This is a genomic window from Burkholderia sp. Bp8991 (assembly GCF_003853795.1).
In the GTDB taxonomy this organism is placed as follows: domain Bacteria; phylum Pseudomonadota; class Gammaproteobacteria; order Burkholderiales; family Burkholderiaceae; genus Burkholderia.
The window spans coordinates 1-57671 of the sequence record NZ_QTQJ01000013.1 but is presented as its reverse complement, the minus strand read 5'-3'; the positions used below and the strand labels follow the sequence as shown (position 1 = coordinate 57671).

Here is a 57671-nt window from a genome sequence, read left to right as displayed (position 1 = left end):
AGTCGAACGATGGCCGCCACAAGCCCGGCTTTCCCTCGGCCCGTCAGGCCGGCTGCGCGTGCGCGACGTCGAGCGCGCGCTGCACGCCCGGGTCGGCCAGCACGTCGTCGAGCGTCTTGCGCACGCGTTCGAACATCAGGTCGAACTCGCCCGCGGTGAAGCTCAGCGCCGGCGCGAAACCGAGCACGCCGTCGCCGAACGCGCGAAACACCACGCCGTTCGCGTACGCGGCCGCCGCGATCTTGTCCGGCACGTTCAGCGCCGGGTCGAAGCGCGTCTTGTGCGCCTTGTCGGCTACCAGCTCGAGCGCGCCGAGCAGGCCGGCCGAACGCGCGTCGCCGACGAGCGGATGCGCGCGCAGCGCATCGAGCCCCGCCGCGAAGCGCGGCGCCAGCGCCTGGCCGTTCGCGAGCAGCCCGCCTTCGTGATAGAGCTTCAGCACCTCGAGGCCGATCGCCGCGCTGACCGGATGCGCGGAATACGTATGCCCGTGACCGACCGCGGCCGACTCCGCGCGGCTGCCCGCGATGCCTTCGTAGATTTCGTCGGACATCAGCACCGCGCCCATCGGCGCGTAGCCGGCGGTCAGGCCCTTCGCGACGGTCATCAGGTCCGGGTCGACCTGTTCGGTCTCGCACGCGAACAGCGGCCCCGTGCGGCCGAAGCCGGTGATCACCTCGTCGGCGACGAACAGGATGCCGAGGCGCCGGCACGCGTCGCGCATCGCCTTCAGCCAGCCGGCCGGCGGCACGATCACGCCGCCGGAACCCTGCACCGGTTCGCAGAAGAACGCGGCGACGTTGTCCGCGCCGAGTTCGGCGACTTTCGCTTCCAGCGCGGCGACCGACGCGGCGATCAGCGCCTGCGGATCGTCGCCGAGCGGATGGCGGTACGGGTAGGGCGACGGGATGTGGTGCTGGTCCGCGCGCGGCAGGTCGAAATGACGGTGGAACGCCGGCAGCGCGGTCAGGCCGGCGCCGATCGACGACGAGCCGTGATAGCCGCGTTCGAGCGCGATCATGTGCTTTTTCGACGGGCGGCCGGTCGCGTTGAAATAGTGCGTGATGAAGCGCACCGCGGAGTCGACCGCGTCCGAGCCGCCGAGCGTGAAGTACACGCGGTTCAGCGAAGGCGGCGCGAGCGCGGCGAGCCGCTCGGCAAGCTCGATCGCCGGTTGCGAGCCGAAATGGAAATAGCCGGTCGCGTAGGGCAGCTTCGCCATCTGGTCGGCGGCGGCCTTCACGATGCTGTCGCGGCCGTAGCCGACGTTCACGCACCACAGGCCCGAGAACGCATCGAGCAGCGTATGGCCGTCGGCGTCGCGCAGGAACACGCCGCTCGCGGAGTCGAGCACGGTGACGCCGCGCGCCTCGTGCACGCGGTAGTTGACGACGGGGTGGATCAGGTGTTGACGATCGGCTTCGATCAGCGCGGCTTGGTTCATGGCGGGGAGGGACTCTCGTCGGGTGTCAGCGTGAGTTCATGCTACCGGGCGAGAAATCCGCACGTGTCTTCAATTTGCGCCCTGAAACGTATGAAAACGGTGTTTGCACGGGACGCTTCGGCATTTTCTGCTGCGCGCCCCGCCGGGCCGGGCGCGCGCGTCAGTAGCCGCGCGCGCGATCGACGACGCCGATCATCGGCTGGCCCGCGCGGTGGCGCGCGAGGTTCGCGAGCACGGCGTCGACCGCGGTATCGGGCCGCGTCGCGCTCGCGATGTGCGGCGTGATCCGGATACGCGCGTGGGTCCAGAACGGGTGACCGGCCGGCAACGGCTCGGGGTTCGTCACGTCGAGGATCGCGCTGTCGAGCCGGCCGCTCGCGAGCGCCGCGAGCAACGCGGCCTCGTCGAGCTGCGGGCCGCGCCCGACCTGCACGAGCGACGCGCCGGCCGGCAGCGCGTCGAACACGCGCGCGCCGAGCAGCCCGCGCGTGCCGTCGGTGAGCGGGAGCAGGCAGATCAGGATGTCGGTGCGGGCGAGGAACGCGTCGAGTGCCGCGTCCCCCGCGTAGCAGTCGATGCCGTCGAGCGTGCGCGGCGTGCGGCTCCAGCCGGCGCACGGGAAGCCGAAGCGCCGCAGCGTGTCGAGCACGGCCTGGCCGAGCGTGCCGAGCCCGAGCACGCCGACGCGCCGCGACGCGGCCGCGCGCACCGGCCGCTCGCGCCACACCTGCGCGCGCTGCTGCGTCGCGTAGTCGAACAGGTCGCGGTGGATCGTCAGCACCGCCTGCGTTACGTACTCGACCATCCCTTCGACGATGCCCGGCTCGATCATCCGCACGACCGGGATGTGCGCGGGCACGCGCGACAGGTCGAACTGGTCGATGCCGGCGCCGACGGAGAACACGACTTCGAGATTCGGCAGCAGCGCGGCCGGATCGTCGGGCGGCTGCCAGGCGGCGAGATAGCGGACGGTTTCAGGGTCGCCGAGGTCCGGCCAGATCCGGAACGGGAGGTCGGGCGCCTGTTGCGCGAAGCGCTGCGCCCATTGCGCGCCGCGCACCGGGTCGGCCTTGTAGAGAAAGCTCATCGCGCGTGCCGCTCAGCCGAGCGCCTGGTTCACGATCGCGAACGTGCGCAGCGCCGGGTCCCGCGCGGGCGCCGCGCCGCGCGCCATCGCGACGACCGTGTCGACGCGCGGCAGCCCGAGCCCCTGCAGCCAGTCCGACAGCCCGCTGTCGCCCGGCACGTCGAGCCGCACGAACATCCCTTCGTGCAGCGCGAGCCAGTGGCTGATCAGCGCCTGCGCGCGCAGCGCGTCGGGCGCGACCACCGGGCCGATCACATGGCCGCGGCCGAAGCGGCGGAACAGCGCGAAGCCGAGCAGTTCGCCGTCGCGATCGAGCGCGATCCCGTTCGCGACGCCGAGCAGCGCATCGATCACCGCGTCGCGCGGATAACCTGCCGCGCGCGAGGCGAGCGCCGCGAGGCGCGGGCCGTCGTTGGTGCCGAGCGGGCGCAGGCGCTCGCCCGGCGGCAGCGAGATCAGCGGCGGCTGGAACGCGGCACCCTGGTGCTGGTCGATCGTGCCGATCGCCTCGAAGCCGAATTTCACGTAGAGCGGTTCGCCGGACGGCGTCGCATGCAGGAAGATCGTGCGTGCGCCGAGGCTGTCGACGACGCGCGTGAGCAGTTCTCGGCCGATGCCGCGGCTCTGGCGCTCGGGCGACACGATCACCATGCCGAGCGATGCGTGCGCGTCGCCGAAGCGCCAGCCGAGCGCGGTGCCGACGATGCCGCCTTCGTCTTCGGCGACGAAGCCGTGGCCGAGCTGGAGCGCGAAGCGCCAGTCGTCGAGACGGTGCGGCCACTTGACCGCTTCCGACAGACGATGCGCGGCGGGCAGGTCGGTGTCGGTGAACGGACGATAGATGAGCGTGCTGGAAGGGTTGAGATCGGACACGCCGGACTCCGGATGGGTAGGAATGACATATCGACTCTGCCAGCGACACCGCGGCGCGGATAGGACGATTCGCCTGTTTTCCGGCGACGGCGGGCGGCCGGGCGAGATCGACGCAAACCGGCGCGATCGGCGCGCGCGAACGCGCGCTTCATGCCGGCGCGGCACGCCAATCCGACAGCTTCTGCTGTGGGAATGACACTACGATGGAACTGCAGCGGCGCCGCCCGGGCGAGCCGCGCCGCGGTTGGCGCGCCGCGGTTGCGCGAAGCCTGCCGGGCGGCCCGCGGCGCCGCGCGCGGCCGTGCCGCAGATCGTGCTGCCCGCGGCCTGCAACACGCGGCGAATCTGCGTTTCGACCGGCGTCGAACGATGCGCGACGGATTTTTTGCCCTGATTCAATTGCGTTGAACCCAGCCCGTCCCCGGCCCTGCCGGGGTTTCATACCGACAGGACCTCACCATGATCCAATTTGAACCGAAGTTCATCACGTTCGACTGCTACGGCACGCTGACCCGCTTCCAGATGGCGGACCTGGCGCGCGAGATCTACGCGGACCGGCTGTCGCCGGTCGCGATGGAGGATTTCGTGCGCGCGTTCGCCGCCTATCGGCTCGACGAGGTGCTCGGGGCGTGGAAGCCGTACCGCGACGTCGTCGTCAACGCGATCCGGCGCACCTGCGCGCGCATCGGCACGCCGTTCGACGAAGCCGAGGCCGAGCGCTTCTATCATGCGGTGCCGACGTGGGGCCCGCATCCGGACGTGCCGGCCGGCCTGTCGCGGCTCGCGCAGAAGTACAAGCTCGTGATCCTGTCGAACGCCATGGACGAGCAGATCATGAGCAACGTCGACAAGCTCGGCGCGCCGTTCCATGCGGTGTTCACCGCGCAGCAGGCGCAGTCGTACAAGCCGCGCATGCAGGGCTTCGAATACATGTTCGGCAAGCTCGGCTGCAAGCCCGAGGACGTGCTGCACGTGTCGTCGAGCCTGCGCTACGACCTGATGACGGCCGAGGATCTCGGCATCAAGCACAAGGCGTTCGTCAATCGCGGGCACGAGCCGGGCACGCCGTTCTACAACTATTACGAGGTGTCGGACATCGGTCACCTCGCGACGCAACTCGGGCTGTAAGCGCCGCCGCGCCGGCGGGCGGCTGCGCGCCCTGTGCGCGTGGCCGTGCCGGCAGGCCTGTCAGGACCGGCCAAGAGGGGCGCGACGGCCTTGCCGCTTCACGCGTGCGCTCACCGCACGAACCGAGGGTAATTACCGATACGGCGCCATTCAAGGCGGGGCCGTCCGAGCCGATATATGTACCGAACGGTTAATATCGCGAGGCCCCCCGCATGAAGTTGTCCACGAAACTGCTGATGCTCGTCGTCGCGGCGCTGCTCGGCGTTGCATTGCTCGCCGCGATGTCGCTGCACACGCTGCGCGACGCGCTGATCGACAGCCGGCGTGACGAGATCGTCATCCTGCTGACCAAAGCCGAGCATCTGGTCGACTCGTATCGCGCGATGCAGGCGAGCGGAACGCTCACCCGGGAGCAGGCCCAGCAGCAGGCCAAGGCCGCGTTGTCCGCGCTCAATGCGAATTCGAAGAGCTACTACTGGGTGACGACGTCCGACGGCGTCAACCTCGTGCATCCGAACGCGAAGTTCATCGGCACCCGCGCGAAGGGCAACCGCACGACCAGCGGCCTGACCGACAGCGAGGCGTACCGCGCCGGAATGGCCCAGGCGCATTTCGCGCTCGTCGACGTGCTGATCAAGCGCAGCCCGGACGCGGACGTGGAGCCGAAACTGCAGGGCGTGGTCGCCGTTCCGGACTGGGACTGGTGGATCGGCACCGGATTCTTCTACGACGACATCAACGCGGCGTTTGCGCGGCTCGCGCAGGTGCTCGGCGCCATCACGCTCGTCATCGCCGCGGCGCTCGCGGCGATCGCGTGGGGGGTGTTGCGCAGCGTCCGGCGGACGCTGGGCGGCGAGCCCGCGCAGGCGGCCGGGATCGCGGCCCGCATCGCCGCCGGCGAACTGGACGTGCAGTTCGATACGGCGCACGCCGCGCCGGGCAGCCTGCTCGTCGCGCTCGGCGACATGAAGGCGCGACTCACCGAAACCATCGCCGACATCCAGACCACGACCCGCTCGATCGCCGTCGGCACCGGCGAGATCGCGCAAGGCAACCTGGACCTGTCCCAGCGCACGGAGGAACAGGCCGCGTCGCTGCAGCAAACGGCCGCCAGCATGGAACAGATCACGTCGACGGTCAAACAGAATGCCGACAATGCACGTCAGGCGAATGCGCTCGTGACCCACGCGAAGGAGGCGACCGAACTCGGCGGCGCCGCCGTGCGGGAAGTCGTCGAAACGATGCGGCAGATTTCGGACGGATCGGTGCGGATCGCCGACATTACCGTCGTGATCGAGAGCATCGCGTTCCAGACCAACATTCTCGCGCTCAATGCCGCGGTCGAAGCCGCGCGGGCCGGCGAGGAAGGGCGCGGGTTCGCGGTCGTGGCCGCGGAGGTCCGCTCGCTCGCGCAACGCAGCGCGGCGGCCGCGAAAGACATCAAGGGATTGATCGAGGCGTCGGTCGAGCGGGTCGGCAGCGGCAGCCGGCTCGTCGAGACGGCCGGCGCGCGCATGACGGAGATCGTCCGGTCGATCGACCGGGTCGCCGACATCATGGGCGAGATTACCGCGGCATCCGCCGAGCAAAGTACCGGCATCGAACAGATCGGCCTGGCGGTCGCGCAGATGGACGAAGTGACCCAGCAGAATGCCGCGCTGGTGGAGCAGGCCGCCGCGGCCGCGTCCTCGCTGGATGAACAGGCGGCACGGTTGAGGGCCGCCGTGTCGGTGTTCAGGCTGACGGCTTGATTGCTCGACTGTCTGACTCTGACTGCGTGACTGCGTGACTGCGTGACTGCGTGACTGCGTGACTGCGTGACTGCCCGACTGCCTGATTGCTCGACGTCTGACCGCCTGACCGCCTGACCGCCCGACAGCTGACCGCTGACCGCCGCGTGCGCACCCGCCCGCAACGCCATCACCTCGTTTTCCTGACGCCACGCCGGCAAGTGTTCGGCGTGGTGCTCACCAACCTGCCGGCGCCGACCGCGTCGCAGCGGGGAGTCGCGGCTTGACGGCCCGTCACGGGTTCGCGCCCGGCGTCGGATCATCCGGCCGCATCCCTGTTGTCCGCCCGTCGTCCGGCAAAGCCGCTTCGACGTCGCGGCAATCTCCTGACCTTTCATGCGCCAGGCGTCCTCGCGGCCGGCGCCCGCCGTCCGATGCGCGCGCGACGTTCCGGTCGTACCGGGCGCCGCGGGCCGCGAGCGCGCATTCCACACAAACATGCGGTTTGCGAGTGTCGAACGCGTTTCGGATGCCGCGCGGCCAATTTTGTCGGCGCAATCTGCCGCGCGTATCACTTTACGATTTCCTTCGTCGCGCACGTATCGCGCAGTGGTCGCGACGCGGCATCGAGCGCATGGCGGTACGCGTGGTCACGCAGCAAATCATGCTGCGCGGGCGGTCCAAAACGGTCGAATCGTATCGTGCAGCCGCCCCGAATCGCGATAACCCGCATTTTGGCGATGCTTAAATGAACTCAATGCGCACGACGTCGCGCCCGCGACCAGCACACGGGCACGACGGAATTCTCGAACCACGCTGGACCCCAGGACCCACTTTCCACAGTCAGGAGCAGTTCGGATGAGCGACGATATCGACAACGGCAGCAAGGGCGGCTTCACGCGCCGCGACATGATGCGGGTCATGGCGGCGAGCGGCATGATGGCCGCCGGCGCCGGCGGGCTGCTGATGCAACCCGGGACGGCGTTTGCGGCACCCGCGCCCAAGCGCGGCGGCAAGATTCGGGTTGCGAACGAATCGGGCTCGACGGCCGATACGCTCGACCCGGCCAAGGGCTCGACGGGCGCCGACTACATTCGTTTCTTCATGTTCTACAGCGGCCTCACGCAGCTCGATGCGAGCCTGACGCCGCAGATGAATCTCGCCCAGTCGTTGCAGACGACCGACGCGAAGACGTGGATCATCAAGCTGCGCAAGGGCGTCACGTTCCACGACGGGAAACCGGTCACGCCGGCCGACGTGGTGTACTCGCTGATGCGCCACAAGAACGCGGCCACCGCGTCGAAGGTCAAGCCGCTCGCCGATCAGTTCGCCGACGCGAAGGCGAGCGGCCCGGACGAGGTCACGCTCGTGCTCGCGAGCGCGAATGCCGATCTGCCGGTGATCCTCGCGACGCCGCAACTCGTGATCGTCAAGGACGGCACGACCGATTTCAGCACCGGCATCGGTTGCGGCCCGTACAAGCTGAAGTCGTTCAAGCCGGGCGTGTCGACCGTCGGCGTGCGCAACGACAGCTACTTCAAGCCGGGGATGCCGTACCTCGACGAGATCGAGCTGATCGGCATCAGCGACAGCGCCGCGCGCCTGAACGCGCTGCTGTCGGGCGACGTGCACCTGATCAACGCGATCGATCCGCGCTCGACGCAGCGGGTCGCGTCGACGCCGGGCTATGCGCTGCAGGAAACCAAGTCGGGGCTCTATACCGACCTGATCATGCGCAGCGACAACCCGATCGTCGCGAACCCCGATTTCGTCGAAGGGATGAAGTACCTGTTCAATCGCGAGCAGATCCGCTCGGCGGTGTTCCGCGGCTACGCGGTGATCGGCAACGACCAGCCGATCCCGCCGGGGCATCGCTACTTCAACGCGTCGCTGCCGCAGCGGCCGTACGATCCGGACAAGGCGAAGTTCCTGTTCCAGAAGGCGGGCGCGCTGGGCGCCGCGCTGCCGCCGATCTATGCGACCTCCGACGCGAACGGGTCGATCGAGATGGCCGTGCTGCTGCAGCAGGCCGGCCAGAAGATCGGGCTGAACCTGCAGGTGAACCGCGTGTCGGCGGACGGCTACTGGTCGAATCACTGGATGAAGCATCCGCTCGGCTTCGGCAACATCAACCCGCGTTCGAGCGCCGACGTGCTGTTCACGCAGTTCTTCAAGTCGGACGCGCCGTGGAACGAGTCGGGCTGGAAGAACCCGAAGTTCGACCAGCTGCTGCTCGCCGCGCGCTCGGAAACCGACGACGCGAAGCGCAAGCAGATGTACGGCGACATGCAGGTGCTCGTCGCGCAGCAGTGCAGGGTCGGCATCCCGGCCTTCATCAGCTTCCTCGACGGCTACGACAAGCGGATCGCGGGCCTCGGCTCGATCCCGACCGGCGGGATGATGGGCTTCATGTTCGCCGAGCACGTGTGGTGGAACGCCTGACGCCTGCGCGTGCCGCCGCCGTGCGGCCGGTGCGGATTGCCGCGCCGGCCGCACGCGGCCTCTACGGGAGTGAAGTTTCATGAATCGAATCCTGCTTGGACTGATCGGCCGGCGCATCGCGGTCACCGCGCTGACGCTGCTGATCGTGTCCGCGATCATCTTCACGATCACGAACCTGCTGCCGGGCGATGCCGCGCAGGCCGCGCTCGGCCAGTCGGCGACGCCCGAGACGGTCGCCGCGCTGCGCCAGCAGTTCGGCCTCGACATGCCGGCCCACGTGCGCTACCTGAACTGGCTCACCGGGCTGCTGCACGGCGATTTCGGCCGTTCGCTGTCCGGCGACATGCCGGTGTCGGCGATGATCGGCGGGCGCCTGCCGAAGTCGCTCGCGCTCGCGGCGATCACGACCGCGGTGTCGGTGCCGATCGCGCTGCTGCTCGGCATCCTCGCCGCGGTCAAGCGCGAGTCGGTGGTCGACCGCGTGATCAGCCTCGGCACGCTCGCGCTCGTCGCGACGCCGGAGTTCCTGATCGCGACGGTCGCCGTGCTCGTGCTCGCCGTGAAGCTGCACTGGCTGTCCGCGCTGTCGTACAGCGGCCCGATCGAGAGCCTGCACGATTTCCTGCGCGCGTACGCGATGCCGGTGCTGACGCTGTGCGCGGTCGTGATCGCGCAGATGGCGCGGATGACGCGCGCCGCGGTGATCGAGCAGTTGAGCGCGTCGTATGTCGAGATGGCCGTGCTCAAGGGCGCGAGCCCCGCGCGCGTCGTGCTGCGCCATGCGCTGCCGAACGCGATCGGGCCGATCGCCAATGCGATCGCGCTGAGCCTGTCGTACCTGCTCGGCGGCGTGATCGTCGTCGAGACGATCTTCAACTATCCGGGCCTCGCGAGCCTGATGGTCGATGCGGTCGGCAATCGCGATTTCCCGCTGGTCCAGGCCTGCACGCTGATCTTCTGCGTCGCCTACCTGACGCTCGTGCTGTTCGCCGACCTCTGCTCGATCGTGTCGAACCCGAGATTGCGGACCTGAGCGTCCCGCCCACCTTCCGAGATGCCGACCATGCACCCGACCGAACCCGTTCATCGCAGCACCGCGCTGCCGCCGTCAGGCGAACCGCGCTCGCCGTCGGGAAGCGCGACGCCGCCCGCCGCGCCGTCCCCCGACCAGCCGCGCAAGCGCCGCGCCGCGCGCATCAGACTGACGACCGGCGGCCGCATCGGCCTGTCGATGGTCGGCCTGATGCTGTTCATCGCGGTGTTCGCGCCGCTGCTCGCGCCGCACGACGTCGGCGCGATCGTCACGCCGGACGTGTTCGCGCCGTTCAGCGCGAAGCTGCCGTTCGGCGCCGACTTCCTCGGCCGCGACATGCTGAGCCGGATCCTGTACGGCACGCGGCTGACCGTGCTGCTCGCGCTCGCGGCCGTGCTGCTCGCCGCGCTGACCGGCACGACGCTCGGGCTGCTCGCGACCGTGTCGGGCCGCGCGGTCGACGAGACGATGAGCCGGCTGCTCGATGCGCTCACGTCGATTCCGTCGAAGATGTTCGCGCTGATGTTCGTCGCGGCCTTCGGCTCGTCGCTGCCGCTGCTGGTCCTGACCGCCGCGGTCAGCTACATGCCGGGCTCGTACCGGATCGCACGCGCGCTGGCGGTCAACATCAGCACGCTCGAATTCGTGCAGGTGGCGCGGGCGCGCGGCGAGAGCGCGCTGTACATCGCGTGCGTCGAGATGCTGCCGAACATGATCCATCCGATGCTCGCCGATACCGGGCTGCGCTTCACGTTCGTCGTGCTGCTGCTGAGCGGCCTGAGCTTTCTCGGGCTCGGCGTGCAGCCGCCGTACGCGGACCTCGGCTCGCTCGTGCGCGAGAACATCGCGAGCCTCGGCGACGGCTCGGCCGTCGCGATCATGCCTGCGGTCGCGATCGCGATCCTGACGGTGGGCGTCAACCTGTTGATCGACGGCCTGCCGCATCGCGGCCGCCGCAAGGGCGCGGCCGCGGCCGCGGGAGAACACTGATGCGAGATGAATCGACTCCGCTCGTCGAGGTGCGCGGGCTGCGCGTGGTCGGCGGCCGGCCGGGCGGCGAGGAAACGACGATCGTCCACGGCGTCGACTTCGAGATCGGGCGCGGCGAGGTGCTCGCGCTGATCGGCGAATCGGGCTCCGGCAAGACGACGATCGCGCTGTCGCTGATGGGCCATGCGCGCACCGGCTGCCGGATCGCCGGCGGCTCGGTGAAGATCGGCGGCACGGACGTCTGCACGCTGTCCGCGCAAGGCCTGACCGCGCTGCGCGGTCGGAAGGTCGCGTACATCGCACAGAGCGCGGCCGCCGCGTTCAATCCGTCGCGCACGATTCTCGACCAGGTGATCGAGAGCGCGCTGATCCACAAGACGATGACGAAGCGCGACGCGCAGGCGAAGGCGGTCGAGCTGTTCCGCGCGCTCGCGCTGCCGGAGCCCGAGACGATCGGCAAGCGTTATCCGCACCAGGTGTCGGGCGGCCAGTTGCAGCGGCTGATGGCCGCGATGGCGCTGATCACCGATCCGGAGCTCGTGATCCTCGACGAGCCGACCACCGCGCTCGACGTGACCACGCAGATCGACGTGCTGCAGGCGTTCAAGAGCGTGATCCGGCGCTGCGGGATGAGCGCGGTGTACGTATCGCACGATCTGGCGGTGGTCGCGCAGATGGCCGACCGGATCGTCGTGCTGAGCGACGGCGTGATCCGCGAGGCGGGCGCGACCGAGCAGATCCTGCATGCGCCGGTGCACCCGTACACGCAGAGCCTGATCGCGGCCGTCACGCCGAACGATGCGCAACGCGACGAGAAACCGGCGCCGGCCGAACCGGCGCCGCTGCTCGACGTGCGCGGTGCGGTCGCCGGTTACGGCGGCCGGACGGCAAAGGGCTGGCCCGCGAAGCTGATCCTGCACGAAGTCGACCTGCGCATCGGGCGCGGGCAGACGGTCGGCGTGATCGGCGAATCGGGCTCGGGCAAGACGACGCTCGCCAAGGTGATCGCGGGCCTGGTCCCGGCGGCGGCCGGGAAGATTCTGCTCGACGGCGAGCCGCTCGCGCTCGATATCGCCAAGCGCACGAAGGAGCAGCACCGCCGCGTGCAGATCGTGTTCCAGAACGCCGATACCGCGCTCAACCCGGTGCATACCGTCGAGCGCACGCTCGCGCGGCCGCTCGCGTTTTACCACGGGATCAAGGGCGCGCGTGCGCGGCAGCGCGTCGCCGAGCTGCTCGAACTCGTGCGGCTGCCGCCCGCGGTGGCCTCGCGGCGTACCGGCGAGCTGTCCGGCGGGCAGAAGCAGCGCGTGAACCTCGCGCGCGCGCTCGCGGCCGAGCCCGACCTGATCCTGTGCGACGAAGTCACGTCGGCACTCGATACGGTCGTCGGTGCCGCGATCATGGATCTGCTGCGCGACCTGCAGGCGAAGCTCGGCGTGTCGTACGTGTTCATCACGCACGACATCGCGAAGGTGCGCGCGATCAGCGACGACATCGTCGTGCTGTACGCGGGCCGCCGTGTCGAAACCGGTAGCCGCGACGCGCTGTGCGCGCCGCCTTATCACCCGTATTCGCATCTGCTGGTGTCGTCCGCGCCGGAGCTGCGCGCGGGCTGGCTCGACGATGCGGCCGAGCGTTGCCACCGGCCGCTGGTGCCGATCGGCGAACGCGAGAACGAGGCCGAGCTGTGTCCGTTCCTGTCGCGCTGCGCGATGCGCGTGGACGGCGTCTGCAACCGGACGGCACCGGCGCTGCGCACGCTCGGCAACGGCGCGCAGGTGCTGTGCCATCGCAGCGAGGAAGACCTCGCGCGCTTCCAGGCGGAACCGGCGCCGGAGGGTGCCGCGCCCGAGCAGCCGGTGCAGCTGTAGCGCGCGACACGCCGGAAGTTCGCCGCGCACGACGTGGCAAGTGAAGCGGCGAACGGCGCACCGCATAGTCTGCTGCGGCGGTCGCGCAAAACGGCGCTTTGTGCGCGTGCCGCGCGCGAATACGCGGCAACTGCGGTTTTTGATGGTGATTAAATGATTTCCCATGAACGGCCGCCGATCGTCGTCGCCGACATGCTCGAGAAGAATCCGATGAAATTCGAATCGTACTGGCTGGATACCCGCCCCGCGTTTCGCGCCGGCTGCGAAGGGCCCGTCGAAGGGCGGGCCGACGTGGTCGTGATCGGCGGCGGCTTCACCGGCCTGTCGGCGGCGCTGGCGCTCGCGCAGCGCAGCGTATCGGTGGTCGTGCTCGAAGCCGCGCAGGTCGCGGGCGAAGCGTCCGGCCGCAACGGCGGCCAGTGCAACACGGGCGTCGCGCAGGATTACGCGTCGCTGGCCGCGCGCATCGGCGCGGAGCCGGCGAAGCAGTTCTATCGCGCGTACGAAAGCGCGGTGAAGAGCGTCGAGACGATCGTCGTCGAGCACGCGATCGACTGCGATTTCCGGCGGGCGGGCAAGCTGAAGCTCGCCGCGAAGCCGCAGCATTTCGCGGGGCTCGAAAAGACCTTCGACGCGTTGCGCCGCGATGTCGATCCGGACATCGAACTGATCGAGCCGGCGCGGATTCGCGACGAAGTCGCTTCCGACGGTTTCTACGGCGGACTCCTGCAGCGCAACGGCGCGCAGATGCACATGGGCAAGTTCGGCGTCGGGCTTGCGCAGGCAGCCGTGCGCGCCGGCGCACGCGTGTACGAGCATGCGGCCGTCACGCAGCTCGAGCGGCTCGACGGCGAGCGCCACGCGATCACCTGCACGCGCGGCAGGATCGTCGCCGATCGCGTGCTGGTCGCGACCGGCGCATCGCAGCACGGCCCGTTCGGCTGGTTCCGGCGGCGTATCGCGCCGGTCGGCAGCTTCATCGTCGTGACCGAGCCGCTGCCCGACGCACAGTTGAACCGGCTGTTCCCGCAGCGCCGCGCCTACGTGACGTCGCGCCAGATCGGCAACTACTTCCGCGTGACGCCCGACAACCGGCTGCTGTTCGGCGGCCGCGCGCGCTTCGCGATGTCGAGCCCGCGCTCCGACGCGAAAAGCGGCGACATCCTGCGCGCCGGCATGGCCGGGTATTTCCCGGAACTGGCCAAGGTGCGGCTCGATTACTGCTGGGGCGGGCTGGTGGACATCACCGCCGACCGGCTGCCGCGCGCGGGCCAGCACGACGGGCTCTATTACTCGATGGGCTACAGCGGCCACGGCGTGCAGATGTCGGTGCACATGGGCCGCGTGATGGCCGACGTGCTGTACGGCGCCGCCGCGTCGAATCCGTGGCGCGACCTCGAATGGCCGGCGATGCCCGGCCATTTCGGGCACGCGTGGTTTCTGCCGATCGTCGGCGCGTATTACCGGATCCAGGATTTCCTGCACTGAAGCGACTGCCCCCGGAGGATTGGATATGACCGCACGATTCGTTTGCCCGCTCGCCGCCGGCAACGGCCGCCGCGACGGGACCGGCGGCGACACGATGGCCGGGCCGGGCGCGCCCGGCGCCGCGCCGCGCGCTGACGCGCAGGCGGCCGCATGAGGACGGCGAGCATGGTCACTCCGTTCCACGACGCGGACGAAGGCGCGACGCCTCGCGCACCGCGTGTTCCGCAGCCCGTATCGCCGGCGATCGGCGACGTGCTGCGCACGATCGATGCGTCGTTCGCGCAGCCGCTGAACCTCGACACGCTCGCGGCGGTGGCCGGATTGAGCGTGTCGCGTTTCACCGCACGCTTTCGCGGCGAAGTCGGGTTGTCGCCGCACCGGTATCTGTGCCTCGTGCGCGTGCGGCGTGCGCAGGACTTGCTGCGCTCCGGCCTCGCGCCTTCGGTCGTCGCGACCGAGGTCGGCTTCTTCGATCAGAGCCACCTGTGCCGGCATTTCCGGCGGGTACTCGGGATCACGCCGCGCGATTACGTGGTCGCGCGGCCGGGCACGCCTGCGCGACCGTCTTCGATGCGCCCGCACACCGAGCGCCGCGCAGCGTCGTGTCACGCCGCGTAGGCGCAACGGCGACGGGCACGCCTGACGGATGGCCGGCGAGCGCGCCGGCGAACGACCATTTCCGATATCGCGCGACGGTTTTCAACCCGGCCGCCGCGCACTGCACAGGAGCAGAAATGACCGCAGCTTTCGTGTTGCACCGTGCCGACGGCGCACCTTCGTCAACCGCGTTTCGCCAGCAGGCGTTCGGCGCGAACGATCCGTTCGCGCGCCATCGGGAGATCGCCTGGGAAGGGCCCGACGCGATGGCCGCCGGACGTATCGCCTTCGCCGGCGAACTCGACGTGGCGAGCTTTCCGCACATCGAAACCATCGCGATCATCGAAGGCGAGCTGACGCTCGAAGCGGCCGGCGCCGCACCGCTCGTGCTGGGCCCGGGAGAAGGGGCCGTGATCGGCGGCGGCACGGCGCTGCGCGTCACCGCGGCATCGCGCGTGCTGTTCACGTTCTGCGCGGCCGCGTGCGCGACACCGACGAAGCGCGGCGTGTTCGCGCTGCGCGCCGACGCCGACTTCAAGCCGTCCGCGACGCTGCCGCCGGAGGTCCTGCTCGGCCCCGCGCCGCAATGCCGCAGCGACAACGTGTTCGTCGACGACGGCGCCGCGTACTGCGCGGGCACGTGGGATTCGACGCCGTATCACCGGATCGTTCGCCCGCATCGCGTGAACGAGTTCATGCTCCTGCTGGCCGGCAGCGTCCGGTTCGCGGCGCCCGACGGCAGCGTGCTGTCGCTCGGCGCCGGCGACGCGCTGTTCGTGCCGCGCGGCGCGTCGATCGGGTGGGAAAGCAGCGAGCGCGTGGCGAAATTCTACGTCGTGCAGAACGTCCACGTATCTACCGAACGAGACTGACCATGTCCCCTCCGCTGCGCCTTATCGAAACCTCGCCCACGCTGCCGGCCTCGGCCGACGTCGTCGTGATCGGCGGCGGCATCATCGGCGTCTTTACCGCGTACTACCTCGCCCGGCGCGGCATGTCGGTCGCGCTGGTCGAGAAGGGCCGCATCGGTGCCGAGCAGTCGAGCCGCAACTGGGGCTGGTGCCGGCAGCAGAACCGCGACGCGCGCGAATTGCCGATGGCGAGCAAGAGCATCGACCTGTGGGAACGATTCGCCGCCGAATCCGGCGAAGACACGGGCTTTCATCGCTGCGGGCTGCTGTATCTGAGCAATGACGAGGCCGAGCTGTCCCGCTGGGCCAGCTGGGGCGACTTCGCGAAGACCGCGGGCGTGACGACGTACATGCTCGACAGCAAGCAGGCCGGCGAGCGCGGGCGCGTGACGGGCCGGCAGTGGAAGGGCGGCGTGTTCTCGCCGACCGACGGCACGGCCGACCCGGGCAAGGCCGCGCCGGCCGTGGCGGCAGCACTGATGAAGCTGGGCGGCAGCGTCCACCAGCACTGTGCTGCGCGCGGGATCGAACTCGAGGGCGGGCGCGTCGGCGGCGTGGTCACCGAGGCCGGCGTCATCAGGACGAAGACGGTCGTGCTCGCCGGCGGCGCGTGGGCGTCGTCGTTCTGCCGCCAGCTCGGCATCCGCTTTCCGCAGGCGTCGATCCGTCAGTCGATCCTGAGCGTGTCGCCCGTCGAACAGCGCTTGCCGGATGCGCTGTACACCTCCGGCGTGTCCGTCACGCGCCGCGACGACGGACGCTACGCACTGGCCATCAGCGGCCGCGCGCGCGTGGACGTGACGCCGCAGTTCCTGCGGTTCGCCCCGCAGTTCGTGCCGATGTTCGCGAAGCGCTGGCGCAATCTGCTGCCGGGCGGCCTCGAGGGCATGCGCGGCGGCCACGAAACGCTCAAGCGGTGGCGGCTCGATGCGCCGACCCCGATGGAGGCGGTGCGCATCCTCGATCCGAAGCCCGACATGCCGACCGTCACCGAAACCTATCGTCGTGCCGTCGAACTGCTGCCCGAACTGCGCGAAGCCACGATCACGCACGCATGGGCCGGGTACGTCGACAGCACGCCGGACGGCGTCCCGGGTATCGGCGAAGTGCCGGGCGTGCCGGGATTGATCCTGGCGGCGGGCTTTTCCGGACACGGTTTCGGCATCGGCCCCGGCGCCGGTCACCTGATCGCGGATCTCGCCACCGGGGCGCCGCCGATCGTGGACCCGGTACCGTATCAGCCGGGCCGGTTCGCCGATTCCGCCTGGGGCAAGGTTGCCGATTTCTAGTGTGAGGCCGTCTCGCGGACGACGGTGGCGGCCTCCGGGCTTCCGCCGTTCGCCGGCGCATGGTATCGATTCAAGGACACCCCGCAATGCATTCACCCATCGATTCACCGGTTCGTCACCTGATGGAAGCCGGCAGGCTGGAGCGCTTCTTCATCGACGGCGACTGGGTCTTGCCTGACGGCGGCGACCGGTTCGCGGTCGTCAGCCCGTCCACCGAAGACACGCTGTGCGAGATCCCGCTCGGCAATGCACGCGACGCCGACCGCGCGGTGCAGGCCGCGCGCAATGCTTTCGAGCGCTGGGCCGCGACTTCGCCGCAGCAACGCGCCGCACTGCTCGACCGCGTTCACGCGTTGATGCTGGAGCGTGCCGAACGTTTCGCGCTCGCACTCGCGATGGAAATGGGCGCGCCGATCAATTACGCACGCGGCGCCCATGTGCCGCTCGCGGCCGAACATATCCGCGTCGCTCGCGACAATCTGGCCAGTTACCCGTTCCTGACACGGCGCGGGACGACCGCGATCGTGCGCGAGCCGATCGGCGTGTGCGCGCTGATCACACCGTGGAACTGGCCGATCTATCAAATCACGGCGAAGGTCGGCCCGGCGCTCGCGGCAGGCTGCACGGTGGTGTTGAAACCCAGCGAGCTGTCGCCGCTCAGCGCGTTGCTGTTTGCCGAAGTGATCGCCGATGCGGGCGTGCCCGCCGGCGTGTTCAACCTGGTGAGCGGCAGCGGAACCGAAGTGGGCGCGGCGCTCGCGTCGCACCCGGAGGTCGACATGGTGTCGATCACCGGCTCGACGCGTGCCGGCGTGCTGGTCGCGCAGGCCGCGGCGCCGACCGTCAAGCGCGTCGCGCAGGAGCTTGGCGGCAAGTCGCCGAACATCGTATTGCCCGATGCGGACCTGTCGCGCGCCATCGCGCCGGGCGTTGCCGCCGCGTTCCGCAACATGGGCCAGTCGTGCAGCGCGCCGACCCGGATGATCGTGCCGCGCAGCGTGCTGGGCCGCGTCGAGGCGCTGGCCGTCGCGGCAACGCAGCAACTGGTCGTCGGCGATCCGTTCGCCGACACGACGACGCATGGTCCGCTGGCCAATCGCGCGCAATTTGGCCGGGTCGCGCAGATGATCGACGCGGGCCTCGACGAACGGGCGAAGCTGATCGCCGGCGGCCCCGGGCGGCCGGCGGCATTCGACCGCGGCTTTTATGCGCGGCCGACCGTGTTTTCCGACGTCCGCACCGACATGGCGATCGCGCAGCAGGAGATCTTCGGTCCGGTCCTCGCGATCCTGCCTTACGATACCGTCGACGAGGCCGTCGCCATCGCGAACGACACGGTCTATGGGCTCGGCGCACATGTGCAGGGCACCGACAAGGAGCGCGTGCGCGCGGTGGCCGCGCGCCTGCGCTCGGGTCAGGTCCATCTGAACTACCCGGCGTGGGATCCTCAGGCGCCGTTCGGCGGGTACAAGCAGTCGGGCAACGGCCGCGAGTACGGGATCGAAGGGATGGAGGAGTACATGGAGGTCAAGTCGATCGTGGGTTTTGGCGATTGACGCAGCCGCTGCGCGCGAGCGCGGCCGCAGTACAGAATGGAAGCCGTCTACTTTCCGAAGGTGCCGACATTGGATAACCCCGACCTCCCCGAGACGTCCCTGAAAGCACATTGCGCACACTGGGCGACCTTGCGTCGCGACCTGCATGCGCATCCCGAGTTGCGGTTCGAGGAATACAGGACGGCCGACGTCGTCGCCCGCGAGCTTGAAGATCTCGGCTATGCGGTGTCGCGCGGGCTGGGCGGCACGGGTGTCGTCGCGAGCCTGCCGGGCGCGGACCCGGGCCGCGGAATCGTGCTCCGCGCGGACCTGGATGCGCTGCCGATCCAGGAGGCCAACGACTTCGCGCACGTATCGGGCGCGCAAGGCGTCATGCATGCGTGCGGGCATGACGGGCATACCGTCATGCTGCTCGGCGCCGCGCGCATCCTGAAAGACCTGCCGCAGTTGCCGGGCACCGTGCATTTCGTGTTTCAGCCCGGGGAAGAGGGCGGCGCGGGCGCGCGCAAGATGATCGACGACGGGCTGTTCGAGCAATGTCCGACGCAAGCCGTGTTCGGCATGCACAACTGGCCCGGTTTGCCGGCCGGGCAGTTCGGGTTGCGCACCGGCGCCATCATGGCGGCCGGATGCCGATTCAGGATCACGGTGACGGGCAAGGGCGCGCATGCGGCGCAGCCGCACCTGGGCATCGACCCCGTGCCGCTCGCGTGTTCGATGGTGCTGCAGTGTCAGACCATTGCCGCGCGGCACAAGGATCCGGTGGACCCCGCCGTCATTTCCGTCTGCATGTTCCATGCGGGCACGACGGACAACGTCATTCCGGACAGCGCCGAGTTGCGCGGGACGATCCGCACGCTGTCGTCGGCACTGCAGCAACAACTGCAGCGCGACGTCCGGCTCGTGTGCGAAGGGCTGGCCGCGGCTTATGGCGCGCACGTCGACGTCGAGTTCTTTCAGTACTATCCGGCGACGGTCAACACGCCGGCCGAGACCGCACTCTGCGAAGCTGTGATTCGCGACACGTTCGGAGACGAGCGCCTTCACCCCGACGTGCCGCCGAACATGACGTCCGAAGACTTCGGCTTCATGCTGGAGGAGCGCCCGGGCGCGTACGTGCTGATCGGCAACGCGCCGGCGGGAGCGGCCGCGCCGGCGCTGCATCACCCGACGTACGATTTCAACGACGACATCATTCCGGCCGGCGTTCGCTACTGGGTCGCCTTGGCACAGCGTTACTTCACGCGATCGTCGTGAGTGCGTGCCGCAATGGCGGGCGACGTCGGATCCAATCCGGCTGATACCGCGCGATTCGCGGGCGCTCGTACCGCGGAGACACGAATATTGTCGGTCCGAGGTTGCCGCGAAACGCGCGAGACAGGCACTTTCGTGCATGCCGACCACGCGCGCCACTTGCTCGACCTTCGGCAGGTCGTTCAGCGAACGCGATGGACGACGAATCGCCGTGCGCACGAACCAGGACTGAAATGGTCCGAAGCGATCAGGCAAGTCCGTGCGCAAGCAACGAGCGTGTCAAGCTGGAGAGGCCTCTGCCGCTTCGGGTAGCCGCACTTCACTATTCACGATACTCGTGTTCGTGCATGTGTTCATGCTCGTGTTCGTGTTCGCGCCACGGATCACGTTCACGTGGATGACGATGCATCCACGCCTCGTGCTCCCAGTAACGATGGCCGTCCCAGTAGCGGTCGCCGTGCATGCCAATCGTGACCGACACACCCGGCGCCGGGGCGGGCTCTTCGTACCGCGGTGGCGGTACGACGTAGGTTTGCGCGAAGGCCGTGCCGGCCGCGACGAGTGCGCCGCCTGCCACGAGTGTCGCCAGAATTCGGCGGTTTGCAATGGTCATGGGCTTCATAGCGCTGTCCTCCATTCAATACCCGAGAACGCGCACGATTCGTTCCCATACGGAGCGGCGGCGCTTCGTTGCCATTTCAACCACGCCCCCCGCGTTGCTTCGTAGCCAGCACCGATCCGGTGGCCGCACGCACGACGTCATCGTCGCTGCGGATTTGACATGCAATCGCTTCGAGGCACAGTGCGACGCTTAAAGGGAAGGAGTGCAGAGCATGATGATGCGAAGCGAAACCACTTGCGGACGAGGTATACGACGCACTCGTCATTTCGGTTCCGATCCGACAAAGGAACACTTACATCGAATTGAAACGAAATGGAGGGAAACGGGGAAAAGTCTGACCAGGGGGAATCGAATTTGCGATCGAGGGGCGTGAAAATCCCCCGTTCCTGCCATGCCGATGTCGGGTCGAATTCGCTTCGATCCGAAGGGCCGGCCCCTGCGCGGCCTTGCGAGAAGACGTGCGCACTTGTCGGCATCACGGTTCTCCGCACCAGGCCGCCGGCGCAGAGGCGGCGAATCATAGCATCGAGGAAGGACGCGCGATTCGTCGTTCTCCCGGTCACTCATCCATATGCAGGCGGCATAGGTGTTGCTCATTGCGCTGGCGGTGTTCGCAGCCGCGGACCGACGCATGGCGTCACGATGGACTGATGCGCGTCCGTAACCGGCTATCTCGTGCTCATGTCAATTCAATGGATACGTCCGCCGAACAGACCGAGCAGCCCGATGATGATCAGGTAGAGCGCAACGATGTAATTCAGCAGGCGCGGTACCACGAGGATGAGAATGCCGGCGATCAGCGAAACCAGCGGGCCGGCGCTAGTGACGATATTCATGCTTCCTCCGCAAGATTGGCAACGAGTGGCCACAGCCTGCCTTGCCTCCGCCACCCGCTTCCGACGCGCGAGCCTGGCGAGCGTCCAGCCTTCGACCGTCAACTCGCTGGCCACAAGCGCGAACGCTTCGGGCGACGCAAGCGCCGTGCCTGCACCGACGTTTTCATCGCGATTCGCTCAGCGTGCCGGACCGGAATTCGCAGTTCCTGCATCCGTCAGTTTCAAGGAGCAACTCATGAACAAAGATCAAGTAAAGGGCCGCCTCAGGGAAGCAAAGGGCAAACTGAAGGAACTGGTTGGCAAGGTCGTGGGAAATCCAACGGACAGATTGACGGGCAAGGCCGAACAGATCGTCGGCAAGACACAGGCATCATTCGGCGATGCGAAGGAGCGACTCAAGAAGCGGCAATAGAGCCTGACCGGGGAGACATCGAACTGGAAGCCATAGGCACTGGCTTCGCTCAATGCAGGTCAGGCGGTAAGTAATGAACCCCGAATTGCTCCGCCAGTTGGGCGAGCCGCCGATCGCGCGTCCAGAGCCACGTGCTCGGGGTCAACAGCACCGACGCCAGCAGCGTGCAATCCACTGCGCCGCATCCGCGCCCATACAGCCGTTCCCGCTCGATCCAGTCCGCTACTTCGGCTGGCGTCGCGAGCCGCGTTTGGCGCAATAACGCGAGATATCCCAGCGTTCGGGCCCGCGGTTCGGGGGGCGTCCCGCACGTCAGCTCGAGTATCACCAATGGATGCGTCAAGACGTCATCGACACGCAGCAGCTGGATAAGCGCTGGTAGCGGTCGCCGGAAATGCTCGACCCAGACCGATGTGTCGATCAGAACGCTCATCGGGTAGCCGCCTCCGGGTTACGGCGTGGCACATCCGGCATGTCCGGGGCGCGACCGCCAAGCGCGGCTAGGCGTTGTCCGGCCTGGACACGCACGAACGTTTCGAGTGCAGCCCGGAACAGGTCGGCCGGCGACGTGCCCGGCTCGGCGAGTTCGAGTGCGCGCGCATAGAGCGCGTCGTCGACGGTAACAGTAGTACGCATGATGACTCCGTTGATGCCTTTATGCATCAATTTTAGCATCAATTCGGCAGCGGTCCAGTCATTGATAAAAACGCCATGCCAGAATTTTTCACTTTCAACCGCGGCAGTTTTGTGGGCCCGGGCCCGGGTCAGTCCGCCGAAAACTCGCTCACACGACTGCAGTGTTTACCGGGAACCGCTCATCGGAGCGAACTCGTCGATCTCCGTTCAAGCAACGCTGAATACGCGATATCGAAAGCTCGAATACTTGGTTGGGCACGCAAGGATGCTTCGCTAGTATCCAACGCTCCCATGCGAGCAGGAACCGGAAGGTTCCCGGTTGCGCCGCCCGTTGCGGCATTTCGCGATTTTCCAACGGCTGACATGTCTCCCCACTTGAATCCCGACGGCACGGCCGGCGACGTCACGCGCCGGCTGGCCGCAGCGATCGCGTGCGCCGAGCCCGCGCGCAATCCGCCCGCCCTCGCTGCCGCGCGGCGCGGCCTGCTCGACTTCCTTGCCGCCGCGTTCGCCGGCGCTCGCGACAACGGTTACCGCAAGCTGCTGGCGGCGTGCGGTCGGGATTCGGCCGGCGCCGCAGCGGTGATCGGCAGCGCGATACCGGCGTCGCCGCAACATGCCGCGCTGCTCAACGGCTATGCAGGCCATGCGCTCGATTACGACGACGTGCACAGCAGCGTGCGCGGCCATCCCGGCACCGTGCTGCTGCCGGCGTTGCTCGCGCTCGCGCAGGTGCGCGCACGCAGCGCGCTCGAACTGCTCGACGCCTACGTCGTCGGCGTCGAGACGATGGCGCGGATCGGTCTCGCGCTCGGCAGCCGCCACTACGAACTCGGTTTCCACAACACCGCGACGCTCGGCACGCTCGGCGCGGCCGCCGCCGCGGCGCGTCTGGTCGGGCTCGATGCGGCGGCCACCGAAAACGCGCTCGGCATCGCCGCGACGCAATCGGCCGGGCTGCGCCTGCAGTTCGGCAGCGAGATCAAGCCGTTGCACGCGGGCCTTGCCGCGCGCGCGGGGCTGTTCGCCGTGGCGCTCGCCGAGGCCGGATTGACCGGCGCACCGGGCGCACTCGACGGCCCGGAAGGATTCTTCGCCGTGTTCGGCGGCGGCGCGTCGCAGCCGGCGCGCGTGCTGGCCGACTGGGGCGCGCCGTGGCAGATCGTGTCGCCCGGCCTGTACTTCAAGCCGTGGCCGTGCTGCACGGCAACCCATTACGCCGTGCAGGCCGCGCTCGATCTGCGCGAGCGCCACCGCATCGCGCCGGCGGACATCGAGGGCATCGTGATCACGTTCCCGCCGGGCGGCGACACGCCGCTGTCGGACCGACTGCCGGCCACCGGCCTCGAAGCGCGCTTCAGCGTGGAATACGCGGTGGCCGCCGCACTGACGGACGGGCCGCCCGGCGTCGCGACGTTCGCCGACGTGCCCGTGCGCGACGACCTGATCGCGCTCGCCGCACGCGTGACGCGGCGCCACGATGCCGCGGCGCCGCGCGCGTCGACCGATCCCGCGACGCGTTTCTCGGTCGTCGAGATTGCGCTGCGCAACGGCGACACGCTGCGGCAACGCACCGAACGCCTCGTCGGTGCCGACGACCTTGCCGCGAAGTTCGCGGACGCGACCGCCCACGATCCCGCACTCGCGTTCGTCCCGGAACTGATCGATACGATGCGAAGCACGGCCGATCTTGCCCGACTTTTCCACACCTTTACGTCGCTTCAATCATGAGCACCGAACGCAGCACACCTTCCCGCCGCCAGATGCGCCTCGGGTTGTTCCTCCAGGGCGCAGGACACCACGTCGCCGGCTGGCGCCATCCCGATGCCGAATCCGGCAGCGAGAACTTCGATCTGCTGCGCCGCGTCGTGCAGACCGCCGAGCGCGCGAAGTTCGACATGGTCTTCCTGGCCGACGGCTTGACGAGCGGCCCCGACGCGCATCCGTCGATGGCGATGCGCTTCGAGCCGCTGAGCCTGCTGTCGGCGCTCGCGATGCATACGCGGCACATCGGCCTTGCGGCGACCGCGTCCACGACGTACAGCGAGCCTTACCATATCGCGCGCATGTTCGCATCGCTCGACCACCTGAGCGGCGGCCGCGCGGCCTGGAACGTCGTGACGACTTCGTATGACCGCACCGCCGCGAATTTCACGCGCGGCAATCATCCGGATCACGCGCAGCGCTACGAGATGGCCGGCGAATTCGTCGATGTCGTGAAGGGGCTGTGGGACAGCTGGGACGACGACGCGCTCGTCAGGGACAAGGCGCGCGGCGTGTATTTCGACCCGGCGAAGGTGCACACGCTCGATCACGCCGGACGCTTCTTCAACGTGAGGGGGCCGCTCAACGCGTCGCGCCCGCCGCAGGGCCATCCGGTCGTGATTCAGGCCGGCTCGTCGGGCCCCGGCCAGGAGCTTGCCGCGCGCACCGCGGAAGTCGTGTTCACCGCGCAGCAGACGCTCGAGGAAGCGCAGGCCTTCTATCGCGACCTGAAGGGTCGGCTCGCGGCATACGGCCGCGCCGAGGACGCGCTTGCCGTGATGCCGGGCGTATTTCCGGTGATCGGCCGCACCGAGCAGGAGGCCAAGGACAAGTATGCGCAGCTCCAGCAATGGACGGATACGTCGGGCGCGCTGACGCTGCTGTCCGACCGTCTCGGCCACGACGTGTCGAAGTATCCGCTCGACGGTCCGCTGCCCGACCTGCCCGAATCCGATCAGCTGAAGAGCCGCGCGAAGCTGCTTACCGATCTCGCGCGCCGCGAGAACCTCACGCTGCGCGAACTCTACTATCTCGTCGCCGGCGCGCGCGGGCACCGGATCGTGTGGGGCACGCCGACGCAGGTCGCCGACGCGCTCGAGGAATGGTTCGACGGCGGCGCCGCGGACGGCTTCAACATCATGCCGCCGTATTTCCCGGGCGGACTCGACGATTTCGTCGCGCATGTCGTGCCGGAACTGCAACGGCGCGGCCTGTTCCGCACCGAATACGAGGGCACGACGCTGCGCGACCATCTCGGGCTCGCGCGCCCGCCGAGCCGCTACGCAGTGCGTTGAGTCAGACCGCGAAGCGCGTCAGGTCGAGTGCGACCGGCGCGCTGTCGCGGCTTGCGTGCGGGCTGCCGGCCGGACCGAGCGTATGCGCGAGGAAGGCCCGCGTGCGCGGGCTTTGCGGCGCGCGGAACAGCTGCGTGGCCGACCCGTGCTCGACGATCACGCCCGCCTCGGTGAAATAGACGACGTCGCTGATTTCCTCGGCGAAGCGCATCTCGTGCGTGACGAGCACGCAGGTCATGCCGTCGCGCACGAGATCCCGAATCACCGACAGCACGTCGCCGACGGTTTCCGGATCGAGCGCGGACGTCACCTCGTCGAACAGGATCAGGTCGGGCTGCATCGCGAGCGCGCGGGCGATCGCGACGCGCTGCTGCTGGCCGCCCGACAGCTCGCCGGGGTAGGCGTGCGCCTTGTCCGCGAGACGCACGCGTTCGAGCAGCGCGTGTGCGGTGCGCACCGCATCGTTGCGATCGCGGCCGAGAATCCGGACCGGGGCGACGACGAGGTTGTCGAGCACGCTCAGGTGCGGAAACAGGTTGTATTGCTGGAACACGAAGCCGACCCGCTTGCGCAGCGCGATTTCGTCGCGCTCCGATGCGAGCAGGTCGACGCGCGTGCCGTCGACCTCGATCAGGCCGCGCTGCGGCCGCAACAGCCCGGTGATGCAACGCAGGATCGTCGATTTGCCGGAGCCGGATGGGCCGATGATGGACACGGCCTGGCCGCGGCGCACGTCGAGATCGATGCCGCGCAGCACGGGCGTCGTGCCGTAGGACAGGTGCACGTCGCGCAGGCGGACGAGCGGCTCGTCCGCGCCGCGCGGAGTTTCAGTGGAATGCATGACGTCTTTCGAGAAGGCGGGTGAAACGGGCAATCGGGTAGCAGTACGCGAAAAACAGGCCGAGTACCGTGAAATAGACGACGACGGTGAAGTCGGCTCGCGCGACGGTGTTGCTCGCGACCTGGGCGGTGTCGAGCAGGTCGTGCACGCCGACCAGCGACGCGAGCGCGGTGGCCATCGCGATGCTCGCATACAGGTTCATCCACGGCGGCAGCATGCGGCGTACGCATTGCGGCAGGATGATCCAGCGGAACACTTGCGCGCGGCTGAACGCGAGCGAGCGTGCGGCGTCCCACTGCGCATGCGGAATCGACTGGATCGCGCCGCGGAAGATTTCCGCGAAGTTCGCGCTCGCGGGCAGCGCGAGGCCGAGCGTTACCTTGAACCAGTCCGGAAACGGCAGCGACGCATGGCCGAACCTGATTTCGAACGGGAACACGTAGGTCGAAAAATAGATCAGCACGAGCAGCGGCGCGTTGCGGAACAACTGCACGTACGCGCGCGCCAGCACGCGCGCGATGCCGAGCCGCGACAGCGTCAGGGGGCCGAGTACGAGGCCGGCGAGCGTGCCGATCGCGATCGCGATCGCGCTGATGCCGATGTTGACCAGCATCGCCTTGCCGAGCGCCGGCAGCCACGTGGCGAGCGCGACGAGGGTCGGGTGACGGCGGCCCGCGACGGCCAGCGCGACGACGGCCAGCGCGGCCAGGGTTGCCGCGACGGCGCGCCATCGCACGAGGCGCGCGGGCTGCGCGTGCATGTCAATGGCCATAGCCGGGTATCCTCAGGCGGTGTTCCAGCCATCGTCCCGCGAGGTTGACCGTGAACGTGAGCGCGCCGAAGAAGAGCAGGATCAGGATCATCAACTCGAGCACATTGTCGCGTTGCGTCCAGATCATGATCGACGCATAGGTGACGTCGCCGACGGCGATCGCCGAGGCGACCGTCGTCATCTTCACGAGGTCGACCAGGTTGTTGACGAGCGCGGGCAGCGCGAAGCGTATCGCGAGCGGCAGCTGCACGTGCCAGAGCCGCTGGCGGCGGCTGTAGCCGAGCGACTGCGCGGCCTCGAGCGTTGCGCGCGGTACCGCTTCGAGGCCGGCGCGCAGTGCTTCCGCATGGAACGCGCCCTTGTGCAGCGAGATCACGATGACGCTCCAGATGAACGGCGTCAGCGGATTGCCGCCCAGATTGCGCAGTGCGGCGCTGATCAGCATGTTGACGACGAGGAATGCGCAGAACAATTGCACGAGCGTCGGCGTGTTGCGGGTGACCTCGACGAATGCGCGCGCGGGGCGCGCGAGCGCCGCGCTCGGCGACACCAGCAGCGCGGCGAGCACGACGCCGCAGGCGAGGCTGCCGACCGCGGTCGCGATCGACAGTTCGAGCGTCACGCCCATCCCGTGCACGAACGACGCGCGTTCGTCCGCGGCGAGCACGAAGCTGTAATCGAGGCCGAACTTGCGGAGCGCATCGACGGCGGCGGCCACCGTCATGTGCGCTGCGCCTTGAGCTTCGTGTGCAGGTCGAGCACGGCTTGCGACGGCGTCATGCCGTTCTTGCGCTCGACGTCGAGCAGCCAGCCGCTGCGGTGCCAATCCTGAACGATCCGGTCGAGCGCGCCCTGCGTGTCGGTCTCGCCCTTGCGGACCCAGATCACCGCCGGCGACGGAATCAGGTCGGTCGACAGCGGCGTCGTGTAGTCCTTCCAGTCGGGGTTGCGCGCGACGAGCATGCGCAACGTCGGCGCGACGTGCACGGCGGCCACGCAGTTGTTGCCGCGAAGTGCGAGCAGCGATTCCGGCTGGCCGCGGAAGGCCTTCACCTGCGCGCCGTATTCCGTCGCGAGCGGCTTCGTGTAGTTGCTGCCTTGCGACACGCAGACCGGCTTGCCGCGCAAGTCGGCCCAGGACTTGATACCGCTGTCCTTGCGCGCGATCAGCGCGCCGCCGATGGATTCGAACGGCGTCGGCGCATACGACAGTATCTCCGCGCGCTCCGTCGTCAGCTCCATGTTGGCGATCAGCGCGTCGACCTTGCCCTGCTGCAGGAACTGCACGCGGTTCGACGGCTGAACCGGTGTCAGCTCGACGTCGACACCGAGTCGTTTCGCGACGTCGTTCGCCAGATCGACGTTGAAGCCGACCGGCTTTTGCGTCGCGGGATCGAGCGAGCCGAACGGCGGGCCCGACAGGATCACGCCGATCGTGATCGTGTGACGTTGATGGATGCGATCGAGCGTGCTGTCCGCGCGGGCGACGCCGGAAAAAACGGAAAGGAGGGCGGCGACGCACAGCGCGTGGCCCGACGTAGTGCGAAACGATCTGCTGAACATGGGAAAGAGGAACGTTGTTTGAGCGACGCGGGGCGGCGCATCGCGCGCCCGGTTGTCGGGAGCTGGTATTTTCGGGATGTGGAACGCATCCAAGAACCAAGAAATTCTCATACCGTTATCTGGTCCTCAGATTTACGCAGAGGAAGGCGACGCTCTAGCGCCTGGAATGGCGATGTGGCGGAGGGTTTATGCAGGTTACCCACTCCGCCGTGCACGGCTTCGCAACCGCACGCTACGCTGACCGCCCGATTACCGTTTTGTAATCAAAGGCGTTTGCGCCCGCACGCAGCGATCCCTTGTCGCCGTTTGCCGGTAACATCGCCGGATGTCATCACGAAAGCGACGGAGCCGGCCATGCGTATCCTGATAGTCGAAGACGAACCAAAGACGGGTGCGTACCTGAAGAAGGGGTTCGAGGAATCGGGCTTCAGCGTCGATCTCGCGAAGGACGGCGGCGAAGGGCTGACGCTCGCGCAGGAAGAGCGTTACGACGTGATCGTGCTCGACGTGATGCTGCCCGTGCTCGATGGCTGGGGCGTGCTCAAGCGGCTGCGCGACACGCATACGACGCCGGTGCTGTTCCTGACCGCGCGCGACGACGTGCAGGATCGCGTGCACGGCCTCGAACTCGGCGCCGACGACTACCTCGTGAAGCCGTTCGCGTTCGTCGAGCTGCTTGCCCGTATCCGCACGCTCGCGCGTCGCGGGCCGCCGCGCGAGACCGAACATCTGGCGGTCGGCGATCTGGAAATCGACGTGGTGCGCCGCCGCGTGAAGCGCGGTGCCACGCGCATCGACCTCACGCCGCGCGAATTCTCGCTGCTGCAGCTGCTCGCGCGCCGGCAGGGCGAGGTGTTGAGCCGCACGCAGATCGCATCGTACGTATGGGACATGAATTTCGACAGCGACACCAACGTCGTCGAGGTCGCGATCCGGCGCCTGCGCGCGAAGATCGACGACGCGTTTCCGGTCAAGCTGATCCATACCGTGCGCGGCGTCGGCTACGTGCTCGAACCGAAGGACGACGCATGACGCGGCCACGCTCGCTCGCCGCGACGCTCGCGCTCGCGTTCGCCGCGACCACGCTTGCCGCGTTCGCACTGGTCGGCGCATACGTGTATGCCGGCCTCGAACGGCAGGTGAACACGCAGGACGACCTCGACATCGTGCTGGCCGCGCGCCACACGCGCCGGCTCGCGGGCGAGCTCGAGTCGCTCGATGCAGTCCGCACGCATGCCGAGCGCTTGACGAGCCAGGTGCTCGGCAACGAGGCGCTGTCGATGGCCGCCGTCGATGCGCGCGGCGACGTGCTCGCGCGCCACAACGTGCGGCTCGCCGCGCTCGACGATGCGCCCGCCGCCGCATCGGTTCCGCTGGCCGACGCACAGCTGTTCGCGCCGCATGCGGCGCCGGTTCCGGCGGACGAGCGGATCACGGCCGACCGGCTGGTCACGTGGACGGCCGACAACGGCACGCCGATGCGCGGCGTCGTGATCGAGGCCGCGCTCGGCGACCGCACGCCGATCCGCATCGCGATCGCGCGCAACATGCACGACCGCGCCGACCTGCTCGACGGCTACCGCGACCGGCTCGAGATCGCCGGCGGGCTCGGCGCGCTGTTCGCGATGCTGCTCGGCTACTGGCTGATCCGCACGGCGCTCGCGCCGCTGCGCGAGATCGTCGACAACACCGGCCGGATCACCGTCGACAAGCTCGACACGCGGCTCGACGCGTCGCGTGCACCGAGCGAGTTGCGCGCGCTCGTCGATGCGCAGAACGCGATGCTCGGCCGCCTGCAGCAGGCATTCGCGCATCTGTCGCAATTCAGCGCCGATCTCGCGCACGACCTGCGCACGCCGCTGAACAACATGCGCGGCGCCACGGAAGTCGCGCTCGCGCGGCCGCGTGCGGCCGACGAGTACCAGGCGCTGCTCGAATCGAATCTCGAGGAATACGATCGTCTCGCGCGGATGATCGAGAACGTGCTGTTTCTCGCGCGCGCCGAGCATCCGAGCTTCGTCACGCGACAGCGCGCGTTCGACGTGCACGACGAACTCGAGCGCATCGCGGAGTATTTCGAGGGGCTCGCCGACGAAGCGGGCTCGACGTTGCGCGTCGAAGGGCGGGGGCAACTGACCGCCGACATCGAGCTGTTTCGTCGCGCCGTCGGCAACCTGCTCGCGAACGCGCTGCGTTACACGCCCGCCGGCGGCGTCATTACGCTGAGTGTCGATGACGCCGCCGACGCGGTGCGCGTCGTCGTCGCGAATCCGGGCGAGCCGATCGATTCCGCGCTGCTGCCGCGGATCTTCGACCGGTTCGTGCGCGGCGACCCGGCACGCAGCGGCGGGGCGCCGGGCGGCACGGCCGGGCTCGGCCTCGCGATCGTGCGCTCGGTGATGGAGCTGCATGGCGGCACCGCGCAGGTCGAAAGCGACGCGCGCGGCACGCGCTTCGTGCTCACGTTCAACCGGCCGTCGGCTGCGTGACCGCGGAGTCGGGTAACGCGGCGACCGGGCGTTTGTGCGTGCCGGTGTTCGATTCCTCATCCGCGCTCGCTTGCCAGCCGCCGCCCAGCGCCTTCAACAACCCGACCGCGGCCTCCATCCGGCGCGCGTCGATCTGATCGGCCGTGCGCCGGTTCGTCAGTGCGATCGTCTGCGCGGTCACCACGTCCAGATAGCTGACGGCGCCGGCGTTGAAGCGATTCGTCGTCAGCCGCAGCGACAGGTCGGCCGCGTCGGTCGCGCGCTGCTGGCTGCCGGCTTCGGACGCGAGCGCATCGATCGTCGACAATTGATCCTCGACCTGCTGGAACGCGACGAGTACGGTCTGCCGGTAATCTGCGACCGCGCCGTCGTACTGCGCATGCGCGCCGCGCAGCGACGCGCTGCGGCGACCGCCGTCGAACAGCGTGCCGGCGAGTTGCGGGCCGAGCGACCAGAACAGGCTCGGCGCGGCGAGCCACGGCGCGAAGAACGAACTCTCGAGCCCTGCGCTCGCCGACAGCACGAGATCGGGAAAGAACGCGGCGCGCGCCTCGCCGATCTGCGCGTTCGCGGCTGCCACACGGCGCTCGGCCGCCGCGATGTCGGGCCGCCGTTCGAGCAGTTCCGACGGCACGCCGGCCGGAATGGCCGGCACACGGAACGCCTGCACGCGCGGCGGCAGCGCGAACGTCGACGCGCTTTCGCCGACGAGCGTCGCGATCGCGTGCTGCAACTGCGCACGCGACGCGTCGATGTCGGTGTCCTGCGTGCGCGTCGATTCGAGTTGCGTCTCGGCTTGCGCGACCGCCGACGCATCGATCGCACCGGCCGCGAGCTGCTGCTTGAGCAGCGTCAGCGCGTTCGCGTATGCACGCACCGTGTCATCGAGCAACTGCTTCTGCGTATCGAGCGAGCGCAGCGCGAAATAATCGGTCGCGAGTTCGGCCGTGACCGACAGCTTCACGGCCTGCAGGTCGGCCGTGCTCGCGGCGGCGTTCGCCTGCGCGCCCGTCACCGCGTCGCGCACGCGGCCGAACACGTCGGGTTCCCAGCTCGCGGCGACGCCGGCCTGATAGTCGGGCGTCGTCTTGCCGGCGAGCGACGAGCCGAGCCGGTTCTGCGACACGCGCGCGCGGCTCTGCGCGGCGCCCGCCGTGATCGTCGGCAGAAACCCGGCGTGCTGGTAGTCGACCATCGCGCGTGCCTGTTGCAGATCGGCGACGGCTTTTTTCACTGTCTGGTTCGACACGTCGACGCGCGCTTCGAGCGCGTTCAGGTCGGCGTCGCCGAACACGGTCCACCACGCACCGCGCGCGGCCGCATCGGCCGGCATCGCGACGTGCCAGCCGGCCTGCGCGGCCGGTGCGCCCGCGTAGTGCGCGGGGACCGCGACGGCGGGCGGTGAATAGGGTGGCAACGTCGAGCACGCGGTCAACGTGGCCAATGCCGCGACGGCGCCGAGCGCGACGGCGTGGCGGGCGAACGGGAGCGGGTGAGGAAGGCGCATGGCAGGTATCTCGTGAGTCGTCATCGATGGGTCAGCCGCGGGCGGGCGCCGGAGCGGGCGTCGACGCGGCCGGCGCGGTGCCGGCCGCGCGCAGCGGCGGCACGTCGCTGGCAATGGCCGCCGCCCCTGTTTGCGCGGCCTGCGCGACCTGCGCGGACGAAGGGGACGAAGGGGACGAAGCGGCCACCGGAGCCGCGGCGCGCACGGTCGACACGATCTTCACGGCTTCGCCGGCCGTGATCGCATCGCCCGGGTTGTCGATCACGCGATCGGTCGCCGCGAGCCCCGCGACGATCTCCACGCGCGTGCCGAAATCGCGCCCGATCTGCACGGTCTTCAGCACGGTTCGCCCGTTCGTACCGACGGTGGCGACCGTCACGCCGTTCGGGCGGAACAACAGCGCACTGACCGGCAGGTCGAGCGCCGGCGCCGCGCTCGGCACGACGAGATGCGCCTGCGCATACGCACCGGGCATCAGCGCGCCGTCGCGGTTGTCGACGTCGATCTCGACGCGCAGCGTGCGCGTGACGGGATCGATCGCGCCCGCGGTGCGCGCGACACGCGCGGCAAAGCGTCGCCCCGGATACTGCTGCGTCGTCAGGTAGACGGAGGTGCCGGTCGATACGCCGGTCGCGCTGTCCTGCGGCACGTCGACGAACACGCGCAGCGTGTCCGTCTGTTCGAGATGGAACAGTTCCCCGGACAGGCCCGGGCTGCCCGGCGTGCCGCCCGCGGTGACCAGCGTGCCGACGTCGACGCTGCGCGCGGTGATCACGCCGTCGAACGGCGCGGTGACGGACTCGTACGACACGAGTTCGGCAAGGTGCGCGACGTTCGCCTGCGCGGACGCGAGCATCGCGCGCTTCGCGTTCATGTCCGCGACCTTCGTGTCGGTGTCCTGCTGCGAGACCGACTGCGTTTTCAGCATGTCCTGCCAGCGCTGCGCGGTCGATTTCGCGTAGTCGTAGTTCGCCTGCGCGCTCGCTTCGTCGGCGCGCGCCTGGCGCAACTGCGCGTCGAGATCGGGCGCCGAGATCTGCGCGAGCGTCTGGCCGGCCTTCACGTGCGTGCCGAGATCGACGCTCCAGTGCGCGATGTAGCCACTCGTGCGCGCGTAGATCGATGCGTCCGCATAGGGCGCCACCGAACCGGGCAACGTCAGCGTCTGGTCGGCCGGCGCCGTGCCGGGCACGATGATCGACACCGGCAGCGCCTGTTGCGCGGCAACCTGTGCACGCTGCGCGGCGCGTGCATCGATACGCGGCACGATGCCGAGCGCGAGCAGCGCGGCGGCCAGCGCGACGGCCGCGACGGGCACGGCCAGCTTGCGGCCGCGGCGGGCCGGCGGGGTGTCGGGCGCGGCGCCGCGCGCGGCGGACGTCACGGCGGTGGCTGCTGTGGCCGCCTCGGCGGCGGGCGGCGGGGCGACGGGTTCGATCGAGTCGTTCATGATGGGTCCGGGGTCGGGCGAATCGAAGGATGATGAGAAGGGGCGGCCGTCCGAGCTCAACGCAGCGCCGGCGTGTCGGGCGCGTGCTGCGTGCGCCGCGTGGCCAAGGCGTCGCGGCGCCGCGCGAGCCATGCGTGGACGAAGCCGAACAGCACCGGGACGAACAGCAGCGTCGAGAACGTGCCGAACGCGAGGCCGCCGATCACCGCGCGGCCGAGCGGCGCGTTCTGCTCGCCGCCGTCGCCGAGGCCGAGCGCCATCGGCAACATGCCGATCAGCATCGCGAGCGCGGTCATCACGACGGGCCGGAAGCGGCTGAAGCCGGCGTCGAGCGCCGCCTGCCACGGCGACGCGCCGCCCGCGAGCAGCTCGCGCGCCGCGTTCACGACGAGAATGCTGTTCGCGGTCGCGATGCCGATGCACAGGATCGTGCCGGTCAGCGCGGGCACCGACAGCGTGGTGCGCGTGACGAACAGCATCCACGCGATGCCGGCGAGCGATGCCGGCAGCCCGCCGACGATCACGAGCGGATCGAGCCACGACTGGAAATTGACGACCATCAGCAGGTAGACCAGCGAGATCGCGAGTACCAGGCCGCCGAGCAGGCCCGCGAACGACTCGTGCATCGCCTGCACCTGGCCGCGCAGCACGATCGACGAGCCGGGCGGCAGCTGCGCGCGCGCGGCGTCGACGAGCTTCGTCACGTCGGCCGTGACGCCTCCGAGATCGCGTCCCTGCACCGACGCGAAGATATCGAGCACCGGCTGCACGTTGTAGTGCGACACCACGGCCTGCTGCGTCGAGCGCGAGAACGTGCCGAGCGCGCCGAGCAGGTTCTGCGCGGGCGCACCCGCGGCCGGGCCGCCGGCCGGCGTCTGCGGCGGGCGCGCGGTGCCGGCGGGCAGCGGCACGTTCGCGAGCGACTGCAGCGAATTCACCGTGTATTGCGGCGTCTGCACGAGCACCGGGTAGCTGACGCCGTTGTGCGGATCGAGCCAGAAGTTCGGCGTCGTCTGCGAACTGCCGGACAGCGCGATCAGCAGATTTTGCGCGACGTCACGCTGTTCGAGGCCGGCCTGGATCGCCTTCGTGCGGTCGACGTTTACGTCGATCGCCGGTTCGTCGCCGGGTTGCTGGATACGCGCGTCGACTAGCCCGCGCACGCCGCGCAGCTTCGCGAGCAGCGTATTCGCGACCGCGCGGTTCTGGTCGAGCTTGTTGCCGACGATCTGGATGTCGATCGGCGCGGGCAGCCCGAAGTTGAGGATCTGGCTGACGATGTCGGCCGGCAGGAACGCGAAAGTCACGCCGGGGAACGACTGAGCGAGCACGTTGCGCAGCGTGGCGACGTATGCGGCGGTCGACGCGTGATTCGGCTTCAGCGTCACCAGCACGTCGGCATCCTCGGTGCCGATCGGATCCGACGAATCGTACGTGAGGTTGATCCCGCTCACCGGCACGCCGATGTTGTCGAGCACGCCAGCGAGTTCGCCCGCCGGAATCACGCTGCGGATCTTCGCTTCGACCTCGTCGGTCAGCCGCGCGGTTTCCTCGATCCGCGTGCCGGTCGGTGCTCGCAGGTGCAGGCGGATCTCGCCGGTGTCGATCGACGGGAAGAAGTCCTGCCCGGCGAACGCGTAGAGGCCCGTCGACGCGAGGCATGCGAGCAGGAACGCGGCCGCGAAGCGGCGGCGTCGCGCGATCGCCGCCGAGAGCAGCGCGCGATAGCGCAGCCGCACGGCCTCGAAGCGATGCTCGAACGCAGCCTGGAAACGCGCCAAATGCACGAGCGGCGCGAATACGTCGCGCGGCGGCCGGCCGTTTCCTTTTGCGCGCATCAGCGCCATCGCGAGGGTCGGCACCAGCGTGCGCGAGAAGAAGTACGACGCGATCATCGCGAAGATCACGGCCTCGGCCAGCGGCACGAACAGATAGCGCGCGACGCCCGTGAGCAGGAACATCGGCACGAACACGATGCAGATCGACAGCGTCGACACGAAGGTCGGCACCGCGATTTCTCCCGAACCGGTCAGGATCGCGTCCTCGAGCGGCGCGCCGAGCTCGAGATGATGCGTGATGTTCTCGATCGCGACGGTCGCGTCGTCGACGAGGATCCCGACCGCGAGCGCGAGCCCGCCGAGCGTCATGATGTTGATGGTCTGGCCGAGCGCGGACAGCGCGAGCAGCGACGTGAGCACCGCGAGCGGGATCGTGATCGCGATGATCAGCGTCGCGCGCCAGCTGCCGAGGAACAGCAGGATCATCAGCGCGGTCAGGCACGCGGCGATCAGCGCCTCGCGCACGACGCCCTGGACCGCCGCCTTCACGAACACCGACTGATCGTCGAGCGGCGAAATGTGCAGCGCCTTCGGCAGCCCGGCCGCGATCTTCGGCAACATCGCCTTCACCTGGTCGATGATCGTCAGCGTCGACGCGCTGCCGGTCTTTTCGACCGTCAGCAGCGCCGCGCGCTTGCCGTCCGCCCGCACGATGTTGGTCTGCGGCGCGTAGCCGTCGCGAACGTGCGCGACGTCGCGCACGTACACGACGTTGCCGCCGATCGTCTTCACCGGCAGGTCGTTCAGCGCGGCGACCGTCTGCGTGCTGCCGTTCATCTGCACGTTGTATTCGTGCGTGCCGATCTTCGCGGTGCCGCCGGGCAGGATCAGGTTCTGCGCGTTGATCGCGTTCACGACGTCGATCGGCGCGAGTCCCTTCGCCTGCAGCGCGCGCGTATCGAGGTCGACGACGATCTGGCGGATCTTGCCGCCGAACGGCAGCGGCACCGCCGCGCCCTGGACGGTCGCGAGCTGCGTGCGGATGAAGCTGTTGCCGAGGTCGTACAGCTGCTGCTCGGCGAGCGTGTCGCTCGACAGCCCGAGCTGCAGGATCGGCACCGTCGACGCGTTGTACGTGATGATGTTCGGCGGCAACGTGCCGGGCGGCAGGATGCGCAGGATCGACGCGGCATTGCTCGCGGCTTCCGCGATCGCGCGATTGATGTCGGCGCCCGGGTGGAAGAATATCTTCACGACCGACACGCCGTTCAGCGACTGCGACTCGATGTGCTCGATGTCGTCGACGTCGGACGTGAGCGCGCGCTCGTAGTTCGACGTGATCCGCTTGGCCATGTCCTCCGCGGAGAAGCCGTTGTACGACCAGACGATGCTGACGACCGGAATGTCGATGCTCGGGAAGATGTCGGTTGGCGTGCGCAGCAGCGCAAGCGGTCCCGCGATGAAGATCAGCAGTGCGAGTACGACGAACGTGTAGGGCCTGCGTAACGCCAGCCGGACGATCCACATGATGGTGCTCCTCGAAGCAGGGCATGGATGCCGCGTGCGATGCGGCGAGCATGCAGTCTGCCGGCGCGGCGTTGACCCGACCCTGACCCGAGGATTACGAAACCGTTATCTGTGCTGGCGCGCAGGTGCGCAGTGTCCGACCGGACGGGCCGGCCCGTGACCGACATGCGGCCGCGATCAGATGACAAGACCGTAATCGAAGCCTCACCTTCCGGAAAGCGCGCGAATCGCAGAATGGACACAACTCTTCATCACATCGATGCGGAGCGGATGTCCGGCCTGATCTGCGGACGCGAACATGCCATCTTGAGAGGTGAACATCATGAACAACCTGATTCGTGCGGTCCTGCTGTCCTGTGCGCTGAGCGCACCGATCTTCGCATTTGCGCAAACCACCGACCATGCGGTCACGCGGGCCGACGTGCGCGCCGATCTCGTGCGGGTCGAGAAGGCCGGCTATAAGCCGGTCGGTAGCGATCCTTACTATCCCGCCGACATCCAGGCCGCGGAAGCGAAGATCGCCGCGCAGCCATCGCAATCGGTGGCTGCACGGCCGAGCGTCGCCGCAGAGACGACCGCGCAATCGCTCGCGTCGCTCGATACGGAGCAGCCGTACGAGCATCACTGAGCCCGATTTTCAACTGCCATCCGCGGCCCGAAGGAAGCGGCCGCGGATTTCGAATGCGTCGTGTGCCGGTCGGCGCCGTGCGCGCCGCGATCGTGAGAATGAACGTGTCGGGCAGTACATCGCACGTGCGGGCGTGCCGGCGGCGCACCTTCGGTGCGCCCTCATCGAGTCTTTCCCGGGAGTTTCATCATGCATCCGACGCGCGCGAGGAAGAGCGACGGCAGCCGGTGCGGTGAATCAGCTTCCGGTTTACCGGTGTGTCATCCAGCAAATAAAGCACTCGATCGCGCAGCACTGCCGGCGATTTTGATACCCGGCGTATTTCACGCCAGGTCAACACTGTGTCCAGATGCTCGTCATCCCGCAACGGCCGATGCGCATTGAAATCGTTCTTCGGCGGCTTCGCGAAGCCTGTGTGGTAAGCAGCGGTAAAGGAGGGCGCATAAGCGTTGGCGCGGGTCCCACTCCACGCATGTGTATCCGAAAGCGTGCAGTGAATAGTCGGACCCGGCCCCGGAACAGCAGTCACTCTCCCGTCGACTTCCGGTCGCACCACCGTTTACGCGTCGTTCAACCAGGGCATTTCCACGGGCGACACGACCAGTTGCCGGAATTCTCGCTTCAGATCGAAGATGAACCCGACCAGGATCATGGAGTCGGCGTAGGGAATCGGAAAGACCTGCGGATTCTCCGGCGTCCGCAGGGGCCGCTCGGGCGTGTCCGCTGTCGCTGCGGCGTTCTCGCGAACGCTTTCCAGGTCGTCAGCCATGGCCGGGCCACCGACTTTCAGCACACGGCTACGCAGCTCGCTGAAGGGTTCGATGCGCGCAGCGTCTTCGTGGTATTCGGGCACTTCATAAACGAACCAGGACATTGTCGTCTCCCATGAGAAGGGGCGCTATTCTAACGCTGCACAAGGATCCACCAAACATCGACAGTCGGCTTGCGAGGCGTCTCCGCGTCTCAACTTTCAAGAACGCCTTGCGGGCGGTATCATTTGAGCTACAATGAAGTATCAAATGATACTGAATGGGAGTCGCCATGTCACTCGTTACGCCTGAGGCCGTGGCTGCGGTCATGGGGCTGCGGCCGCTCCCGCATACGCTGGCGGAGCTGGAAGCGCTTGTGCGCGGCGGTCTGCCGAAGTCCGCGCTGCGCGCGGGCGTCGAACACGCGACGCAAGGCGCCGATGCTCGGCGCGCGCTGCTCGCCCGCATCATCCCCGAAGCGACCTACAAGCGCCGCCGCGATCGACTAACGCAAGACGAATCGGAGAAGACGGAGCGTCTGGCCCGGATCGTTGCAACGACCACCTACGTCTGGAACGACGAAGAGGACGCGCGGGAATTTTTGTCGACGCCACATCCTGAACTTGAGGGACGGGCGCCGCTCGACGTCGCGCTGACCGAGCTCGGTGCGCGCAGGGTTGAAGAGTTGCTCTGGAAACTGTTCTACGGGCTACCGGCATGAAGTTGTTTCGCATCGGTGACACGCGACACACGATCTGGAGCGGCACCGGCGCGATGCTGGTCGGTGGCCGCTTTAATAGTCCGGGCCGGCCTGTCATCTACGCGGCGTCGACCTTCGCGGGTGCGATGCTCGAGGTGCTCGTGCATGCACGCATCGGCAAGGTGCCGAAAACCCACGGATGGGTCGAAGCAACCGTTCCCGACGACGTCAGCGTCGAACGCCATACGGCAGAAACGTTGCCGAGAGGATGGGGTGCGGCGGCACTGCAGGCAGCACGGCAGTTCGGCGACGAATGGATGGCAGAATCGCGTACAGCACTCCTGATCGTCCCTTCCGTCGTCGTCCGTGCAGAGTTCAACGTGCTCGTGAATCTGGCGCATCCTGACACCGCGCGGATCATCGTGACGGATCCACAACCGGTCGTGTGGGACGAGCGACTTTTTGCCATACCGCCAGTTGGCCGATCATAAATGCTTGATGGTGGTCTGCTAACCAACCTTCGAGGCGTCGGTTGCTCGCTCGTACCGCGACGCACGGTTGGAAGCCGATGTGGGAACCCGTTCCGAAGCTTAAGCGAGTCGACATCGAAGCGTATGGCTTCGGGCTCACGATTGACGGTGTCGGCGTACCGCTTGTTGCACGAATGCGTAGAGCCGCGAAAGATGTGCTGTCGGTCAAGATGCCGGAGCGGGATCCTCGGCAGATGAGTTTTCTCTAAACGTCAATTTCAACCTCGCCATCGACGTATGGCCGCAAGGTGACCGAACTCGTTCCTGTGCAGGGGCGGTTGGGGGAGGCGACTGCTACCCCCTTAATCGCAGCTATAGCGGGCTACACCGGTAAAGTGCATGGAAATCCAAGGGGCCCGTGTTGTGCCGCACAATACTTTCCGGTATCATTCACGCCCCCCACAAGCTGCGCATACGGATTTCGAGCGAGGCGTCCCGGCCTCGACCATCTTTGCGTATCACGATTCCGTTCGCATCCCGGCAGGCAACCCATTCTGGCGTCATGCTCGCGACGATCGTCGGCTCATCTGTCGAGGAGCATGTATTGGCAATTTCTGATCGGAACGATTCCACATCCCCTGAAATCACAGCCACGGCAAAAGCCGGCCGCCGTGTGTCAAAGGGAAAGCCCCAGGCCCTGACGCCGACGGACATCGCGTCACTGGCACGCCAGAATGAGGAGCGCCAGCACCAGATGCGCGCGTTGATCGCGCTCGGTCGCGAGCGCGGCTATCTCACCCACGCGGACATCAACGATCACCTGCCCGACAACTTTGCTCAAACGGCGGCGATGGACACCATCGTCAGCACGTTCAGCGACATGGGCGTGGCCGTGTACGAACAAGCGCCGGACGCCGAAGCGCTCCTGCTCACCGACGCTGCGCCGGCCGTGGCATCCGACGATCAGGCGGACGAGGAGGCGGAAGCTGCGCTATCGACCGTCGATTCCGAATTCGGCCGCACCACGGATCCGGTTCGGATGTACATGCGTGAGATGGGGGCCAGCGAACTGCTGACCCGCGCCGGTGAAATCGAGGTCGCGAAACGGATCGAAGATGGTCTACAGGACATGATTCAAGCGATTGCCGCGTGTCCGTCGATCGTGTCCACGATTCTTGCCGATGTCGACCGCATCGTGGCAGGCGAACTCCGCATCGACGAACTGGTCGATGGCATCAGTGTCGACGCCGATGAAAGCGAAATGACGCCGGAGTCCCAAGAAGAGGATGCGGAAGCACTCGCCGCCGACGATGATTCGGACGAAGACGACGTCGAAACGGATGCCGGGGATTCGGAGAAGGCGAACGCGGCGCGCCTCGAAGAACTCACGAACGACAGTCTTGCGATTTTCGCACGCGTGCGTGCACTGTTCGAGCAGTTGCCCGATGTGCCTGTCACTGGCGGTGCCCGTTCCGCAGCCGCTGCGCAGGTGCGCATGGCGATCCAGTGTGAGCTCGCGCCGATCCGCTTTACCGCCAAGACCATCGACCGCCTGTGCGCAATTGTCCATGGGCAAGTGACTGAGGTTCGCGCGATCGAGCGCAGTATCCTGGCGATTGCTGTCGACCGTTGCGGCATGCCGCGCGACGCGTTTGTCGACTCGTTCCCGGGCCACGAGACCGATCTTGAATGGACGACCCGAGCGGCGGCGACCTCGCAGCAGTTTGGCGCGGCGCTCGAGCGGCATCAGCCGGCGATTCAGGCGGCGCAGCAGAAACTCGTCGACATCGAGTCCCGGGTCTCGTTGCCGCTCCAGCAGCTCAAGCAGATCAACCGCCAGATGAGTGCCGCGGAACTGAAAATGCGGCAGGCCAAGCGCGAGATGATCGAGGCGAACCTTCGTCTTGTCATTTCAATCGCCAAGAAATACGTGAACCGCGGCATGCAGTTCCTGGATTTGATCCAGGAGGGCAATATCGGCCTGATGAAGGCCGTGGACAAGTTCGAATACCGGCGCGGCTGGAAGTTCTCGACCTACGCGACCTGGTGGGTCCGGCAGGCTGTCACGCGTGCGCTCGCCGATCAGGCGCGGACCATTCGCGTGCCGGTCCACATGATCGAGACGATCAACAAGCTGAATCGGATATCGCGCGAAATCTTGCAACAGACAGGGCAGGAAGCGCATCCCGCAGTGCTGGCAAAGCGCATGGAGATGTCCGAGGAGAAAGTGCTCGGTATCCTCAAGATCGCCAAGCAACCTGTCTCGCTCGAAACCCCGGTGGGTGACGACGCCGATGCAACACTCGGCGACATGATCGAGGATGTCTCGGCGAGTTCGCCGGCCGAGGCGGCGATTCACGCGAACATGCGCGCGGCGATCGACGAGGCACTCGCCGGGTTGTCGCCGCGCGAGGCCAAGGTTCTGCGGATGCGATTCGGGCTCGACACAAACTCCGATCACACGCTTGAAGAAGTCGGCAAGCAGTTCGACGTGACCCGCGAGCGGATCCGTCAGATTGAGAGCAAGGCGATGCGCAAGCTGATGCATCCCAGCCGTGCAGACAAGCTCAGGCCCTTTCTTGAGCGCTGAGGCAATTTCGTCTTTCACCCTCGAACTCACTTCGCTGGCCGGAACAAGTCGGCAGGCGGCATGCCCGGCGAGATTTGCTGCTACGTCGCCCTCGGGAAATTCAGGCAACGTGCCTTCGAAAACTGAAAAAACGAACCCGATTGACACGGGGCGTCATATCAGCCGCCAAGGCACGGTTGCCCCGGCGCGCGCGTTCGACATCGAACCGCGTGGCGGGCAACGCGCCGGGTGTGAATCCGCGCGCATGGCGCCGCGCGCGGCTTCGCTCGCCGTTACGCCGGGTTGCCGCTGCCGCCGGTGCCGCCGGTGGGCTTGCCAGCTGCCTTGCCGGCGTCACCCACCTTGCCGAGCAACGTCGCAGACGGCTGGCCGTTTCCTCCGAGCGCACCCTTCGATTTCAGCGCTTCGAGGTCCGAATCCTGGCCGGCCTGGCCTGGCTTGAACGGCGTCGTCAGGAACGCGGACGTCGACAGCGTGACGCCGGTTTCGTTCTTGATGGTCTGGGCAACCCCATTCGCCGCGGCCGCAACGACAGCGGGGTTCGTCAACGCGCTTTGATACGTCGGATTGGACGTGAGGCCCGACAGCAGCCCGTTCAGGTCCGTGCCCAGTTGCCCCGCCAGATAGGCCAGCAGCAGTTCGGTCAACGGCGTCACGTTGAACGTGCCGCCGCCGCTCGCGAACGAGTGCAGCGTGGTCGTCCCGTTCGTGCCGGTGATCGCGCACGGCCCCGCGAGCACAAACGTGACCGAGAAAGCGCCGTTCGCGTCGGCCGTGCCCGAACCGTTGCCGGTCGCGCACACGATCGTGATCGCCGCGTTCGCCATCGCTGCGCCGGTCGCGGCCGTGCCGTTGATCGTGGCCGACGACGCATTCGAAGGCGTCGTGCTCGGACTGTCGTCACCTCCGCCACAGGCCGCGAGCGTACCCGCGAGCGCAAACGTGCCGACTTGCAATGCCCTCAGTGCCGCTTTCTTCATGGTCTTCATTGATTTTCTCCGTTAGATCAACCCGATTTTCCCGAGGACTCTCCGGTCCCTCGATCATTGAATGCTTGCCTCGCGCGCGGTCGACGGCTGCACGCCGTCAGCCGGCAGCGCCGCCTCCGTCGCGGGCGGCTCCACGCCGGCGGAATGCGCGTAGCGCTTGTAGGCATCGCGCATCCGGTAAAGCTGCGTCGCGAAGTACTCGGCGCTGAAGCGCCCCTGGTTGAGCAGGAACTGTTGCGCGTTGTAGGCAAAGTCGAGATTCTCGGCGCCGTCTTGCGCGAGATAGTTCGACGATCCGACACGCGTGCGGAAATTGAGCGAGAACTGCTCGGGCCCGTTGATCTGCACGATCCCCGGCTTCATGCCCTGGCGCGGCGTCAACGGGAAACTGACCGACGCGCCGACGAACGAGCCGTGGCCGCTATGCCATCCCTGCACGCTGAACGACACGTCGTCGAACCAGCGCGTCAACGTGATCAGCGGGCCCTTGTCGCCACCGACATAGCGCGCGACGCCTGCCTCGATCCACATCTTCCATGCGGGCTCGACCCACCGGTACGTGAGCAGCGCGTTCTTCTCCGCCGGCAGCGCATCCTTGCCCGGTTCGTGATGCAGATAGGCGAGCTTCAGCCGCACCACGTCGGGACGGCCCGGTACGAACGCGGTCGTCTCGTTCTCGACGCCCAGGTACTGGAGGTCGAACTTGCCGAGCGCGGTCACGTTGAAAACGCGCGGCGCAATCCAGAAGCTCTGCACGAGCGCAACGGTCGACAGCCCGCCGCGCAAGCGGTATTGGTCGTAGACGCGGCCGTTGTCCATGTTCTTGCTGTTCGCAATCGGCACGATCACGCTCGAATACAGTTCCGCGCCGCGCCACAGCGGCACGAAGCCCTGGATTTTCGCGCCCACGGAGTAGTCGAAGTTGCCGTACTCAGTGCCGTAGAGGTAGTGCGTGACCGGCGCGATCTGGATCCGTACGAGCCCGTGCGCGCGGGCGTTGCCTACCCACGCAATCGAATCAGCGTCGTGCGTCGGCCGCGTGCGCATCGACAGCGACGCGCCGGCGGCGGTCGACGCGCCACCCGCGACGAAGCGCGCGTAGTCCGCCCGATCGACGCTCACCTCGCCCACCGGCTCGTTCGCCTTCTTGATTACGATGCGCACGGTCTCGACGCCCTTCGGCGCGTACTCCGCCGCCGCGCCGAGCGCGATGCCCAGCGCGTCCGCCTCGTTCTGGTTGTAGCGGTGGTTTTCATATTCGACGACGAGATCCGCGCCCGCCATGCCGGCGCGCACGCGCTCGAGTCCGGCGTCCGTCAGCGCGCGCACGATCCTGTCGAGCGCCGCCGGGTCCGGCGCCGCGTCGACTGCCGGCGCGGCGGTCCGAACGAGATCCGGCGGCGTGTGAAGCGACGGCATGACTCGATCGTCGCGTGACGCATCCGCCGCCGCAGGCGTGGCAGGCTCGATCCGCGTGAATGCGCTGAGCGGCGCGAGCGCGGCCGCAGGGCGCAGCGTGTCGTCCGGCGCCGATGTGCCTGCCGCGACAACCGGCGCGTCGCTACACAAGCCGTCGCCGCAGCGCGCGGCATCGAACCGCCGACCGAGCGGAATCTGCACGCCGATCGAGAACGACGTGCGCGGCGCGATCCCGTCCGTATGCCTGAGGGAGCGCATCACGGTGCCCACGAGGCTCGCGTCGGCCAGCCACTTGATCGGCGGCGATTGGAAGCGGATGCCCGCATAGGGCGTTTTCGAATCGTGCTCCGCCAGCAGCGACAGGCCCGTGTGCCACAGTCGAAGCTCGGCGCCGCCGAACGCCCCGTCGAGCCGGTCGCCGTGCCCGTAGCCGACCGTCAGCGTCGCGGGCCCGAGCACTTGCGATACGACACCGTAGGTGGACCGGAAGTAATGCGTTTGCCCGCCAACGTCATTGATGCCGATCGCGATGTCCGGCTGGTATGTGAAGAACTTCGGAATCGAGACCTTTGCGTTCGCCATCAGATGTCGAAGCACGATGTGGTCGTAGCCCGGCACCGTCGTGCGTACGTCGCCTGGATAGTTCGCCAGACCGCCGGATATCTCCACGTGCGGAAACAGGCCGATCGCGCCCCAGACGATGTCCGAACTCGTCGTCTGCTTCCCGAACCGTGGATCGATGTAGTTGTTGTATTGCCCCTCGAATGTTCCTTCAGGCAGCGTGAATCCGTATGGAATCAATAGCCCGCCGGACTGCCCCAGCGATGTCAGCACGGGCGTGCCCGCCGCACCAGCCGGCAGGGAAAATGCCACCGCTGCCCCCAGGGCAATGGCCGCCGGCTTGTTCGTGGTCGCGTTCGCACGTAGCTTGATCGTCATCGGTCGTGTACTTGGTTGTTCGTATCGTGTGTGGCATCCGACATCGCCGAACGTCGACATGCACCGCCGCGGCACTGGCATCGCTCGTGGCCGTGAACGCTCATGCGGCGACGATGCGATCGAAGATCCCTCTCGATCCTCTACCCAACCCCGTCCCGCGGAACGGCGAAGTGCCCGCATCACCCGCGACGCACCGGTATGCATAACTCCGATCGCTGTCGCGCGCCGATCACATGGCACCGTGATCGACACATGGCACCGTGATCGACACATGGCAACGCCCCCCCAACATCGCGCGCCCGTTAGCGATTTGGCGCGCCCACCGCGTCCTGCCGCGTGGACCGTTCCCCGAAGCGACTCGCTCGCGCAATCAAGCCCGGCGACCGCAATCGGCACCGGGTGTCGTCAATATCATTTCATTCGTATAACTTATAATTAGACCGACTTTCACCCCATGCTCATGCGTCTGGCGATCGGGCCGACGCCGTGCGGTACACGTCCGCGGGCAATCGTTTCATTCAGACGTGCGCTTCCCATGGGTTCGCATGTCTCGCTGCTGTATTACGGATCGTTACCTATATGCGAGTAAGTCTAGTGGAAACCGGAAGCGCAATCGGCGCCGGATTCTTGATCAAATCCGACAACTTGAGTCGACGGAAATAAGCATGCCCGGGCGCGCGAACGGGATCGCCTTTCGCTTGAACACCGGATAAACCAGTATTGAATCAATCGCTTGATGCGTGCTTGCGCACCTTGGAGCGGCTCGAACAGTACCTCGACGTGCTCGCGCGATTTGGCTATGGCGATCGCGCTTCAATCGTGGCTTTTCATCCGGGTTATGCCGCCGTGACGACCTGGTCACTGGTCAAACTGTTGACCGTGGCAGGACCGTTAAATGACCGGGCCGCCGCACCGGACGTGGCGAGCCGGGCGGTGCGCGTCTACCGGCGCGCAAACGCGGAGTCGCTGGAGTACCTCGTCGACAGAATGCCGGCAAGGATCATGGACGCGTTGAATCAGAGGCTGTTCGTCATGGACATGTGTCTGACGCTCGTGCGCTATGTCGTCGAAGGGCAGAGACTGAACGATATCCGGTCACTGTATGACTGGGACTACGCTGAAGCCTGGGGCGATAAAGATTACGCGGGCTTCCGGACAATCGACGACGCCGAACGCGCGCTGATCGAAGATGCGTTTCGGCGTAAGAATCTCGCGGTGCTGGAGGGCAATCCAAAATGTCTCGATGACGTCGTCTCCGCGCACGTCCGCGCGGCCGTTCCTGCACCGATCGACCACACCGACGAAGGCTGGGAGGCGTATTGCGAAGCATGTCGCCAAACCGAGTGCCGTGAGCGTGACGCACTCTATCCGACTCTTCACGTCGTGCTCAATGAGACCGCGGGCATGCCGCTACGCAGCTTGCTGGAGGCGGCGACAGAGGCGGGGCCGACTTTTCTGCGGCAATGTGATCGACAGGGCGTACGCTATGGGCTGACTCCGTTCTTCGTCTATTCGGAGATGCCGGCATATCTGGCGCAGTCACGCTTTTCTCGCTTATGGAGTCAATTATATTCGGAGGTGCAATTGCATTAATTTGAATAAAAATTTCAAATAGTCTATGGCGATGGGATACATCCTGGATGACCTTGAATCGGTCCAACTCGCGCATCGTCATCGTGATCCGTTCTGTCGCAGTCATCGAAGCTCACAGCGCCGGACACCCGGCAGCTGGTCAGCTTACGATGGGTCGAAAAGGGGGTGCGGCGGAATTTGACCTGCCCCCTTCAATAGAGCCAATGGGCTTCTAGCAAAGTCCCTTTAAACCAGCTCCTGGAAAGCGGCAGGAGTATCCGCGGTTGCCCGATGTTTCGCCGCAAACTCTGACGGCGCAAGGTAGTTCAGTGCGCTGTGCGGCCTTTGCTCGTTGTAATCCTGACGCCATGCCGCGATGACAGCCCGAGCGTGCGCGAGCGTCGTGAACCAGTGCTCGTTAAGGCATTCGTCGCGGAACTTGCCGTTGAACGATTCGATGTACGCATTCTGCGTTGGCTTGCCCGCCTGAATCAACTTCGGCGTGACGCCGTTCGCATGCGCCCACTGGTCAAGCGCGCGGCTCGTAAATTCGGGTCCCTGGTCGGTTCGCACCGCCTTGGGATAGCCACGGAAGCGAGCTGCACGATCCAATGCCCGAGCGACATACAAACCTGAGATGCCATGGTCGACGACGATGTCGACAGCCTCTTCCGTGAAGTCGTCGACGACGGTCAGGCACTTCACGCGCCGGCCGTTGGAAAGCGCATCCATCACGAAATCGATTGACCACACCTCGTTGGGCGCGCCCGGCAATGCCAGTTGCTCGCGCTCAATCATGACGCCATGGCGCTTGCGACGGCGCCGCACAGCCAGCCCTGCCTCACGGTACAGGCGATAGATGCGCTTGTGATTGGCGTGCGTGCCTTCGCGCTCCATCAGGGCGTGCAGTCGGCGGTAGCCGAATCGACGACGTTCGTGCGCCAACTCCACCAGACGCGCCGCGAGCACCTCATTCTCGTGGTCCGGTTTCGCGTCGTAATGCAGCACGCTGCGAGAAAGCCCGACAAGCCTGCAGGCGCGGCGCTCGGAGATGTTGATCTTCTCCCGAATCGCCGACACTGCTTCGCGTTTGGCTTGCGAGCTCAGGGCTTTCCCTTGACGACAACCTTCAACGCTTCCATATCGAGCATTGCTTCGGCCAGCAGTTTCTTCAGCCGGGCATTCTCCACCTCGAGGTCCTTGAGCCGGCGGGCTTCCGAGACTTCCATGCCGCCGAACTTCGCGCGCCAGGTGTAGAACGACGCGTCACTGAACCCGTACTTCCTGCACAGTTCCTTGACCGCCATACCGGCTTCGGCTTCCTTCAGAAACCCGATGATTTGCTGTTCCGTAAAGCGCTTCTTCATGTTCGTCTTCTTCTCCGAAAACGAACTTTACTAGACTCCAGCTGGCCCTGTTTGCAGGGGCAGGTCACGCCTGTATCACGGATGAAGCGATTTTCTAGGTTTACCGCGACGAATCCAGCCCGAAGCGATGTCCGGCCGTGGTTGGCACATTCTTCGCTTCGGGTCAGAAGTTGGCAAGGAGGAGAACATCATGCGCAAACTTATTCGTTCGTGGCTGGGACTGGTGTCGATTCTCGCGGGGCTCGGCGCTGCACCAGGTGCGTGGGCAACGACCACGCTGACCTTCGATGACGTGTCGTCAGGGACTATTCTTACAAATCAATACCAGAACCTTGGGGTGACCGCTTCTGGTGTGATAGTGGTAAACGCAGGCGGTACTCCTTGGACGGCCAACACCCCGACGAACATCGCCGCCGCGCCGACGGGCCTGATGACGTTTACGTTGAACCCCGCCATTATTGGGAACGTGCAAACGATATCCGCCTACGTCGGGCCAAGCACAATTACGACCATCTCGGCATATGACGCGTCAAGTGCTTTGGTCGGGCAAACGGTCGTGCCAGCCAGTTCAAGTGGGAACATGACGCCCGCATCCGTGACGTCCTCGGGCAACCCGATTGTGACAGTTCAGATTCAGGGCGGAGGCTCGGCTTACGCCATCGACACGCTGACCTTCATCACCGACGTGTCGTTCGCAAAATACGCCGCGACCGTGTACCTGGCGCCGAAGGTCTCGTATTTTTCAGCCACCGAAACCTTCACGCTCGGCGTGACCAGCACCGGCATCAATCCCGCCACTCAGCCCGTCATCCTGAAGTTCGGCGCCCTTACCCTGACCATCCCGGCCAGGTCCTTCCTCAAGGACCAGCCGCCCCGGGGCAGTGCCTACGTCTTCCAGGGCACGGTCAACGGCGGGAGCCTCTACGTGTCGATTACCCCGACCAAGACGCCCAACACTTACCAGCTGTTCGCGCTGGGGTCAGGCTATGCGGTGTCGACTGGGCTGTCGGCGATGCCGGTCAGCCTGAGCATCGGCGATAACGACGGCAGCACCAATGTCACACCGAACTACGTGAATCACGTGCCGATGTCGCCCTGAGGTTCGATGCGCAGCGTGCACTACACGTTGGCTCGCCAATGCCGAAAGTACGGCGCCGTGATGCTGACGGCGTCGGAAAGTCCCGCGGGCGGGTAGGCTTCGCTCAGGCCTGCGCTGCGCGCCGCCAATACCGCGCGCGCTCTACCGGCCCGAGGGCCAGCAGCTCGAGGCGGCTAAGCTGATGCGGCACGCCGGCGTCTGCGGCCTCCGCTTCCAGTCTTCGGCTCGCATACTGCCGACTCGCCCCGAATGCGTCTCGTGTTGGAGCAGCAGTGCACGCCGAGCCATCGGGGTGGATAACCACATACGGGGTAGCACGTGTCGACCAGTTATACACGACCACTCGTGCAGGGTGGCGCGCTATTGGGCATTGTGTTGGGTGCCAGCTTGGCGCCGTCGGTGCAAAGCGGCACACCGGAAGTGCCGAAGCCTGTACCGACGGCTGTGCCCGTGTCCACCGGCACGGCTGCCGAGACTGAGCTTTTTGGCATCTCGCTGGCGAAGCCGCTCAAGGTTCGGGAATGCCCGAGCGTTCCGACGTCGTATAAAGAAGCAGACGTGTCCTTCGGCGCGGAAGCCGAAGCGAAGGTTAGCGAACTCGTGGTCGCGCTCTACCAGCAGAAGCTCACCTACGGAGAGTTTGCGCAGCGCCGGTACGCGATTAGTACCGCCGCGGCCAGCGCCGCCCGGCAATATCGGGAGGCCCGCCTGCTGCAGGACGAGGACCGTCAGCTCCAGGCGCAGCAGCTTGCCAACCAGCAGCTCGAGAACAGCCATGAACGCATGGGCAAACTACATGCAGGCCGTCAACTCGCGCCAGCCGCAGACGGTGCACTTGACCAGCGCGCCGGTCCACTGCTCATCGATGAGCATGGGCAATATGGTGAACACGAACTGTAAATAGCGGGACTGTAGGTCCCGATGCGTAAGGTTCGCCGCGGCCTCAGGGGTAAGGTGTACCCGAGATAGAAATGACGCCCCGAGCGAGCGTCAATTTTTGGTCAGCGCTAAACAAGAGGCCCGCATAGATTTCTCGGCCTGCTCTGGCGATAAATCTGAAAACAACCCGTGATAGACGAGCCTCACTAACGCTTGTGCTCCTCCATAGGCGGGGCTGTCGGACCCGAGTGTCTTCTTGAAGTTCATGAGCAGAGCCGCTTCGGAGATACCTTGTTGGCGATACTCTGCGACTTGGCGAAGCACTTGGGCTTTAACCCGGCAGTCCTCTTCATTTGTGCCTTCGGACGTGCTTGCTTGCGCCGTTGACTGCGCAATACTTTGAGGTGGGTTGGGCGCTGCCAGTAAGGAGCTTGCGGGTGCCTGCTGGGCAATCGGAGGCGGAGCGGCCGTGGCTGCCGAACTGGTTGCATCGTTTGAATTCGTCGACTCTCCGCACGCGCTGCAAAGCAGCAGCGCCATGGCTGCGGCGGCAATAGTCCTCACCATGACACCTCCCGAGCTAGTTTTTTTATACCCCGTATGCATTGTGATTAGCTTCTCTGGCATTCGAAAAGCTGCGGAATACCCGGTGCGCTGCATTTTACCCTTGGCGATGAATACGCAACGGAGAAGTTCGTAGAAGACAGACGTAAGCTGGAACGCGGTGAAGACCACCGTGACGTCTGATACCCGATGCAGGATTCGCAGCGGTGGGGCGACGTTTTGAATCTCCGCGTCGGTTCGGCGCTGCGCCAGGCCGCGGAGCGGCCCAGGAATCCTCGTCCTTTAGGGCGACGAAGACGTCAAGCAGGCCTTGTATTCAACTGCCGTCACCCGTGAGGCGCCCAGGGGCTTTGTTACTCGTGGCGCAGTGCAGGCATCGTGATGCGCTACGACGACGGTACCTGTGCGCTTACCGCAGCGGGCCGCCGGAGATTGGCGACAAGCTGACGAAGGACGGGAGGCGGCGCAATGCCGTCGCGATGTGACGCTTGGCAGCTGCATGCACTACCGCGACAATCGGCGGGTTCAATTTCCCCGTGGACACCATGCCTCTATCCTCCACACAAATCGGCGCCATCGGCGAAAACCTGCTGGTCAATGCCGTCATGAAAGGGAGCAGCGGCCGGCTTTCGCCGTTTCAGCCTCTGGCGGACGACGACGGCATTGACTGCCTGTTCTGGGATAAGGCGACCGGCCAATCAGTCGCCATCCAGCTGAAGTGCCGGACCGTCACCCTGTACAAGCCCGGCACAAAAGAGCGCGGTAACCAAGCCCACTTTGAAGTCCGGAAAACGACCTTCAACGAGGCGCGTCGCGCATATCTGGTCGCGGGGCTCTGCAACGAGGAGCTGACAGGCTTCCTGGTGACCTGGTTTATTCCCATGTCGACGCTGCCGGAACTCGCACGCAATAGCGCAAGCAAGTGGGTCATCCGGCCGAACAAGTCGGACGGCAGCGCGGACCGCTTTGCGCCTTACCGGTGCAGTTCAGCCGATGAACTGGTCCAGCGCATCATCGGCATATGCGAGGCGCATGAAAATGTGGCACCGCGATAGCTTTACTTCGACGAATCGCCGAACGATGGGACAGATTTTAATCGGCGTTGACAGCAGTTCGGCGGACCCCTTGTGCAGCCGGGCCTCGAGCGTGAGCCTTTTCCTGCGCAAATTTCGCGCGCACCGCGTTGGTCACAGCCGTGGCTACGGGACTTCGGCACCCGTGCAATTGTTATGATTTGCAAAACATACTAGAGGAGTATCACGTAGATGCTAGGAAAGCTCGAGCGCGTTGTTCTGCGCGACATCTGGGCTAACGAAGCCTTTGATTTCACGCCGTGGCTTGCTTCCCACGAAGGTCTGGCTGAGTTGTCCAGGACGCTGGGTATGGAGCTGGAGGTAGTTGGACAGGAGCATTACGTTGGCCCGTACCGCGCTGACCTTCTCTGCACTGATACGCTCACTGACGGTCCGGTGCTGATTGAGAACCAGTTGGAAAAAACTGACCACAGCCATTTGGGCCAAATCCTGACGTACGCTGCCGGACTGGGCGCAAAATCGATTATCTGGGTCGCTGCGACTTTCACCGCAGAGCATCGTGCGGTGCTCGATTGGCTTAACGAAATCACGGACAAGGAGTACAGCTTTTTCGGTCTGGAAATCGAACTGTGGCGCATCGGCGAGTCGCCAGCGGCGCCCAAGTTCAACATCGTCTGCAGACCGAATACTTGGGCTCGCACTGTCAAGGAAACTGCGCGAAGTGTCGCTGCAGAGCCGACGGGATTGAAGCAGTTGCAACTGCAATTCTGGAATACCTTCGCGGATTACCTTCAAGAGAATGCGAGGCATCTCATCCCGCAGGCGCCGGGAGCCCAGAGTTGGATGGCCTTTAAAATTGGGCGCAGCAAATGTGGCATGGCAGCCACTATGAAGTCCGCGGAAGGTTGGCTTGGCGCCGGCTTTGGCGTTGACGATGTCAACAAAGGTGCATTCAAAGCTTTTGAGGCTGAAAAAGATGTCATACAGGCGGAGTTCGGCGGTCCACTGGACTGGCAGGAGTTGCCCGGGCAGGCCCGGTGTCGCATTGGCATTAGCAAGTTGGGATTTGACATCACAAATGAGACAGAGTGGCCCGCATATTTCCGTTGGCTGTCTGATGCCCTAGTAAGGCTGGACAAGGTTTTCCGGCCTCGTGTAAGGGCGTATCGCGCGGAAAGTGTGCCGGTCGCATAAAAAGCCATGTCAGACGCGCACGAAGAATCCGGCCGCCACTAGAAACTCGACCGTTTGCCCGAGCGGCAATCGCAATGCGACCGACACGCTATGCGTGTACTCAGCCTCGCTAAGTGGAGCGCCAGCCGCGGAGTGCCGCCCCCTCATGCGTCGCATCACGTCGTGAGGCAGTCGCACGCCGGTCTGTTCCGCCGCGAGATGGAGTTGTTCTTGGTCAACATAATTGTGCGACCAGAACAGCCCGCGCGTCGCGGCAGCAGCCGGATGCAACGCATGTGTGGGCTCGAACTCCCCTGGCGCAAGGAGGGCGTCTTTCAGAATCTCGAATTCCTGCCGGACCCTCCGGCGGAGATAGCCGTGCGTTTCAAGCAAGGACAGGAAATCCCAAACCGCGACCCGCAGTGAGGTCGACGCGGCAGGCAAGACCGCGTAACGCTCGGTAAGCCATTCGGCCACCACCTCAACGGACAAGGCAGGCGCTGAGCGCAAGCTACGCTGTCCCTGAATGAATTTTCGGAAGACGTCGGCTTGCCAAGTCCGCGCAAGCGCCGGCACGGAGGCAGCGCCGCGCACCGGGCTGCCGAACACCGGCGGCCACTCCCGTTCCGCCAGGCCAAGCTTCCAGGCGACAAAAGCCTGTTTTTCTGCTTCCAATGCTTGGCGAAATCGCTCGTACGCTGCTTCACGCTTGCGTCGGCCGGCGGCCTGTCGTGCCAGCTCCGCAGCCCGCTCGCGTCGTGCTAGGTCGTGCTCGCGGCGTTCCTGAGCACGTTCCCGCGCGTGTTCGGCGGCGAACTCAGCTTCCTCTTCCGCGAGCCGTGCGTCGAGCTGGGCCTGCGCCTCGGCCCAGCCGGGGTAGAAAAGCCATCGTTTGGCTGCGACGGTGTCGAGGATGCGATGCGTGAGCGCATCGACGGTGACATCGCGTGCGACGTCGGACAGGTCGATTTCGAGGGCTGGCATCGCGAGGCGGTCGAGTTGCACCAGCTTGTCGTTATCGGGCTCGTGGGTCACGACAACTTCGACAATCAGCAGCTGGTTCCCGCAGTCGGCTACGAAGTCCGGCCGGATGCCGTCCATCCACTTCTCGGCTTCGCCCGTCGCAGCCCAGCGGATAACGTGCTCATTGCAGAGGGTGATGTCCTCCCCAAGCGAACTCTCATCCACGCAAACCAGGGCCGGCGCGCGCAGGTGCCGATGCTCGAGCAGAATCTGCTTGGCGAGCAGGTGGAGGGCCGTTTCGAACCCTCTCGCGCAGTTGGCGTCCGCAAGGTGGGCGAAATGCCAGACCTTGATTTCACCTTGCCTCAGAATCACCGGACATCGGCAGGCCGCACAACGAAACGGACCTTGCGCGTGCTTCTGAAGCGCGCGGGCGTCAACGAGTCGCCCCAGCGGGTCTAGGGCAAAAGGGATGGTCAAGCCGGCTTTCATCGGGCAAGGGCGCAAGACAGTAGCGGCTACTATAGCAAGCGACCGGGCGCGGCTACACTCGAACTCGGTGGGCTACCGTGTCATCCTGGCCGCGTGCCTATACTGCCGTGACACTTCACCGTGGAGGGCACGTTATCCGGACTCGCGGACCGAGGACAACAACCCACCGGGGCTTTGATAGTTGGTCTAAAGCCCCGGCAGGCGAAGTGCACGCCGAGGAATATTGATGACGTGCTCTGCATCCGGTTTTCTGACGAGCCCGTCGTCAGGGATACCTCTCACGGATGGAATTTCAACATCGGGTATAGGCTCAAGATGGGCAACCGCCGGCGTCGGAAGCCCGTTGTATTACAGTAGGTGTGAAAATCAACGCCTTGCGGCTAATATTTGGCTAGCAAATACATGAAATACAATTCGGACACGCCATGCACCGCTTACACGCAGTTATCATGCTGACTCTGTTGATGATTTTTTCGTTTGCGCTGGGTCAGCAAACCTATCAATCTGCAACGAAGTCACAAAATAGCCATGCGGACGACAAGCCTCGCGATGCGAACGGGCGCGTGATAATGAAAGGGCCGGTCGGCGGGCTAAATTTCAACAATGTCCACGTCATTTCAGATACCGTTGGGGTCATAGGACGTCCCGCTATTGTCACGAATTCGGTCATCGAGGCACCCGTTTGCATCCAATCAAGCGAGCCGGGGGCCTTCATTGACAATAACATTCTCAACTGCAATTTGTGCATCGAATTCTTGGATAGAGTACTAATCAACAATGTCCTAAAGAACAATCAATGTGCAGGACAAGGGACAAACCGCCCCGATGTTTTTCATTGGTAGCCGGTGTTTGCGCGGACACTACCAATGTGCTAAAACGTTTCGACGGCACCAGTGCAGTGCGGCCTGGATGCGGTCGTGGCCCATCACGTCGGCGTCGAGCCGTTTGAACGCACGTAGTCTTGCATCACACTCCTCATCGGAGTCGGACGACCCGATGGTTCAGTCGCCGTGCACCATCGTAAACACGGACATGTGAATCGCCCCGTCCTTCGTGGTGACACGCATGGTGAGTCCGAGCCATGAAAGCGCGCGCAGCAAGCAGTCGGCCCCGACCGGACGGCCATTCTTCCGGTGCGAAAACACGTTTGCCACCAACCCACTCGCACGTGCGGCATCTTCGGTAAGTGAGGCAGTTCCAGGCTATGGTGGTGCACCAGTTTGCCCAGGGCCTCGAGGTTTGGAATGTGGAGCCCCGGCTCACCCGGCCGGCTGGACGACGCGAATCCGGATGGAGGTCGGCGACAGCACCTCGACGACCATCGGGGTCGACTCCGGCAGCGATTGGAAGCGCTGCTGCAACTCCCGGCCCCCGAACACGCGCGGCGTCTTGTTCAAATTTGACGTCCGGTTAATCGTCCCTCTGATGGGCTCCCTCTCGTCGCCGAAGAAAATCTCGATGCGCTCACCGCCGGCACCCAGCAGAAGGTCGGACGCCACGCCGCCGTTGAAGAAGCCCTCGTCTCGATAGGTCCGCCCCAGCGAAACTTCGAACGCCCCCTGCGGCGCGGCCGCGGTGTCCTCCATCTGCATTGTCTCCGCGCTGTTGACCATGGGCAACGTGCCTTCGGCCAGTTCCGCCGACTGCAGTGCGACCAACTCCGACTCACCATCTCGGCTCACCTGTCCTATGCGCACAAGAGCGAACTCCACGTCACGAACGGCCTGCTTCCCGACGTTCGGGAACTCTCGGCAGCACATCGGCAATTTGCTCGCGACTACGGGCTAAAGAACGATGGATGCATGAGTGAAGCCGATGACGCCTTCGTTGAAGGATCCGAAGGGATCTCGCACACAACGGATGGGCATTCCAATGCATGTCTGGATCGGCGGAATCAAATCGGAGGAATAGTGCTCGAGATAGCGCGTTGCCCGCCCGAAGCACGACCGTCAGGGTGGGAAGCGAAGGGCGTATGCAGTCGGGTCGACCAACGTTGGCGACGCACGGGATCTGGCATTGGACATCTACGATGGCGTTTTTTATCGCCGGTTCTTTTGATGCCGCAAGCCAGTCACATTTGACGGAAATGCGGTTACGGTACAAACGGTCGAATTTAGCGCAGCCTGAACAGAGATCGCATCAGACCACAGTTGTTGATGCGGGCGGCAGCCTTGACGAACACATGCTTACCCGTGGTATGCGGACATGCCGTCTCCACAGATTAGCAACAGGTCGGCCTTTGGCCGTCGGCGTGCCGCATGGTCTCGGCTGACCGTAACACAATCAACTGTCGACATCGACATCGACATCGACATCGACATCGACATCGACATCGACAGCGATACCGATACCGATACCGATACCGATACATTCGGTGCCACGCCATCCGTCCACGGTAAGTTGATGGTGCCGTTCGCTTGGCTGAGGTGACGAGCGGAAGCTGCTCGTTACGAGATCAGTGTTCGCTTGCGAACGTACCAGAAATGGTGATTCCTCGATGTCACATCGGGATAAATTGACACATGGGTTTCGAATGTCATTTTGATCGAGAAGCGCGTCAAACCTCGTCCTTCAGGGCGAGGAAGGAAAGCGCGGACGCCGCAGGCGCCCTTAGCTGCGCTTAGTGCGGGGTTTTCTGCTGTTCGATGTACTGGCGCACAATTTCGATAGGTGCACCGCCGCAACTTCCTGCAAAGTAGGACGGAGACCAAAGAGCACCACCCCATAGCTTCTTGCGGATACTGGGGTAATTTTTGGTTCATCGCAGGAAACCGTGGAGGGTTTGGGAGCGATTGCGTAACCTGACGCCTGACTTTAAGGACGTCAGGAGAGGCAATTGCTCGATCGTAAGGCACT

At 66.0% G+C, this 57671-nt stretch carries 50 protein-coding genes and 2 pseudogenes; 29 read left to right on the top strand and 23 right to left on the bottom strand.

Translation table 11 applies throughout. From position 1 onward, the window contains the following. Positions 1-43: 43 nt before the first annotated feature. From DIE02_RS16790 to DIE02_RS16780, 3 genes are all read right to left on the bottom strand, one after another. The gene (locus DIE02_RS16790) at positions 44-1444 is read right to left on the bottom strand and encodes an aspartate aminotransferase family protein (RefSeq protein WP_044844275.1); all 1401 of its coding nucleotides are present in this window, start codon (positions 1442-1444) and stop codon (positions 44-46) included. 160 nt (positions 1445-1604) lie between these two features. Beyond that, on the bottom strand, positions 1605-2531 hold the full coding sequence (locus DIE02_RS16785) for a glyoxylate/hydroxypyruvate reductase A (protein WP_124522706.1): 927 nt from the start codon (positions 2529-2531) through the stop codon (positions 1605-1607). A gap of 12 nt (positions 2532-2543) precedes the next feature. Further along, positions 2544-3404 (bottom strand): GNAT family N-acetyltransferase, encoded by an 861-nt coding sequence (locus tag DIE02_RS16780; protein ID WP_124522704.1) that lies wholly within the window; start codon positions 3402-3404, stop codon positions 2544-2546. A 459-nt stretch (positions 3405-3863) separates the two neighbouring features. Between DIE02_RS16780 and DIE02_RS16775 the strand changes: the two genes are divergently transcribed. The 13 genes from DIE02_RS16775 to DIE02_RS16715 all read left to right on the top strand — a co-directional run bounded on the left by DIE02_RS16775 (position 3864) and on the right by DIE02_RS16715 (position 19699). Then, a complete protein-coding gene (locus tag DIE02_RS16775) occupies positions 3864-4532 on the top strand; it encodes a haloacid dehalogenase type II (RefSeq protein ID WP_044844272.1) in 669 nt (222 codons plus the stop codon). 212 nt (positions 4533-4744) lie between these two features. Continuing rightward, positions 4745-6283 (top strand): methyl-accepting chemotaxis protein, encoded by a 1539-nt coding sequence (locus DIE02_RS16770; protein ID WP_124487277.1) that lies wholly within the window; start codon positions 4745-4747, stop codon positions 6281-6283. An 837-nt stretch (positions 6284-7120) separates the two neighbouring features. After that, positions 7121-8704: an ABC transporter substrate-binding protein gene (locus DIE02_RS16760; protein WP_044844270.1), complete on the top strand. Its 1584-nt coding sequence runs from the start codon at positions 7121-7123 to the stop codon at positions 8702-8704. 79 nt (positions 8705-8783) lie between these two features. Next, positions 8784-9737, top strand: a complete 954-nt coding sequence (locus tag DIE02_RS16755) for an ABC transporter permease (RefSeq protein WP_044844269.1) — start codon at positions 8784-8786, stop codon at positions 9735-9737. A 30-nt stretch (positions 9738-9767) separates the two neighbouring features. Next, positions 9768-10727, top strand: a complete 960-nt coding sequence (locus DIE02_RS16750) for an ABC transporter permease (protein WP_124522700.1) — start codon at positions 9768-9770, stop codon at positions 10725-10727. Then, positions 10727-12601: an ABC transporter ATP-binding protein gene (locus tag DIE02_RS16745; RefSeq protein WP_124487273.1), complete on the top strand. Its 1875-nt coding sequence runs from the start codon at positions 10727-10729 to the stop codon at positions 12599-12601. Before DIE02_RS16750 ends, DIE02_RS16745 begins: the two co-directional genes overlap by 1 nt. Positions 12602-12754: 153 nt before the next feature. After that, positions 12755-14089, top strand: coding sequence for an FAD-binding oxidoreductase (locus DIE02_RS16740; protein WP_185641356.1), 1335 nt, complete (start codon positions 12755-12757; stop codon positions 14087-14089). 25 nt (positions 14090-14114) lie between these two features. Further along, complete coding sequence (locus DIE02_RS36030; protein WP_257774286.1) at positions 14115-14243, top strand: hypothetical protein; 129 nt, start codon at positions 14115-14117, stop codon at positions 14241-14243. Positions 14244-14254: 11 nt separating this feature from the next. Further along, positions 14255-14707, top strand: coding sequence for a helix-turn-helix domain-containing protein (locus tag DIE02_RS16735; RefSeq protein ID WP_124519859.1), 453 nt, complete (start codon positions 14255-14257; stop codon positions 14705-14707). Positions 14708-14823: 116 nt separating this feature from the next. After that, positions 14824-15558: a cupin domain-containing protein gene (locus DIE02_RS16730; RefSeq protein WP_124519858.1), complete on the top strand. Its 735-nt coding sequence runs from the start codon at positions 14824-14826 to the stop codon at positions 15556-15558. Between the two features lie 2 nt (positions 15559-15560). Then, positions 15561-16886 (top strand): FAD-binding oxidoreductase, encoded by a 1326-nt coding sequence (locus DIE02_RS16725; protein WP_124487269.1) that lies wholly within the window; start codon positions 15561-15563, stop codon positions 16884-16886. 86 nt (positions 16887-16972) lie between these two features. Further along, entirely contained in the window at positions 16973-18442 is a 1470-nt protein-coding gene (locus DIE02_RS16720) for an aldehyde dehydrogenase family protein (protein WP_124529525.1), read from the top strand. A gap of 36 nt (positions 18443-18478) precedes the next feature. Continuing rightward, entirely contained in the window at positions 18479-19699 is a 1221-nt protein-coding gene (locus DIE02_RS16715; RefSeq protein WP_409364369.1) for a M20 aminoacylase family protein, read from the top strand. Between the two features lie 319 nt (positions 19700-20018). Here DIE02_RS16715 and DIE02_RS16710 read toward each other — a convergent pair whose 3' ends face one another. Together DIE02_RS16710 and DIE02_RS16705 are read right to left on the bottom strand one after the other, a co-directional pair. Next, on the bottom strand, positions 20019-20318 hold the full coding sequence (locus tag DIE02_RS16710; protein WP_044844263.1) for a hypothetical protein: 300 nt from the start codon (positions 20316-20318) through the stop codon (positions 20019-20021). Between the two features lie 689 nt (positions 20319-21007). Next, positions 21008-21154, bottom strand: coding sequence for a DUF3096 domain-containing protein (locus DIE02_RS16705; RefSeq protein ID WP_082088472.1), 147 nt, complete (start codon positions 21152-21154; stop codon positions 21008-21010). Positions 21155-21389: 235 nt separating this feature from the next. Between DIE02_RS16705 and DIE02_RS16700 the strand changes: the two genes are divergently transcribed. Beyond that, a complete protein-coding gene (locus DIE02_RS16700; protein ID WP_124519856.1) occupies positions 21390-21566 on the top strand; it encodes a CsbD family protein in 177 nt (58 codons plus the stop codon). A 49-nt stretch (positions 21567-21615) separates the two neighbouring features. Here the strand turns inward: DIE02_RS16700 and DIE02_RS16695 are convergent, their stop codons facing one another. Both DIE02_RS16695 and DIE02_RS16690 read right to left on the bottom strand, forming a co-directional pair. After that, complete coding sequence (locus DIE02_RS16695) at positions 21616-21999, bottom strand: type II toxin-antitoxin system VapC family toxin (RefSeq protein ID WP_124529523.1); 384 nt, start codon at positions 21997-21999, stop codon at positions 21616-21618. After that, entirely contained in the window at positions 21996-22202 is a 207-nt protein-coding gene (locus tag DIE02_RS16690) for a type II toxin-antitoxin system VapB family antitoxin (RefSeq protein WP_044844336.1), read from the bottom strand. Before DIE02_RS16690 ends, DIE02_RS16695 begins: the two co-directional genes overlap by 4 nt. A gap of 363 nt (positions 22203-22565) precedes the next feature. Here DIE02_RS16690 and DIE02_RS16685 point away from each other — a divergent pair, with 363 nt between their 5' ends. Next, a complete protein-coding gene (locus tag DIE02_RS16685) occupies positions 22566-23933 on the top strand; it encodes an MmgE/PrpD family protein (RefSeq protein WP_124529521.1) in 1368 nt (455 codons plus the stop codon). Beyond that, positions 23930-25261, top strand: a complete 1332-nt coding sequence (locus tag DIE02_RS16680; RefSeq protein WP_124529519.1) for an LLM class flavin-dependent oxidoreductase — start codon at positions 23930-23932, stop codon at positions 25259-25261. Before DIE02_RS16685 ends, DIE02_RS16680 begins: the two co-directional genes overlap by 4 nt. Before the next feature lies 1 nt (position 25262). On the opposite strand, the gene DIE02_RS16675 is transcribed toward DIE02_RS16680, so the two are convergent. The 4 genes from DIE02_RS16675 to DIE02_RS16660 are packed head-to-tail and all read right to left on the bottom strand — an operon-like array spanning position 25263 to position 28437. Beyond that, positions 25263-26102, bottom strand: coding sequence for an amino acid ABC transporter ATP-binding protein (locus DIE02_RS16675; protein WP_124529517.1), 840 nt, complete (start codon positions 26100-26102; stop codon positions 25263-25265). Beyond that, a complete protein-coding gene (locus DIE02_RS16670; protein WP_124487261.1) occupies positions 26089-26874 on the bottom strand; it encodes an amino acid ABC transporter permease in 786 nt (261 codons plus the stop codon). The genes DIE02_RS16675 and DIE02_RS16670 overlap by 14 nt, the downstream gene beginning before the upstream one ends. Beyond that, positions 26864-27598 (bottom strand): amino acid ABC transporter permease, encoded by a 735-nt coding sequence (locus tag DIE02_RS16665; RefSeq protein ID WP_044844256.1) that lies wholly within the window; start codon positions 27596-27598, stop codon positions 26864-26866. Before DIE02_RS16665 ends, DIE02_RS16670 begins: the two co-directional genes overlap by 11 nt. After that, positions 27595-28437, bottom strand: coding sequence for a transporter substrate-binding domain-containing protein (locus DIE02_RS16660; protein ID WP_124529515.1), 843 nt, complete (start codon positions 28435-28437; stop codon positions 27595-27597). The genes DIE02_RS16665 and DIE02_RS16660 overlap by 4 nt, the downstream gene beginning before the upstream one ends. A 354-nt stretch (positions 28438-28791) precedes the next feature. Here DIE02_RS16660 and DIE02_RS16655 point away from each other — a divergent pair, with 354 nt between their 5' ends. Then, on the top strand, positions 28792-29469 hold the full coding sequence (locus DIE02_RS16655; protein ID WP_124529513.1) for a heavy metal response regulator transcription factor: 678 nt from the start codon (positions 28792-28794) through the stop codon (positions 29467-29469). Continuing rightward, the gene (locus DIE02_RS16650) at positions 29466-30926 is read left to right on the top strand and encodes a heavy metal sensor histidine kinase (RefSeq protein ID WP_124529511.1); all 1461 of its coding nucleotides are present in this window, start codon (positions 29466-29468) and stop codon (positions 30924-30926) included. Before DIE02_RS16655 ends, DIE02_RS16650 begins: the two co-directional genes overlap by 4 nt. Here DIE02_RS16650 and DIE02_RS16645 read toward each other — a convergent pair. Genes DIE02_RS16645 through DIE02_RS16635 form a run of 3 tightly spaced genes read right to left on the bottom strand, consistent with a single transcriptional unit; the run spans position 30904 to position 37188 of the window. Then, a complete protein-coding gene (locus DIE02_RS16645; RefSeq protein WP_124529509.1) occupies positions 30904-32433 on the bottom strand; it encodes an efflux transporter outer membrane subunit in 1530 nt (509 codons plus the stop codon). The genes DIE02_RS16650 and DIE02_RS16645 overlap by 23 nt on opposite strands. Positions 32434-32464: 31 nt before the next feature. Beyond that, a complete protein-coding gene (locus tag DIE02_RS16640) occupies positions 32465-33883 on the bottom strand; it encodes an efflux RND transporter periplasmic adaptor subunit (protein ID WP_124529507.1) in 1419 nt (472 codons plus the stop codon). Between the two features lie 56 nt (positions 33884-33939). Then, on the bottom strand, positions 33940-37188 hold the full coding sequence (locus tag DIE02_RS16635; protein WP_124529505.1) for an efflux RND transporter permease subunit: 3249 nt from the start codon (positions 37186-37188) through the stop codon (positions 33940-33942). A gap of 322 nt (positions 37189-37510) precedes the next feature. On the opposite strand from DIE02_RS16635, the gene DIE02_RS16630 reads away from it, so the two are divergent. Further along, the gene (locus tag DIE02_RS16630) at positions 37511-37816 is read left to right on the top strand and encodes a DUF4148 domain-containing protein (protein ID WP_124529503.1); all 306 of its coding nucleotides are present in this window, start codon (positions 37511-37513) and stop codon (positions 37814-37816) included. Positions 37817-38045: 229 nt separating this feature from the next. Here DIE02_RS16630 and DIE02_RS36025 read toward each other — a convergent pair. Together DIE02_RS36025 and DIE02_RS16620 are read right to left on the bottom strand one after the other, a co-directional pair. Continuing rightward, positions 38046-38270: pseudogene (locus DIE02_RS36025) on the bottom strand (ISNCY family transposase); the annotation flags it as partial. A gap of 105 nt (positions 38271-38375) precedes the next feature. Beyond that, positions 38376-38690 carry a helicase gene (locus tag DIE02_RS16620; RefSeq protein WP_124529501.1) on the bottom strand — a complete coding sequence of 105 codons (315 nt, stop codon included), beginning with the start codon at positions 38688-38690 and terminating at the stop codon, positions 38376-38378. Positions 38691-38857: 167 nt separating this feature from the next. Between DIE02_RS16620 and DIE02_RS16615 the strand changes: the two genes are divergently transcribed. The 3 genes from DIE02_RS16615 to rpoD all read left to right on the top strand — a co-directional run bounded on the left by DIE02_RS16615 (position 38858) and on the right by rpoD (position 42325). Further along, the gene (locus DIE02_RS16615) at positions 38858-39286 is read left to right on the top strand and encodes an antitoxin Xre/MbcA/ParS toxin-binding domain-containing protein (RefSeq protein ID WP_124487254.1); all 429 of its coding nucleotides are present in this window, start codon (positions 38858-38860) and stop codon (positions 39284-39286) included. Further along, complete coding sequence (locus DIE02_RS16610; protein ID WP_124487253.1) at positions 39283-39756, top strand: RES family NAD+ phosphorylase; 474 nt, start codon at positions 39283-39285, stop codon at positions 39754-39756. Before DIE02_RS16615 ends, DIE02_RS16610 begins: the two co-directional genes overlap by 4 nt. Before the next feature lie 541 nt (positions 39757-40297). Then, complete coding sequence (gene rpoD, locus DIE02_RS16605; protein ID WP_260426236.1) at positions 40298-42325, top strand: RNA polymerase sigma factor RpoD; 2028 nt, start codon at positions 40298-40300, stop codon at positions 42323-42325. A 272-nt stretch (positions 42326-42597) separates the two neighbouring features. On the opposite strand, the gene DIE02_RS16600 is transcribed toward rpoD, so the two are convergent. Together DIE02_RS16600 and DIE02_RS16595 are read right to left on the bottom strand one after the other, a co-directional pair. After that, positions 42598-43314, bottom strand: coding sequence for a carboxypeptidase regulatory-like domain-containing protein (locus DIE02_RS16600; RefSeq protein WP_124529499.1), 717 nt, complete (start codon positions 43312-43314; stop codon positions 42598-42600). A gap of 54 nt (positions 43315-43368) precedes the next feature. Then, positions 43369-45924 (bottom strand): YjbH domain-containing protein, encoded by a 2556-nt coding sequence (locus tag DIE02_RS16595; protein ID WP_409364368.1) that lies wholly within the window; start codon positions 45922-45924, stop codon positions 43369-43371. A gap of 468 nt (positions 45925-46392) precedes the next feature. Here DIE02_RS16595 and DIE02_RS16590 point away from each other — a divergent pair, with 468 nt between their 5' ends. Further along, complete coding sequence (locus DIE02_RS16590; RefSeq protein WP_124529497.1) at positions 46393-47265, top strand: hypothetical protein; 873 nt, start codon at positions 46393-46395, stop codon at positions 47263-47265. A gap of 225 nt (positions 47266-47490) precedes the next feature. On the opposite strand, the gene DIE02_RS16585 is transcribed toward DIE02_RS16590, so the two are convergent. After that, positions 47491-48611 (bottom strand): IS3 family transposase gene (locus DIE02_RS16585; protein ID WP_124529495.1). Its coding sequence is split into 2 segments (ribosomal slippage): positions 47491-48353 and positions 48353-48611, totalling 1122 coding nucleotides; the frame shifts between segments, so codons are not numbered across the junction. Positions 48612-48801: 190 nt separating this feature from the next. Between DIE02_RS16585 and DIE02_RS16580 the strand changes: the two genes are divergently transcribed. Then, complete coding sequence (locus DIE02_RS16580) at positions 48802-49710, top strand: hypothetical protein (RefSeq protein ID WP_124529493.1); 909 nt, start codon at positions 48802-48804, stop codon at positions 49708-49710. A 450-nt stretch (positions 49711-50160) separates the two neighbouring features. Then, positions 50161-50610 carry a hypothetical protein gene (locus DIE02_RS16575; RefSeq protein ID WP_124529491.1) on the top strand — a complete coding sequence of 150 codons (450 nt, stop codon included), beginning with the start codon at positions 50161-50163 and terminating at the stop codon, positions 50608-50610. A gap of 90 nt (positions 50611-50700) precedes the next feature. Here DIE02_RS16575 and DIE02_RS16570 read toward each other — a convergent pair whose 3' ends face one another. After that, on the bottom strand, positions 50701-51156 hold the full coding sequence (locus DIE02_RS16570) for a hypothetical protein (protein WP_124529489.1): 456 nt from the start codon (positions 51154-51156) through the stop codon (positions 50701-50703). Positions 51157-51698: 542 nt separating this feature from the next. Between DIE02_RS16570 and DIE02_RS16565 the strand changes: the two genes are divergently transcribed. Together DIE02_RS16565 and DIE02_RS16560 are read left to right on the top strand one after the other, a co-directional pair. Next, a complete protein-coding gene (locus tag DIE02_RS16565) occupies positions 51699-52208 on the top strand; it encodes a DUF4365 domain-containing protein (RefSeq protein WP_221623417.1) in 510 nt (169 codons plus the stop codon). A 210-nt stretch (positions 52209-52418) separates the two neighbouring features. After that, positions 52419-53381, top strand: coding sequence for a DUF4268 domain-containing protein (locus tag DIE02_RS16560; RefSeq protein ID WP_124529485.1), 963 nt, complete (start codon positions 52419-52421; stop codon positions 53379-53381). Between the two features lie 9 nt (positions 53382-53390). On the opposite strand, the gene DIE02_RS16555 is transcribed toward DIE02_RS16560, so the two are convergent. Next, entirely contained in the window at positions 53391-54803 is a 1413-nt protein-coding gene (locus DIE02_RS16555; RefSeq protein ID WP_185702635.1) for a competence protein CoiA family protein, read from the bottom strand. A 461-nt stretch (positions 54804-55264) separates the two neighbouring features. On the opposite strand from DIE02_RS16555, the gene DIE02_RS16550 reads away from it, so the two are divergent. Continuing rightward, a complete protein-coding gene (locus DIE02_RS16550) occupies positions 55265-55657 on the top strand; it encodes a hypothetical protein (protein WP_124529481.1) in 393 nt (130 codons plus the stop codon). A gap of 417 nt (positions 55658-56074) precedes the next feature. On the opposite strand, the gene DIE02_RS16545 is transcribed toward DIE02_RS16550, so the two are convergent. Beyond that, the gene (locus DIE02_RS16545) at positions 56075-56473 is read right to left on the bottom strand and encodes a hypothetical protein (RefSeq protein WP_124529479.1); all 399 of its coding nucleotides are present in this window, start codon (positions 56471-56473) and stop codon (positions 56075-56077) included. Between the two features lie 547 nt (positions 56474-57020). On the opposite strand from DIE02_RS16545, the gene DIE02_RS35530 reads away from it, so the two are divergent. Next, the gene (locus tag DIE02_RS35530; RefSeq protein WP_185702634.1) at positions 57021-57245 is read left to right on the top strand and encodes a hypothetical protein; all 225 of its coding nucleotides are present in this window, start codon (positions 57021-57023) and stop codon (positions 57243-57245) included. A 190-nt stretch (positions 57246-57435) separates the two neighbouring features. Here DIE02_RS35530 and DIE02_RS16535 read toward each other — a convergent pair. Continuing rightward, a pseudogene (locus tag DIE02_RS16535) lies at positions 57436-57570 on the bottom strand (transposase); the annotation flags it as partial. Positions 57571-57671 lie beyond the last annotated feature (101 nt).

Coding starts and splice junctions, on each gene's coding strand:
- DIE02_RS16760 (WP_044844270.1), top strand. CDS start 7,121: ATGAGCGACGATATCGACAACGGCAGCAAGGGCGGCTTCACGCGCCGC.
- DIE02_RS16550 (WP_124529481.1), top strand. CDS start 55,265: ATGCTGACTCTGTTGATGATTTTTTCGTTTGCGCTGGGTCAGCAAACC.
- DIE02_RS16670 (WP_124487261.1), bottom strand. CDS start 26,874: ATGGCCATTGACATGCACGCGCAGCCCGCGCGCCTCGTGCGATGGCGC.
- DIE02_RS16660 (WP_124529515.1), bottom strand. CDS start 28,437: ATGTTCAGCAGATCGTTTCGCACTACGTCGGGCCACGCGCTGTGCGTC.
- rpoD (WP_260426236.1), top strand. CDS start 40,298: ATGCTCGCGACGATCGTCGGCTCATCTGTCGAGGAGCATGTATTGGCA.
- DIE02_RS16565 (WP_221623417.1), top strand. CDS start 51,699: ATGCCTCTATCCTCCACACAAATCGGCGCCATCGGCGAAAACCTGCTG.
- DIE02_RS16745 (WP_124487273.1), top strand. CDS start 10,727: ATGCGAGATGAATCGACTCCGCTCGTCGAGGTGCGCGGGCTGCGCGTG.
- DIE02_RS16755 (WP_044844269.1), top strand. CDS start 8,784: ATGAATCGAATCCTGCTTGGACTGATCGGCCGGCGCATCGCGGTCACC.
- DIE02_RS16580 (WP_124529493.1), top strand. CDS start 48,802: ATGCGCAAACTTATTCGTTCGTGGCTGGGACTGGTGTCGATTCTCGCG.
- DIE02_RS16725 (WP_124487269.1), top strand. CDS start 15,561: ATGTCCCCTCCGCTGCGCCTTATCGAAACCTCGCCCACGCTGCCGGCC.
- DIE02_RS16770 (WP_124487277.1), top strand. CDS start 4,745: ATGAAGTTGTCCACGAAACTGCTGATGCTCGTCGTCGCGGCGCTGCTC.
- DIE02_RS16615 (WP_124487254.1), top strand. CDS start 38,858: ATGTCACTCGTTACGCCTGAGGCCGTGGCTGCGGTCATGGGGCTGCGG.
- DIE02_RS16680 (WP_124529519.1), top strand. CDS start 23,930: ATGAGCACCGAACGCAGCACACCTTCCCGCCGCCAGATGCGCCTCGGG.
- DIE02_RS16610 (WP_124487253.1), top strand. CDS start 39,283: ATGAAGTTGTTTCGCATCGGTGACACGCGACACACGATCTGGAGCGGC.
- DIE02_RS16720 (WP_124529525.1), top strand. CDS start 16,973: ATGCATTCACCCATCGATTCACCGGTTCGTCACCTGATGGAAGCCGGC.
- DIE02_RS36030 (WP_257774286.1), top strand. CDS start 14,115: ATGACCGCACGATTCGTTTGCCCGCTCGCCGCCGGCAACGGCCGCCGC.
- DIE02_RS16715 (WP_409364369.1), top strand. CDS start 18,479: ATGGAAGCCGTCTACTTTCCGAAGGTGCCGACATTGGATAACCCCGAC.
- DIE02_RS16705 (WP_082088472.1), bottom strand. CDS start 21,154: ATGAATATCGTCACTAGCGCCGGCCCGCTGGTTTCGCTGATCGCCGGC.
- DIE02_RS16790 (WP_044844275.1), bottom strand. CDS start 1,444: ATGAACCAAGCCGCGCTGATCGAAGCCGATCGTCAACACCTGATCCAC.
- DIE02_RS16645 (WP_124529509.1), bottom strand. CDS start 32,433: ATGCGCCTTCCTCACCCGCTCCCGTTCGCCCGCCACGCCGTCGCGCTC.
- DIE02_RS16560 (WP_124529485.1), top strand. CDS start 52,419: ATGCTAGGAAAGCTCGAGCGCGTTGTTCTGCGCGACATCTGGGCTAAC.
- DIE02_RS16695 (WP_124529523.1), bottom strand. CDS start 21,999: ATGAGCGTTCTGATCGACACATCGGTCTGGGTCGAGCATTTCCGGCGA.
- DIE02_RS16620 (WP_124529501.1), bottom strand. CDS start 38,690: ATGTCCTGGTTCGTTTATGAAGTGCCCGAATACCACGAAGACGCTGCG.
- DIE02_RS16735 (WP_124519859.1), top strand. CDS start 14,255: ATGGTCACTCCGTTCCACGACGCGGACGAAGGCGCGACGCCTCGCGCA.
- DIE02_RS16710 (WP_044844263.1), bottom strand. CDS start 20,318: ATGAAGCCCATGACCATTGCAAACCGCCGAATTCTGGCGACACTCGTG.
- DIE02_RS16665 (WP_044844256.1), bottom strand. CDS start 27,598: ATGACGGTGGCCGCCGCCGTCGATGCGCTCCGCAAGTTCGGCCTCGAT.
- DIE02_RS16730 (WP_124519858.1), top strand. CDS start 14,824: ATGACCGCAGCTTTCGTGTTGCACCGTGCCGACGGCGCACCTTCGTCA.
- DIE02_RS16775 (WP_044844272.1), top strand. CDS start 3,864: ATGATCCAATTTGAACCGAAGTTCATCACGTTCGACTGCTACGGCACG.
- DIE02_RS35530 (WP_185702634.1), top strand. CDS start 57,021: ATGCCGTCTCCACAGATTAGCAACAGGTCGGCCTTTGGCCGTCGGCGT.
- DIE02_RS16635 (WP_124529505.1), bottom strand. CDS start 37,188: ATGTGGATCGTCCGGCTGGCGTTACGCAGGCCCTACACGTTCGTCGTA.
- DIE02_RS16690 (WP_044844336.1), bottom strand. CDS start 22,202: ATGCGTACTACTGTTACCGTCGACGACGCGCTCTATGCGCGCGCACTC.
- DIE02_RS16655 (WP_124529513.1), top strand. CDS start 28,792: ATGCGTATCCTGATAGTCGAAGACGAACCAAAGACGGGTGCGTACCTG.
- DIE02_RS16630 (WP_124529503.1), top strand. CDS start 37,511: ATGAACAACCTGATTCGTGCGGTCCTGCTGTCCTGTGCGCTGAGCGCA.
- DIE02_RS16750 (WP_124522700.1), top strand. CDS start 9,768: ATGCACCCGACCGAACCCGTTCATCGCAGCACCGCGCTGCCGCCGTCA.
- DIE02_RS16685 (WP_124529521.1), top strand. CDS start 22,566: ATGTCTCCCCACTTGAATCCCGACGGCACGGCCGGCGACGTCACGCGC.
- DIE02_RS16570 (WP_124529489.1), bottom strand. CDS start 51,156: ATGGTGAGGACTATTGCCGCCGCAGCCATGGCGCTGCTGCTTTGCAGC.
- DIE02_RS16600 (WP_124529499.1), bottom strand. CDS start 43,314: ATGAAGACCATGAAGAAAGCGGCACTGAGGGCATTGCAAGTCGGCACG.
- DIE02_RS16640 (WP_124529507.1), bottom strand. CDS start 33,883: ATGAACGACTCGATCGAACCCGTCGCCCCGCCGCCCGCCGCCGAGGCG.
- DIE02_RS16700 (WP_124519856.1), top strand. CDS start 21,390: ATGAACAAAGATCAAGTAAAGGGCCGCCTCAGGGAAGCAAAGGGCAAA.
- DIE02_RS16740 (WP_185641356.1), top strand. CDS start 12,755: ATGATTTCCCATGAACGGCCGCCGATCGTCGTCGCCGACATGCTCGAG.
- DIE02_RS16785 (WP_124522706.1), bottom strand. CDS start 2,531: ATGAGCTTTCTCTACAAGGCCGACCCGGTGCGCGGCGCGCAATGGGCG.
- DIE02_RS16650 (WP_124529511.1), top strand. CDS start 29,466: ATGACGCGGCCACGCTCGCTCGCCGCGACGCTCGCGCTCGCGTTCGCC.
- DIE02_RS16675 (WP_124529517.1), bottom strand. CDS start 26,102: ATGCATTCCACTGAAACTCCGCGCGGCGCGGACGAGCCGCTCGTCCGC.